This is a genomic window from Nocardia harenae NBRC 108248 (assembly GCF_001612885.1).
Taxonomy (GTDB): domain Bacteria; phylum Actinomycetota; class Actinomycetes; order Mycobacteriales; family Mycobacteriaceae; genus Nocardia; species Nocardia harenae.
In genome coordinates this window covers 1-55,442 of sequence record NZ_BDBH01000016.1, presented here as the reverse complement: position 1 = coordinate 55,442, position 55,442 = coordinate 1, and the positions used below count along the sequence as shown (strand labels likewise).

The 55,442-nt window shown below is 72.5% G+C and carries 54 protein-coding genes and 1 riboswitch (1 of these 55 running past the window's edge); of the genes, 24 read left to right on the top strand and 30 right to left on the bottom strand.

The window, feature by feature from the left end:
- Together NH2_RS26745 and NH2_RS26740 are read right to left on the bottom strand one after the other, a co-directional pair.
- On the bottom strand, nt 1-288 hold the 5' portion of the coding sequence (locus NH2_RS26745) for a TfoX/Sxy family protein (protein WP_067660317.1). It extends 42 nt beyond the left edge of the window; 288 of the gene's 330 nt are visible here — the first part of the coding sequence; the start codon lies at nt 286-288; its stop codon lies beyond the left edge, outside the window.
- A 29-nt stretch (nt 289-317) separates the two neighbouring features.
- On the bottom strand, nt 318-1,574 hold the full coding sequence (locus NH2_RS26740) for a polysaccharide biosynthesis protein (RefSeq protein ID WP_245650789.1): 1,257 nt from the start codon (nt 1,572-1,574) through the stop codon (nt 318-320).
- Nucleotides 1,575-1,828: 254 nt separating this feature from the next.
- On the opposite strand from NH2_RS26740, the gene NH2_RS26735 reads away from it, so the two are divergent.
- Nucleotides 1,829-3,592: an MmpA family trehalose lipid delivery protein gene (locus tag NH2_RS26735; protein WP_067660312.1), complete on the top strand. Its 1,764-nt coding sequence runs from the start codon at nt 1,829-1,831 to the stop codon at nt 3,590-3,592.
- Here NH2_RS26735 and NH2_RS26730 read toward each other — a convergent pair.
- The gene (locus tag NH2_RS26730; protein ID WP_067660309.1) at nt 3,549-4,730 is read right to left on the bottom strand and encodes a glycosyltransferase family 4 protein; all 1,182 of its coding nucleotides are present in this window, start codon (nt 4,728-4,730) and stop codon (nt 3,549-3,551) included. The genes NH2_RS26735 and NH2_RS26730 overlap by 44 nt on opposite strands.
- A 120-nt stretch (nt 4,731-4,850) precedes the next feature.
- Here NH2_RS26730 and NH2_RS26725 point away from each other — a divergent pair, with 120 nt between their 5' ends.
- Nucleotides 4,851-5,678: a class I SAM-dependent methyltransferase gene (locus NH2_RS26725; RefSeq protein ID WP_439951793.1), complete on the top strand. Its 828-nt coding sequence runs from the start codon at nt 4,851-4,853 to the stop codon at nt 5,676-5,678.
- Between the two features lie 10 nt (nt 5,679-5,688).
- On the opposite strand, the gene NH2_RS26720 is transcribed toward NH2_RS26725, so the two are convergent.
- The 6 genes from NH2_RS26720 to NH2_RS26700 form a co-directional block, all read right to left on the bottom strand.
- Nucleotides 5,689-6,006, bottom strand: coding sequence for a hypothetical protein (locus tag NH2_RS26720; RefSeq protein WP_245650786.1), 318 nt, complete (start codon nt 6,004-6,006; stop codon nt 5,689-5,691).
- A 277-nt stretch (nt 6,007-6,283) separates the two neighbouring features.
- On the bottom strand, nt 6,284-6,451 hold the full coding sequence (locus NH2_RS29095; RefSeq protein WP_157103989.1) for a hypothetical protein: 168 nt from the start codon (nt 6,449-6,451) through the stop codon (nt 6,284-6,286).
- Nucleotides 6,452-6,773: 322 nt separating this feature from the next.
- On the bottom strand, nt 6,774-8,606 hold the full coding sequence (locus NH2_RS26715) for a phosphoenolpyruvate carboxykinase (GTP) (RefSeq protein WP_067660304.1): 1,833 nt from the start codon (nt 8,604-8,606) through the stop codon (nt 6,774-6,776).
- Nucleotides 8,607-8,846: 240 nt separating this feature from the next.
- On the bottom strand, nt 8,847-10,403 hold the full coding sequence (locus tag NH2_RS26710; RefSeq protein ID WP_084505926.1) for a hypothetical protein: 1,557 nt from the start codon (nt 10,401-10,403) through the stop codon (nt 8,847-8,849).
- Nucleotides 10,390-11,505 (bottom strand): hypothetical protein, encoded by a 1,116-nt coding sequence (locus NH2_RS26705; protein ID WP_067660301.1) that lies wholly within the window; start codon nt 11,503-11,505, stop codon nt 10,390-10,392. Before NH2_RS26705 ends, NH2_RS26710 begins: the two co-directional genes overlap by 14 nt.
- A gap of 74 nt (nt 11,506-11,579) precedes the next feature.
- Nucleotides 11,580-12,362: an SDR family oxidoreductase gene (locus NH2_RS26700; protein WP_067660298.1), complete on the bottom strand. Its 783-nt coding sequence runs from the start codon at nt 12,360-12,362 to the stop codon at nt 11,580-11,582.
- A gap of 225 nt (nt 12,363-12,587) precedes the next feature.
- On the opposite strand from NH2_RS26700, the gene trmB reads away from it, so the two are divergent.
- From trmB to NH2_RS26685, 3 genes are read left to right on the top strand one after another with little or no spacing between them, the layout of a single operon-like run.
- Entirely contained in the window at nt 12,588-13,400 is an 813-nt protein-coding gene (gene trmB, locus NH2_RS26695; RefSeq protein WP_067660296.1) for a tRNA (guanosine(46)-N7)-methyltransferase TrmB, read from the top strand.
- Nucleotides 13,397-14,107: an NYN domain-containing protein gene (locus NH2_RS26690; RefSeq protein WP_084505925.1), complete on the top strand. Its 711-nt coding sequence runs from the start codon at nt 13,397-13,399 to the stop codon at nt 14,105-14,107. Before trmB ends, NH2_RS26690 begins: the two co-directional genes overlap by 4 nt.
- Nucleotides 14,107-17,307, top strand: coding sequence for an MMPL family transporter (locus NH2_RS26685; protein ID WP_067660293.1), 3,201 nt, complete (start codon nt 14,107-14,109; stop codon nt 17,305-17,307). Before NH2_RS26690 ends, NH2_RS26685 begins: the two co-directional genes overlap by 1 nt.
- A gap of 70 nt (nt 17,308-17,377) precedes the next feature.
- On the opposite strand, the gene NH2_RS26680 is transcribed toward NH2_RS26685, so the two are convergent.
- On the bottom strand, nt 17,378-19,072 hold the full coding sequence (locus NH2_RS26680) for a DUF2339 domain-containing protein (RefSeq protein ID WP_281202070.1): 1,695 nt from the start codon (nt 19,070-19,072) through the stop codon (nt 17,378-17,380).
- Between the two features lie 549 nt (nt 19,073-19,621).
- Entirely contained in the window at nt 19,622-20,074 is a 453-nt protein-coding gene (locus NH2_RS26675; protein WP_067660287.1) for a hypothetical protein, read from the bottom strand.
- A gap of 288 nt (nt 20,075-20,362) precedes the next feature.
- Here NH2_RS26675 and NH2_RS26670 point away from each other — a divergent pair, with 288 nt between their 5' ends.
- Nucleotides 20,363-21,556 (top strand): helix-turn-helix domain-containing protein, encoded by a 1,194-nt coding sequence (locus tag NH2_RS26670; protein WP_067660285.1) that lies wholly within the window; start codon nt 20,363-20,365, stop codon nt 21,554-21,556.
- On the opposite strand, the gene NH2_RS26665 is transcribed toward NH2_RS26670, so the two are convergent.
- The 4 genes from NH2_RS26665 to NH2_RS26650 all read right to left on the bottom strand — a co-directional run bounded on the left by NH2_RS26665 (nt 21,557) and on the right by NH2_RS26650 (nt 25,823).
- Nucleotides 21,557-22,210: a DUF1707 SHOCT-like domain-containing protein gene (locus tag NH2_RS26665; protein WP_067660373.1), complete on the bottom strand. Its 654-nt coding sequence runs from the start codon at nt 22,208-22,210 to the stop codon at nt 21,557-21,559.
- Nucleotides 22,211-22,493: 283 nt separating this feature from the next.
- Nucleotides 22,494-23,126, bottom strand: a complete 633-nt coding sequence (locus NH2_RS26660; RefSeq protein ID WP_067660282.1) for a response regulator — start codon at nt 23,124-23,126, stop codon at nt 22,494-22,496.
- A gap of 173 nt (nt 23,127-23,299) precedes the next feature.
- On the bottom strand, nt 23,300-24,535 hold the full coding sequence (gene macS, locus NH2_RS26655) for a MacS family sensor histidine kinase (protein WP_084505922.1): 1,236 nt from the start codon (nt 24,533-24,535) through the stop codon (nt 23,300-23,302).
- Nucleotides 24,513-25,823, bottom strand: a complete 1,311-nt coding sequence (locus NH2_RS26650) for an AI-2E family transporter (protein WP_067660278.1) — start codon at nt 25,821-25,823, stop codon at nt 24,513-24,515. The genes macS and NH2_RS26650 overlap by 23 nt, the downstream gene beginning before the upstream one ends.
- Nucleotides 25,824-25,933: 110 nt before the next feature.
- On the opposite strand from NH2_RS26650, the gene NH2_RS26645 reads away from it, so the two are divergent.
- From NH2_RS26645 to NH2_RS26635, 3 genes are all read left to right on the top strand, one after another.
- Nucleotides 25,934-27,454: an adenylate/guanylate cyclase domain-containing protein gene (locus NH2_RS26645; RefSeq protein ID WP_174552881.1), complete on the top strand. Its 1,521-nt coding sequence runs from the start codon at nt 25,934-25,936 to the stop codon at nt 27,452-27,454.
- 4 nt (nt 27,455-27,458) lie between these two features.
- Nucleotides 27,459-28,544 (top strand): lysylphosphatidylglycerol synthase transmembrane domain-containing protein, encoded by a 1,086-nt coding sequence (locus tag NH2_RS26640; protein WP_067660275.1) that lies wholly within the window; start codon nt 27,459-27,461, stop codon nt 28,542-28,544.
- A gap of 74 nt (nt 28,545-28,618) precedes the next feature.
- The gene (locus NH2_RS26635) at nt 28,619-28,981 is read left to right on the top strand and encodes a DUF3054 domain-containing protein (RefSeq protein ID WP_067660364.1); all 363 of its coding nucleotides are present in this window, start codon (nt 28,619-28,621) and stop codon (nt 28,979-28,981) included.
- 99 nt (nt 28,982-29,080) lie between these two features.
- Here NH2_RS26635 and NH2_RS26630 read toward each other — a convergent pair whose 3' ends face one another.
- A complete protein-coding gene (locus NH2_RS26630) occupies nt 29,081-30,679 on the bottom strand; it encodes an NTF2-like N-terminal transpeptidase domain-containing protein (protein WP_084505930.1) in 1,599 nt (532 codons plus the stop codon).
- A gap of 415 nt (nt 30,680-31,094) precedes the next feature.
- Between NH2_RS26630 and abmR the strand changes: the two genes are divergently transcribed.
- Nucleotides 31,095-31,673 carry an ATP-binding transcription factor AbmR gene (abmR, locus tag NH2_RS26625; protein WP_067660268.1) on the top strand — a complete coding sequence of 193 codons (579 nt, stop codon included), beginning with the start codon at nt 31,095-31,097 and terminating at the stop codon, nt 31,671-31,673.
- A 24-nt stretch (nt 31,674-31,697) separates the two neighbouring features.
- A complete protein-coding gene (aroQ, locus tag NH2_RS26620) occupies nt 31,698-32,138 on the top strand; it encodes a type II 3-dehydroquinate dehydratase (RefSeq protein ID WP_067660265.1) in 441 nt (146 codons plus the stop codon).
- A 1-nt stretch (nt 32,139) separates the two neighbouring features.
- On the opposite strand, the gene NH2_RS26615 is transcribed toward aroQ, so the two are convergent.
- The 7 genes from NH2_RS26615 to NH2_RS26585 all read right to left on the bottom strand — a co-directional run bounded on the left by NH2_RS26615 (nt 32,140) and on the right by NH2_RS26585 (nt 39,531).
- Nucleotides 32,140-32,583, bottom strand: a complete 444-nt coding sequence (locus tag NH2_RS26615) for a nitroreductase family deazaflavin-dependent oxidoreductase (RefSeq protein WP_067660262.1) — start codon at nt 32,581-32,583, stop codon at nt 32,140-32,142.
- 84 nt (nt 32,584-32,667) lie between these two features.
- Entirely contained in the window at nt 32,668-33,921 is a 1,254-nt protein-coding gene (locus NH2_RS26610) for an allantoate amidohydrolase (RefSeq protein ID WP_067660259.1), read from the bottom strand.
- Nucleotides 33,921-35,234, bottom strand: coding sequence for an FMN-binding glutamate synthase family protein (locus NH2_RS26605; RefSeq protein WP_067660256.1), 1,314 nt, complete (start codon nt 35,232-35,234; stop codon nt 33,921-33,923). The genes NH2_RS26610 and NH2_RS26605 overlap by 1 nt, the downstream gene beginning before the upstream one ends.
- A 10-nt stretch (nt 35,235-35,244) precedes the next feature.
- The gene (locus NH2_RS26600) at nt 35,245-36,087 is read right to left on the bottom strand and encodes a GltB/FmdC/FwdC-like GXGXG domain-containing protein (RefSeq protein WP_245650785.1); all 843 of its coding nucleotides are present in this window, start codon (nt 36,085-36,087) and stop codon (nt 35,245-35,247) included.
- The gene (locus tag NH2_RS26595; protein WP_067660253.1) at nt 36,069-36,971 is read right to left on the bottom strand and encodes a class II glutamine amidotransferase; all 903 of its coding nucleotides are present in this window, start codon (nt 36,969-36,971) and stop codon (nt 36,069-36,071) included. Before NH2_RS26595 ends, NH2_RS26600 begins: the two co-directional genes overlap by 19 nt.
- Nucleotides 36,972-36,982: 11 nt before the next feature.
- Nucleotides 36,983-38,317, bottom strand: coding sequence for a type III glutamate--ammonia ligase (gene glnT / locus NH2_RS26590; RefSeq protein ID WP_067660249.1), 1,335 nt, complete (start codon nt 38,315-38,317; stop codon nt 36,983-36,985).
- A 26-nt stretch (nt 38,318-38,343) separates the two neighbouring features.
- Nucleotides 38,344-39,531 carry an NAD(P)/FAD-dependent oxidoreductase gene (locus NH2_RS26585; RefSeq protein ID WP_067660246.1) on the bottom strand — a complete coding sequence of 396 codons (1,188 nt, stop codon included), beginning with the start codon at nt 39,529-39,531 and terminating at the stop codon, nt 38,344-38,346.
- A gap of 273 nt (nt 39,532-39,804) precedes the next feature.
- On the opposite strand from NH2_RS26585, the gene NH2_RS26580 reads away from it, so the two are divergent.
- Complete coding sequence (locus tag NH2_RS26580; RefSeq protein WP_067660243.1) at nt 39,805-41,157, top strand: ammonium transporter; 1,353 nt, start codon at nt 39,805-39,807, stop codon at nt 41,155-41,157.
- A gap of 47 nt (nt 41,158-41,204) precedes the next feature.
- Here the strand turns inward: NH2_RS26580 and NH2_RS26575 are convergent, their stop codons facing one another.
- Together NH2_RS26575 and NH2_RS30260 are read right to left on the bottom strand one after the other, a co-directional pair.
- Nucleotides 41,205-41,627 (bottom strand): GNAT family N-acetyltransferase, encoded by a 423-nt coding sequence (locus NH2_RS26575; RefSeq protein WP_218021749.1) that lies wholly within the window; start codon nt 41,625-41,627, stop codon nt 41,205-41,207.
- Nucleotides 41,624-41,755 (bottom strand): hypothetical protein, encoded by a 132-nt coding sequence (locus NH2_RS30260; protein ID WP_281202069.1) that lies wholly within the window; start codon nt 41,753-41,755, stop codon nt 41,624-41,626. Before NH2_RS30260 ends, NH2_RS26575 begins: the two co-directional genes overlap by 4 nt.
- A gap of 75 nt (nt 41,756-41,830) precedes the next feature.
- Between NH2_RS30260 and NH2_RS26570 the strand changes: the two genes are divergently transcribed.
- The 4 genes from NH2_RS26570 (at nt 41,831) to NH2_RS26555 (ending at nt 43,749) form a co-directional block, all read left to right on the top strand.
- Nucleotides 41,831-42,067 (top strand): BrnT family toxin, encoded by a 237-nt coding sequence (locus NH2_RS26570; protein ID WP_067660240.1) that lies wholly within the window; start codon nt 41,831-41,833, stop codon nt 42,065-42,067.
- 7 nt (nt 42,068-42,074) lie between these two features.
- Complete coding sequence (locus tag NH2_RS30030) at nt 42,075-42,548, top strand: arginase family protein (protein ID WP_245650784.1); 474 nt, start codon at nt 42,075-42,077, stop codon at nt 42,546-42,548.
- A 29-nt stretch (nt 42,549-42,577) separates the two neighbouring features.
- Nucleotides 42,578-43,246, top strand: coding sequence for a helix-turn-helix domain-containing protein (locus tag NH2_RS26560; protein ID WP_067660237.1), 669 nt, complete (start codon nt 42,578-42,580; stop codon nt 43,244-43,246).
- A gap of 110 nt (nt 43,247-43,356) precedes the next feature.
- Nucleotides 43,357-43,424, top strand: a riboswitch (guanidine-III (ykkC-III) riboswitch).
- Between the two features lie 10 nt (nt 43,425-43,434).
- The gene (locus NH2_RS26555; protein WP_067660234.1) at nt 43,435-43,749 is read left to right on the top strand and encodes a DMT family transporter; all 315 of its coding nucleotides are present in this window, start codon (nt 43,435-43,437) and stop codon (nt 43,747-43,749) included.
- Between the two features lie 3 nt (nt 43,750-43,752).
- Here NH2_RS26555 and NH2_RS26550 read toward each other — a convergent pair whose 3' ends face one another.
- A complete protein-coding gene (locus NH2_RS26550; RefSeq protein ID WP_067660231.1) occupies nt 43,753-44,556 on the bottom strand; it encodes an ArsR/SmtB family transcription factor in 804 nt (267 codons plus the stop codon).
- A gap of 69 nt (nt 44,557-44,625) precedes the next feature.
- On the opposite strand from NH2_RS26550, the gene NH2_RS26545 reads away from it, so the two are divergent.
- A complete protein-coding gene (locus NH2_RS26545) occupies nt 44,626-44,844 on the top strand; it encodes a helix-turn-helix transcriptional regulator (protein WP_067660228.1) in 219 nt (72 codons plus the stop codon).
- A 6-nt stretch (nt 44,845-44,850) separates the two neighbouring features.
- Here NH2_RS26545 and NH2_RS26540 read toward each other — a convergent pair whose 3' ends face one another.
- Nucleotides 44,851-45,717 carry an NAD(P)-dependent oxidoreductase gene (locus tag NH2_RS26540; RefSeq protein ID WP_067660225.1) on the bottom strand — a complete coding sequence of 289 codons (867 nt, stop codon included), beginning with the start codon at nt 45,715-45,717 and terminating at the stop codon, nt 44,851-44,853.
- Between the two features lie 176 nt (nt 45,718-45,893).
- On the opposite strand from NH2_RS26540, the gene NH2_RS26535 reads away from it, so the two are divergent.
- The gene (locus NH2_RS26535) at nt 45,894-46,220 is read left to right on the top strand and encodes a winged helix-turn-helix transcriptional regulator (protein WP_157103990.1); all 327 of its coding nucleotides are present in this window, start codon (nt 45,894-45,896) and stop codon (nt 46,218-46,220) included.
- 146 nt (nt 46,221-46,366) lie between these two features.
- On the opposite strand, the gene NH2_RS26530 is transcribed toward NH2_RS26535, so the two are convergent.
- On the bottom strand, nt 46,367-47,536 hold the full coding sequence (locus NH2_RS26530) for a glycerate kinase (RefSeq protein WP_067660219.1): 1,170 nt from the start codon (nt 47,534-47,536) through the stop codon (nt 46,367-46,369).
- Nucleotides 47,537-47,586: 50 nt separating this feature from the next.
- On the bottom strand, nt 47,587-49,188 hold the full coding sequence (locus tag NH2_RS26525) for an alpha/beta fold hydrolase (RefSeq protein WP_067660355.1): 1,602 nt from the start codon (nt 49,186-49,188) through the stop codon (nt 47,587-47,589).
- Nucleotides 49,189-49,396: 208 nt separating this feature from the next.
- On the opposite strand from NH2_RS26525, the gene NH2_RS26520 reads away from it, so the two are divergent.
- Complete coding sequence (locus NH2_RS26520) at nt 49,397-49,705, top strand: GNAT family N-acetyltransferase (protein WP_067660216.1); 309 nt, start codon at nt 49,397-49,399, stop codon at nt 49,703-49,705.
- Here the strand turns inward: NH2_RS26520 and NH2_RS26515 are convergent.
- Nucleotides 49,702-50,463, bottom strand: a complete 762-nt coding sequence (locus NH2_RS26515; RefSeq protein ID WP_067660213.1) for a lysophospholipid acyltransferase family protein — start codon at nt 50,461-50,463, stop codon at nt 49,702-49,704. The genes NH2_RS26520 and NH2_RS26515 overlap by 4 nt on opposite strands.
- An 82-nt stretch (nt 50,464-50,545) precedes the next feature.
- Between NH2_RS26515 and NH2_RS26510 the strand changes: the two genes are divergently transcribed.
- From NH2_RS26510 to NH2_RS26490, 5 genes are all read left to right on the top strand, one after another.
- Entirely contained in the window at nt 50,546-51,187 is a 642-nt protein-coding gene (locus NH2_RS26510) for a YqgE/AlgH family protein (protein WP_245650783.1), read from the top strand.
- Nucleotides 51,188-51,248: 61 nt separating this feature from the next.
- Entirely contained in the window at nt 51,249-51,827 is a 579-nt protein-coding gene (locus NH2_RS26505; protein WP_084505919.1) for a sigma-70 family RNA polymerase sigma factor, read from the top strand.
- The gene (locus tag NH2_RS26500) at nt 51,824-52,618 is read left to right on the top strand and encodes an anti-sigma factor family protein (protein ID WP_067660207.1); all 795 of its coding nucleotides are present in this window, start codon (nt 51,824-51,826) and stop codon (nt 52,616-52,618) included. The genes NH2_RS26505 and NH2_RS26500 overlap by 4 nt, the downstream gene beginning before the upstream one ends.
- 445 nt (nt 52,619-53,063) lie before the next feature.
- Nucleotides 53,064-53,537 (top strand): Het-E N-terminal domain-containing protein, encoded by a 474-nt coding sequence (locus tag NH2_RS26495; RefSeq protein WP_067660204.1) that lies wholly within the window; start codon nt 53,064-53,066, stop codon nt 53,535-53,537.
- A gap of 29 nt (nt 53,538-53,566) precedes the next feature.
- Nucleotides 53,567-55,442: tetratricopeptide repeat protein (locus tag NH2_RS26490; RefSeq protein ID WP_084505918.1), on the top strand; the 1,876-nt coding region annotated here is incomplete at its 3' end.

Below are 55,442 nucleotides of genomic sequence, written 5' to 3'. Positions count from 1 at the left end.
GACCCAGGTGCGCAGGGCGGTGTCGTCGGCGACGGCCGCGGCGCTGACCCGGAGCCAGCCGTCCACTTCCCGGCCCGCCATGACCATGGGGGTGACCGCGGTGCCGTCGAGCAGCCCGCGGCCCTCGTCCGGGTCGACCCGCACCATGATCCCGCCCCTGCCGCTCACCGTGACCGCCATGTGGCCGCGGAGCAGGAAGGCGAGGCCGCCGAACATCTTCTTCTCGGTGAACGGGCCCGGCTCCAGGAGCGCGCGGACCCGGTCGGCGAGTTTCTCGTCGTACGCCATCGGGTCAGTGTGCGCCTCGGCACCGACACTCAGGTCGTGCCGCGGCGCGCCGCGGTGCGCAGGACCACCGCCGCGACCAGCGCCGTCGTCACCGTCGCGGTGCACGCGGCCACGGTGACCAGCGCGGGCACCGAGTGCGCGAGCGTCGCCATGAGCACCACCTCGGCCGCGAGCCCGACCCAGGTGAGCGCCGCCGGGGCGGTGCGGTCCACGGCGATGGCGGAGAGCAGGGCGCCCTGCAGTACCGCGAGGATCGCGCCGTGCAGGGCGAAGAGCCAGAGCAGGTTCTGCACCGGGGCGTAGTCGGCGCCCGCGAAGATCGGGGCGAGCGGTGCGGCGAGCGCGGCGCCCGCGACCGCGGCGACGCCGATTCCGGAGAGCACCGCCAGCGCGTCGCGGATGGCGCGCGCGGACTGCGCGGGCTGCGCCATCCGCGGGTACAGCACGACGCCGACCGCCTGCGGGAGCCAGAACGCTATCTTCGTCGCGATGGTGCCGAGGGCGTAGCGGCCCGCGTCCGCCTCGTCCAGGACGATGCGGGCCAGGATCAGGTCCGCCGAGGAGAGTGCCATGAGCGCCGCCTGCACCTGCGCCGCCCGCAGCACCGCGGTGACCCCCGCCGTGCGTTCCCGGACGGCGGTCCGGCGATCGCCGAGCGCGGAGACAGCAGCTCCGGCGGTGGGGATCGCGGCGACCGCGGCGGTCGTGGCACCGCAGGCGGCGGAATCGCCGGTCCGGGCGGGCGAGGTGGCGGCCCGAGCCGCCTTCACCCCACTGCGCGCGGTGTAGCGGGCGTAGGCCGCGGCGGCGGCGAGGCCGAGGGCGGCCGCGGTGAGGGCGGCGGCGGCTCCGGCGCCGAGGGCGAGGACCGTCAGGGCTGGGATGACCCGCGCGATGCCGGTGCAGCCCAGGACGACGGCGAGCGCGCGGAACCGCCGCTGCCCCTGCAGGATCCCCTGCTCCCCGGAGACCAGCACCAGCGCGGGCGCGGCGACCAGCGCCGCCGTGCAGGCGAGCGCGCCGATATCGAGCGCCACCGACACCACCGGCACCAGCAGCGCGGCGAGCGCCGCCACGATGACGGCGCACCGGGTGCGGGTGGCGCGCAGCGCGGCGACCGGCGCCCCGCGCACGAGTTCCCGCGCGATCACGTTCTGCAGGGCGAGCGCGGGCACCGCGCACAGCAGCTGCACCGCGAGCAGGCTCGCGAACTCGCTGTACCCCGCCGCGCCGAGCCACCGCCCGGCCAGCAGCTGCAGCAGGTACCCCGCCGCATTGGCGACCATGGCGCCCGCCGTCACCAACGTCAGATCCGCCACCAGGGGAGGACGACGCGCAGCGGACACGGCCCCATCGTCGCACCCGCCCCGCGGCCCGTGCCGCCCCGGCCCACCGCCGGACCGTAGGGTGATCCGGCGTGAGCGAGTCAGGGCCGGAAGTGGGGGCGCAGAGCCCCGGTGGGGCTCCGCCCCCGGACGAGGCGGCTGGTCGGGTGCCCGCGACAGCCACCGCGGACAGCGGGGCGCCCGCTCGCGCACGGTTGCGCGCCGCGGCCGTTCCGGCCTACAGCGCACTGCTCGCTGTGCTGATCCTCGCCCCCCTCCTCGCCCCGGGGCATCTCCTGCTGCGCGACGCCGTGAGCACACCGCGCTCGTACCTGACCGATTCCGCACTCGGCCTCGGCGACGCCGCCCCGCGAGCCGTCCCGCAGGACGCGGCGCTTGCCGTGCTCTCCACCGTGGTGGACGGCGGGCTGGTGGTGAAGGCCGTCCTGCTGCTCGCGCTGTGGGCAGCCGGGGTCGGCGCGGGCGTGCTCGCCCGCCGACTGCTGAACGCACCGCTGTACGCGCAGCTGGTCGCGGTGACGGTGGCGCTCTGGAATCCGTACGTGGCCGAGCGCCTGCTGCAGGGCCACTGGAGCCTGCTCACCGGCTACGCCGCCCTGCCGTGGACGGTCCTCGCGGCACTGCGCCTGCGCGACAGCCACGTCACCGGCCGAACCAGGCTCGCCGCCTGGGCCGCGCTCACCCTGTGCCTGGCGGCAGCGGGCCTCACCCCGACCGGCGCGCTCCTGGCGGGCGCACTCGCCCTGCTCACGGTTGGCCCGCGCCGCATCCCGGGCACCGCTCTGCTCTGGCTCGGCACCGCCGCCCCGTGGCTGGCGGCGGCCGCGCTCTCCGGCTCGGCGGGCGAGCACTCGGACCCCGCCGGAATCGCCGCCTTCGCCGCCCGCGCGGAGCCGGGCCTCGGCACGCTCGGTGCGCTGGCCGGGCTCGGCGGCATCTGGAACGCCGACGCCGTCCCGGCTTCCCGCACCGGCCCGCTCGCCCTGATCGGCACCGCACTGCTGCTCCTGCTCGTCGGGGCCGGCCTGCGCCGCCTGCTCGCCGCCGGGCTCCGCGACGAGACCGCCCTGCGCCGCACTCTCGCCGGAGTCGCGCTGGCCGCGATCGTGCTGCCCGCGCTCGGCGCCACCCCCTTCGGCCTCGACCTCGGCGAGCGACTGGTGACGGCGATCCCCGGCGCCGGACTGCTCCGCGACACCCAGAAGTACGTGGCCCTCGCCGTCCCCGCTTACACCCTCGCGGCAGCGGCGGGCGCGGTGGTGCTCGCCCGGCGGGCGCCGGTCGCCGTCGCGGCGCTGCTCATCGCCCTGCTCACCCTGCCGCTCGCCGATCTGGCGTTCGGCGCGAGCGGCGCACTGCGCCCGGTGCGCTACCCAGCCGGGTGGGCCCGCGCGGCCACCGCGATCGAGGAGGCAGGGCACCCCGGCGATATCGCGGTACTCCCCGGCGGCATGTTCCGCCGCTTCCCCTGGTCGGGCGAGCCGCCGGTGCTCGACCCCGCCCCGCGACTGCTCCCGGCCGACGTACTCCAGACCGGCGAACTCCCGGTGCGCAGCGGCACCGTCACCGGCGAGGGCAGGCGCGCGGCGCGGGTCGAGCGGGCGCTGCTCGCCGGCGCACCCGCGGGTGAGGTCGCCGCTTCCGGCGTCGGCTGGATCCTGGTCGAGCACCGCACCCCCGGGCCGCTCGGCGAGTCCGCCCGCACCCTCGCGCAGCTCGGGGCCCCGGTCTACACCGACGCGGACCTCACCCTCTACCGCGTCCCCGGCCCCGCCCTCCCCGACCGGCCCGGCCCGGACGCCCGCCGCATCACGGGCGGAACCCACCTGCTCTGGGCCGCCCTGTTGCTCGTCGGCGCCGCGGCCACCGCCGCGCTCCACCCGAAACGCCGCCCGCGCGGCGCGCGGCCACCGCTCAACCGAGCTCGGAACTCTCCCGCGCCCCGATCAGCCCACTGACATACCCACCCGAGGCCGCAGCGGCCAGCACCGTGTGCACCCCGTCCCCCGTCTGCTCCCAGGAGAACTCCCGCGCCCGCGCCCGCGCCTTCTCCCCCATGACGGCCCGCCCCGGCCCGTCCCCCAGCAGCTCCGCCGCGGCCGCCGCGAGCTGCTCGGCATCGTCGACGAGAACCCCGGTCACCCCATCGACGATGGAGTCGGTGAGCCCGCGCGAACTCCGGTACCCGATCGTCGGCACCCCGTGCTGCGCCGCCTCGATCACGGCCAGCCCCCACCCCTCCTTGCGCGAGGGCAGCACCTGCACCCAGGCCCGCCCGAGCAGCTCGTGCTTGCGCTCCTCGTCCACGTGCCCGTGGAAGGTCACCGCGTCGGCAATGGCCAGCTCGCGCGCGTACGCCTTCAGGTTCTCCGCCCACCACCCGTCGCCGATGACGTCGAGCCGCAGCCCGGGGAAGCGGCCGCGCAGCGCGGCGGTGGCGTCCAGCGCGTCCTCGATCTGCTTGTGCGGCACCAGCCGGGAGAGCACGACGAGCCGGGGCGCCGCCGCCCGGGTCTCCCGGTCGCCGGGGCGCACCCCGGCGGGCACCGGCTCGGCGCCATTGCGCACGACCGCGATCCGCTCGCGCCGCACCCCGAGCGTGGCCAGCTCCTCGGCCGATGGCAGCGAGACGGTGAGGTACTGATTCCGCCGGTGCACCCGCGGCGAGAGCCACGACTCGATCCACCAGCCGATCCGCCCGACCAGGACGCCCGCCACCGGCCACTGCTCGCGGTGCCCGTGGTGCACCAGCACGACGGCGGGCGCGCCCGCGGCCAGGGTGGCGAAGAAGGGGATGCCGTTCTGGGTGTCGATCACCGCGTCCGGCCGCAGCCCGCGCAGCGGCCCGACCCCGATCCGGCCGAGCAGGATGGCGGCCAGCGCCCGCGGGTAGACGGTGTAGCGCCCGCCGCCGCGGCTGATCTCGATCCCGTCGACCCGCTCCCGCCGCGCCGCGCCGCGGTACCCGGCGGTGCGCAGCGTGACCTTGACGCCCTGCGCCGCCAGCCGCGCCCCCACCCGCTCCAGGTACCGCTCGCTGCCGCCGCCCTGCGGGTGCCCGGTATCGCGCCAGCAGAGCAGGAGCACTTCGCGCACGATGGAGCTTCTCTCGTCGTCGTCGGCCGGGAATGTCGATACACCCTATATCCCCGGCTCCGCGCCGGACCGGACATCTCCCGGGCCGCCGCCCCGCGCCGCTGTGCGAGACTCGGCGCCGTGCTCCGAGCCGTGAACACCGACCGCGCCCGGCGCGCGGCCACGCCCGCCCGCCGCGGCACCCCGACCTTCGCCCGGCGCGCGACGCTGCGCCGCTCCCTGCGGCTGCTCGGCAGTTTCCGCTTCGAGCAGTCCGACCCCGCCGTCTTCTACGGCGGCCTCGCGACCGACACCGCCGAGCTGATCGCGGACTTCTACCTCGACGCCACTGGCCGCGACCTCACCGGCACCACCGTGCTCGACGTGGGCGGCGGCCCCGGCTACTTCGCCGACGAGTTCGACCGCGCGGGGGCGCGCTACCTGCCGGTGGAGCCGGACCCATCGGAGATGCACGCCGCCGGGCTCTCGGTGCCGGGCGCGGTGCGCGGCTCCGGCATGGCGCTGCCCTTCCGGGACGGCGCGGTGGACATCTGCCTGTCCTCGAATGTGGCCGAGCACGTCCCCGACCCCTGGCTGATGGCGGACGAGATGGTCCGGGTGACCCGCCCCGGCGGGCTGGTCGTGCTCTCCTACACCGTGTGGCACGGCCCGTTCGGTGGCCACGAGACCGGGCCATGGCACTACCTGGGTGGCGAGTACGCCGCGCGCAAGTACCGGCGCAAGCACGGCCGAGAGCCGAAGAACCGGTTCGGCCGATCGCTCTTCGCGGTCCGCGCCGCGGCCGGACTCCGCTGGGCCTCCCGCACTCCCGCGCAGGTCGAGGCGATTTTCCCGCGCTACCACCCACGCTGGGCGTGGTGGCTCGTGCGCATCCCGATTATCCGCGAGTTACTCGTCAGCAATCTGGTCGTGGTGGCCATTGCACCGGACCGACCGGCCGGTCGCTGAAAGTTGGCTGTCAGGCTCGCTGGGCCACCGCGGAGACCAGCCCGCGCAGCCGCGCCGGGCGGACGGCCTGCGCGGCGGACGGCGCGGGCCACGGCGGCTCCTGCATCGCCAGCCCGACCGTCTCCATGGCGGTGAGCCCGACCTGACCGGCCAGAGCGCCGACCGTCACCACCGCCTCCGCCGCCTGCATCGCCGCGGTCGCCTGCTCCAGCGTGAGGGTGCGACCGGGCAGAAACGACACCACCCACCCTCCGGTGCCGACGGACTTGGCCTGATGGTCGGTCCGGTCGCTGGTCATCAGCGATCGTCCGATCACGTGCACCGCCATGTCGCGATCTCCCCAATCGGTCTCGGTTGTGTCTCGATCGAGCGGACTTTCAGTTACCAGCATCCATCGATCAGCAACAAAACGCAATAGTGCGTTTGACGAAAAGCGAACCGGGAGGTCGGAATTCATAGCGGACGGAGCTGTGGCAGAGCGCAGAAATAGAACACGCTACAGACATTTCGGCACTGGAAATGCAACGTGCCGCGCTTCTCGGCCGCGAACAAAGTCGCGAACGTGCTCGCAGAACTCGCCCCCTGCGGGGCGCAGTTTCAAAGAATCAATCGTCCAGCGTGACAACGCGGAGGACGGGGGCGGGCTCCGGGTCGGCGTCGACGATCTCCACCCGAAACCCGGGGGGCAGAACGGAATCCAGGCGGGAAGCGGCGCGCCGGAGCGGAGTGCTCGGCAGAATGTCACGCATTGCACCGGTATCCAGATCGGTCATGTCCCGACACCTTCCGCGCGCCCGTATTTCGTTGACCCAGGTCGAACGCGAGAAGCATATGCCACCGAAGCCCGACCTCATGGCATCCCGAGAATTCCCCTGGAACGCGTCCGGTAAACGCGAACGACCGGAATTCCTCATCGGCGGTACGCGGCGGGGGCGCGTGCGGGGGCGGCGCGCGCAGCGCGGTGACGCTGCCGAAACCCGCCTGCGCCGCAACGACTTCCATCGGCAGCCCGGTGGCCTCCAGCGGCTGCCGCGTGCGCGACGGGTGCACGGGCCTCCCCAGGGCCGTGCACCCGTCGCGCGGAGACGCGACCGACTAGCCGAGCCGCTGCTTCAGCGCCTCGAACTCGTCGCGCACGCCGGACGGCAGCTTGTCACCGACGAACTCGAACCACTCCTCGATGAGCGGGATCTCCTTGCGCCACTCCTCGGCGTTCACCGCGAGCGCCTCGTCGACATCGGCCGCCTCGACATCGAGGCCGTCGAGGTCGAGCTGACCGGCGGTCGGCACGTGGCCGATGGCGGTCTCCTCGGCCGCGGCGGTGCCCTCGATCCGGCCGACGATCCACTCCAGCACGCGGGAGTTCTCGCCGAATCCGGGCCACAGGAAGCGGCCGTCGGCGCCCCGGCGGAACCAGTTCACGTAGAAGATCTTGGGCAGCTTCCCGGCATCGGCGTTCTTGCCGATATTGATCCAGTGCCCCAGGTAGTCGCCGACGTGATAGCCGAGGAAGGGCAGCATGGCCATCGGGTCGCGGCGCACGGTGCCGACCTTGCCCTCGGCGGCGGCGGTCTGCTCGGAGGAGAGCGTGGCGCCCATGAACACGCCGTGCTGCCAGTCGAAGGACTCGCTGACCAGCGGGACCGTGGTCTTGCGGCGCCCGCCGAAGAGGATCGCCGAGATCGGCACGCCCTGCGGGTCGTCCCACTCGGGGGCCAGGATCGGGCACTGCGACATGGGGGTGCAGTAGCGCGAGTTGGGGTGCGCGGCCAGCGTCTCCGTCTCGCGGAGGTACCAGTCGTTGCCCTTCCAGTCGATCAGGTGGTCGGGCTCGCCCTCCAGCCCCTCCCACCAGACGTCGCCCGCGTCGGTGAGCGCGACATTGGTGTAGACGGTGTTGCCCGCCTCGACCGTGGCCATAGCGTTCGGATTGGACTTCTTGTTGGTGCCCGGCGCGACGCCGAAGAAGCCGAACTCCGGGTTGACCGCGTAGAGCTGCCCGTCCTTGCCGAACCGCATCCAGGCGATGTCGTCACCGAGGGTCTCGGCGCGCCAGCCGGGGACGGTGGGCTGGATCATGGCCAGGTTGGTCTTGCCGCAGGCGCTCGGGAAGGCGGCTGCGATGTAGTAGGCCTTGTTCTCCGGGGAGATGAGCTTGAGGATCAGCATGTGCTCGGCGAGCCAGCCCTCGTCGTGCGCCATGGCCGAGGCGATGCGCAGCGAGTAGCACTTCTTGCCGAGCAGCGCGTTGCCACCGTAGCCGGAGCCGTAGCTCCAGATCTCCCGGCTCTCCGGGAAGTGCGTGATGTACTTCGTGTCGTTGCACGGCCACGGCACGTCGGCCTGGCCGTCGGCGAGCGGGGCGCCGACGGAGTGCAGCGCCTTGACGAACGGCCGGTCGGTGCCGAGCTTCTCCAGCGCCGCGCTGCCCATCCGGGTCATCACCCGCATGGAGACCACCACGTACTCGGAGTCGGTCAGCTCGACGCCGAGCTTGGGATCCTCGGCGCCGAGCGGGCCCATGCAGAACGGCACCACGTAGAGGGTGCGGCCGCGCATGCTGCCGCGGTACAGCTCGGTCATGGTGGCGCGCATCTCCGCGGGGTCGACCCAGTTGTTGGTCGGGCCCGCGTCGGCCTCGGTCTTGGAACAGATGTAGGTGCGCGACTCCACCCGGGCGACGTCCGAGGGGTCGGAGAGCGCGAGGAAGGAGTTCGGCTTCTTCTTCGGGTCCAGCTGCTTGAACGTGCCCGCCTCGACGAGCTGGGTGGTCAGTCGGTCCCACTCCTCGTCCGAACCGTCCGCCCACACCACGCGGTCCGGCTGCGTGAGTTCTGCGACCTCCTGCACCCAGGCGAGCAGTTCGGCATGTTCGGTCGGCGCCTTGCCGTCGGATCCACGAAGACCGGGAATGGTCGCTGAGGTCATGAAAACTCTCCTGAGACGGGCAGCCGCCCCGGTGCTCCGCCGCCTGGCCCTAGGCCCGTGACCAGCGCGAACACACCGAGCGCCACCATTGGCGGTAAAGCACCCGCTACGACCGATCGGCGGATCGCCCAACCGGGCGGCGTGTACGGACGAAGCGGACGCCCAGGTTCCTGCTAAGAGGTTAACGCGATGTGACGGTCGGTACGGCATCGGGATGGCTATGGAGTACCCAGGAGAAACCTATTTCACAACCGGAATCCATCGGTTCAGGCTTTCGATATCGCGCTCGCAGGCAATGAGCTGACCTGGGCGTTCGGCGGCGGACCTGCGAATCCCGGCCTCCAGCTCGGCCACCCGGCGGTCGGTGTCCACCACCCTGGCGGATGTGGCTTGTACCACATGATCGGAGAGCGCCGTCTCCGCGGTCACCAGCGCGGTGGCGACCCGCTGCTCGAGCTGAGCCTTCACATTGACGAGCGCGTCCGCCGCCCACTGCCGGACGTGGTTGCGCTCGGCCACCTGGCCGCGCGCCCGCACCACCCAGGCGGCGGCGCCCGCGCCGAGCAGCAGGGTGACCGGGACGCTCGCCGCGTCCAGCGCGGGCAGCAGCGAGAAGGGGGCGACCGTGAGCCTGCCGAGCCCGACGCCTGCGGAGGCGCCGAGCGCGATCATCAGGTGGTCCTCGACGCCGCGGTGCCTCGGCTCCGGGTCGGGGCCGACCCGGGGCGCCGGTTCCCGGCGGCGCAGCGGGACCGTCGCGCCCTCGCCGTCGACCCGGGTCGCCAGCTCGGCGGAGCGCTGCTCGATGGCGGCGTCGAGGGCGGCGGTGAGCTCGTTGACCGACCACTGCAGGTGGTCGGGGTAGGTGGCGAGGTCGGAGCGGGCCAGCTTGTCCAGCTCGGCGCGGGCGGCGGTGTGCAGCGCGCGGACCCGGGCGCCGACCTCGGTGAGCAGGTCGACCCGCGCCAGGTGCAGCTGGCCGCGCAGGGTGGCGATGGCGGTGGTGCGGCCGCCGTCCCTCGCCGCGATCAGGGCGGTGCGCTCGGCGCGCAGCGCGAGCTCGTCGGAGCCGGTGCGCAGGACCGTCACCTGGTCGGCGATCCGCTGCCTGGTCTCGGTGAGGACCCGGGTGGTGACCGCGGCCACCCGCTCCGGGCCGCCCGCGCCGGCGGCGGCGGCGCAGAGCTCGGCGTGCAGGGCGGCCAGGCCGGAGCGGTCGAGCAGGGCTGGGTCGCCGCCGCGGGCGGCCGCGGCGAGGCGGGCCGAGACCGGGAGGATCGGCAGATCCAGCCCGGCCGCGCGGAGCAGCGCCCCGTCCCGGTCGGCGACGGCGCGCCAGTCGCGGTGCGCGTGCGTTCCGTTCAGCGCGAGCAGGACGTGCGTGCCGTCGGCGCGCAACCTGCGCAGCAGGTCGACGGTGTCGTTGCCGAGCACCGTGCCCGCGTCCAGCAGGACCAGCGCGACCGGGCCCGGTGCGGCGCCGCGCGGGGAGGTGGTCTCCACCGAGGCGGCGATGCCAGGCACCGGGTCGGCGAGCTCGACGCGGGGCTCGAAGCGGGCCAGCTCGGTGCGGAGCACGGTGGTGTTGGCGTCGTCCGGGCCGATCAGGGTGACCCTGGAGCCGCCGCCGGTGCCGCGCACCGCGCGCAGCAGCGCCATGCCCTGCGGGTTCCAGCGTGCGATCAGCGCCTCGATCTCGGCCGAGAGCTCGACGTCCTGCGCTGACTCGGCACTCGGATCCGGGCTCGCGCCGGGCGCGGGTGGCGCGGCCGCTGCTTCGGGCTCAGAGTCCGGCACCGCTGAGCCGTTCCCAGAGGCGCACGTAGCCCGCGTGCACGCGGAGTGCGGCGCGGCGGGCGGGGGCGGGCAGGTCGCCGCCGGCGACGGCGCGCCAGCGGTCGGCGCGGGCCATGGCGTCGTCCGCGTCGGCGGGGGCGGGCGAGGGGTAGCCCGCGGCCAGGTGGGCGACCTGGGGGCAGGCGAGCCCGGCGCGCAGCCCGAGCCAGCGCGCCTCGTCGCCGTCGAGGTGGCGCTCGAGCAGGTCGCGGGCGACGCTCCCGCCCGCGGGCACCGCGCGCGCCGCGAGCCGGGCGATCTCGTCGAGCAGCTCCCCGCCGCGCAGCGCCCCGATCTGCTCGTAGCGCCGGTGCAGCAGCCCGTGCAGCGGGTCGATCCCGGACGCCGCGTGCAGCAGTTGCAGCAGCGCCCTGGTGCCGAGCCGGGGATCGGCCCGGAGCGCGGCCAGCGCGCAGGTCACCCCGTAGAGGTCCCAGTCCCGGAGCAGCCGCTCGCGCACCGGGAGGTCGGGGCCGGGCGCGAGGAAGAGGTCGGGGGCGAGGGTGAGGGTGGGGTCGTCGCGCTCGGCGAGGGCGCGCAGCGCGGCGAGGTCGTCGGCGGAGACGGTGCCCGCCCGGGTCCGCACCGCCAGGCTCGCGACCACGGGGACGGTGGCGATGCCCAGCTCGGCGGCGCACCGCTCGGCCGCCGCCACCGCGTCGGACCAGCGCGTGCCGATGGCATCGGCCTTGTTCAGCACTACGACGGCGCGCTGCTCCGGCACCGCGTCCAGCGCGCGCCGGTCGGCGGGCAGCGGCGCGCCCGCGATCACGTAGACCACGATGTCGCCGTCCAGCACCGGGTCGGCGGTGCCCGGCTCGTCCACCGGCCCGGTCTCCACCGCGGAGAGCAGCGCGAGCGCCGCCGCCACCGTGCTGCGCCCGGCCCCGGAGCGCCCGGTGATCTGGATGACCGGCGCTCGGCGCGCCCGCCGCGCCGCCGCACCGAGCCGCTCCCCGATGCGCTGGTCGGCCGCGGCGCCGATGGCGAGGGTGCGCACCAGCTCGTCCAGCGGATCCGCCGCCCCCGGCACCGGCCCGGTGCGATCGACGGCCGTCGTCATCTGTGCTTCGCCCCCTCGCCGGGGCGGCCCCGCGCCCCGCTGCCCGGCATTGTGTCAGAGCCGGGGCGCCGGAGTCAGGTGCCGCTGAAGAACCGGTTGGCCCGGCGCACCGCCCAGGACGGCGCGTACTTGGCGGTGGTCGCCAGCACCTTGGCCTGCACCCCGATCTCGTAGTGCACCTTCTCCGGCCGCAGCCGGGTGCCGCGCCGGGTGGCCGCCCAGATGCCGTCGGCGACGTCGTCGGAGGTCAATCGGATGCCGAGCGAGCGGGTGCTGCCGATATCGAGCCCGTCGACCATGCCGGTGGCGACGAAGAGCGGCCAGATGGCGAGCACCCGGATGTCGTGTTTGCGCCACTCCAGATCCAGCGCCTCGGTGAGGCTCTTCACCGCGGACTTGCTCGCGCCGTAGGTGGCCAGCTCCGGCTGGCCGTAGATGGCCGAGGCCGAGCAGAGGTTCACCACCTGCGCGCCCGCGGTGTCGCGCAGGTACGGGAAGGCGGCGTGCGTGCCGATGACGACCCCGCCGATATTGACGTCGAGCAGCGCGCGGTGCGCCGCGAGGCCGATCTCCTCGAACCGGCCGGAGCGCAGCACCCCGGCATTGTTGACCAGCACGTCGAGCCGCCCCGCGCGCTCGTGGAACTCGCGCAGCCGCAGCTCCCACTGCTCCCGGTCGGTGACGTCGAGCACCGCGGTCTGCACGCTGCCCGCAGGCAGCTCGGCGGCGAGCCGGGAGAGCCCGACCTCGTCGACGTCGCAGGCGCCCACCAGGTAGCCGCGGGCCGCGAAGAGCGCCGCGGTTGCCCGGCCGATGCCAGCGGCCGCGCCGGTGACGAAGACGGTGGGTTTGCTCATGCCGCGCAGTCTAGTGCCGGGGTTGTGCGGCGCGAATGACATGCTGGTAGCCGCGGGATTACGGGAGTGTTCCGAAACCCCTTGCCCGGCAGCGGAAGTCTTTTCTCACCCAGGCGTAACGGCACACCGCCCGTTTACTGTCACTCGCTACCGTTTCACCGTATGCATCAGTTCTTCCAGAGGCAGGACGCCGCGAGCGCGGTCGGCTGCCGACGTGCTCGCGGGATGCTGGACAATGGGGGCGTGAACGACGCCGCCAACCACACTGCCGAGTCGGTTCCGGGCCTGCCGTCCACAGCCCCGGCCCGCGAGCCACGCCACGGTGCCGCCTCCCGGCTCTACCCGCGGGTCACCAGCTTCCGCTCGCGGCGCGGCGCGCTGACTCCGAACCAGCAGCTGAGCTGGGATCGCACCTGGCCGGTCATCGGCCGCGAGGTGGCCGACGAGCCGCTGGACGCCACCGCCTGGTTCGACCGCGAGGCGCCGCTGGTGGTGGAGATCGGCTGCGGCACCGGCACCGCGACCGCCGTCATGGCGCAGGCCGAGCCGGAGCTGAACCTGATCGGCATCGAGGTCTACCAGCCCGGCCTCGCCCAGCTGGTGCAGCGGGTCGAGCGCGAGCAGATCCCGAATATCCGGCTGCTCCGCGGCGACGCGGTGGACGTGCTGGAGAACATGATCGCCCCGGCGTCGCTCACCGGGGTCCGGGTGTTCTTCCCGGACCCGTGGCCCAAGGCCAGGCACCACAAGCGGCGGCTGCTGCAGCCCGCCACCGTCGCGCTGATCGCCGACCGGCTGATCGCGGGCGGCACGCTGCACGTCGCCACCGACCACGCCGAGTACGCCGAGCAGATCGCCGAGGTCGGGGCGGGCGAGCCGCTGCTGACCGGGCTGAACGACGCCACCGGCGGCGATTCGGCGCGGCTGGCCGAAACCGCCCTGATCGGCGTGGAGCGCCCGGTCACCAAGTTCGAGAGCAAGGCACATCGCGCCGGTAGCGCCATCACCGAGCTGGTGTGGGGGAAGATCGGCTCATGAGTGTCAGCGACGCGACCCACGACGAGGTGGAGGTTGCCGGCGGAGCCAAGGGCGGCGAGCCCGCCGCCGCGGTCCGCCGGGTGCTGCTGGTCTGGGACGCGCCGAACCTGGACATGGGGCTCGGCGCCATCCTCGGCGGCCGCCCGACCGCGGCCTACCGGCCCCGCTTCGACGCGCTCGGCCGCTGGCTGCTCTCCCGCACCGCCGAACTCTCCGCGGGCAGCCCGCAGCGGGTGGAGCCGGAGGCGACGGTCTTCACCAATATCGCGCCGGGCACCGCCGATGTGGTGCGGCCGTGGGTCGAGGCGCTCCGGAACGTCGGATATGCGGTTTTCGCCAAACCCAAGATCGACGAGGATTCCGACGTCGACGCCGACATGCTGGGCCATATCGAGCAGCGGAATCGCGGCGGCGGGCTGGCCGGAATCATCGTCGCCTCCGCCGATGGCCAGGCGTTTCGGGAGCCGTTGGAGCGGCTCGCCGCGGCCGGGGTGCCCGCCCAGGTGCTCGGCTTCCGAGAGCATGCGAGTTGGGCCGTCACATCCGATACCCTCGAGTTCATCGACCTCGAGGACATCCCGGGTGTGTTCCGTGAACCCCTGCCCCGGGTGAGCCTCGACTCGCTGCCCGACGAGGGTGCCTGGCTGCAGCCGTTCCGGCCGCTGCCGGCATTGCTCACCTCTCGCCCCGCCCAAGGAGTCGCTTAGTGTTCACACGCTGGGGCGATCTGGTCTTCAAGCTGCGCTTCGCCGTTCTCGGCATCGTCAGCGCGGCGCTGCTCGCCCTCGGCGGCTACGGCCTCGGCCTCGGCGATCACCTGAGCTCCAGCGGGTGGGACGACCCCACCTCGGAATCGGCGCAGGCCGCGCGTATTTCGGACGAGGCCTTCGGCCGCGACCACAACAGCGACGTGATCGTGCTGTACACCGCGCCGGAGGGGACGACGATCGAGGACCCGGCCTTCCGGGACAAGATCGTCGACAGCCTGAACCGGCTGCCGCGCGAGCACCCGGAGCAGATCGCCAAGGTGAACGGCGCCTACTGGCAGACCGAGACCGGGCAGGCCTCGCCGCTCACCTTCGGCTCCAAGGACAAGAAGTACACCTTCGCCTCGATCGCCATCGTCGGCGACGACGACACCACGATGGTGCGCAACTTCCGCGACGTCAAGGATGCTTTCGACATCGAGGGCATCGACGTCCAGGTGGCCGGGTTGCAGCCCGTCGCGGGCACGTTGAACGACACCATGGCCGAGGACCAGAAGCGGATGGAGCTGCTGGCGATCCCGGCCGTCGGCGTGCTGCTCTTCTTCGTCTTCGGCGGGCTCGTCGCGGCCGCGCTGCCGCTGGTGGTCGGCGGGCTCACGGTGATCGGCGCGTGGGGCATCGTGCGCTTCCTCACCCACTACACCGAGGTGAACTCCTTCGTCTCGCCGGTGGTCTCGATGATCGGCCTCGGCCTCGCGATCGACTACGGGCTCTTCATCGTGAGCCGATTCCGCGAGGAACGCGCCGAGGGGTACGACACCAGGGCCGCCGTGCGGCGCTCGGTGATGACGGCCGGCCGGACCGTCGTGTTCTCCGCGACCATGATCATCGCCAGCCTCGGCGGCATGCTGCTCTTCCCGCAGGGCTTCCTGAAGTCGGTGGCCTACGGCGCCATTGCCACGGTGTCGCTGGCCGCGGTCACCGCGCTCACCGTGCTGCCCGCCATGCTCGCCATCCTCGGCAAGCGGGTGGACGCGCTCGGGCTCAAGCGCTTCCGCGCGACCAAGACCGCCGAGGAGGTGGAGAACAGCCTCTGGGGGCGCACCACCCGCTGGGTCATGCGGCACCCGCTGAAGATCGCCATCCCGATCACGATCATCCTGCTGCTGCTCATCATCCCGGTGAAGAACCTGGCCTTCGGCGGCATCAACGAGCGCTACCTGCCGCCGGACAACCCGACCCGGCTGGCGCAGGCCGAATTCGACCAGATCTTCCCGCTGCGCAAGTCCGATCCGATCCAGATCATCTTCGTCTCCGAGGACACCACCGCCATCGGCCGGGTGCTCAAGGAGGTCAACCAGGCGCCGGGGCTGGCCGCGGCCTTCGAGATCCCGACCAAGTCGCAGACCCAGCCGGATGTCTTCCGCACCAACGCGACCCTGGCCGACTCGGAGAACGCCGACCCGACGATCGACTACCTGCGATCGATCGACGTCCCCGACAGCGTGACCATGCTGGTCGGCGGGCAGCCGACGATTCAGAAGGACAGCATCGACGCGCTGCTCGGCAAGATGCCGCTGATGATCGCGCTGGTGCTCTTCGTGACCACGCTGCTCATGTTCCTGACCTTCGGCTCGCTGGTGCTGCCGATCAAGGCCGCGCTCATGAGCGCGCTCGGCCTCGGCTCCACGCTCGGCATCCTCACCTGGATCTTCGTCGACGGCCACGGGGCCGAGCTGCTGAACTTCACCCCGCAGCCCATCATGTCGCCGGTGCTCGTGCTGATCATCGCGATCATCTACGGCCTGTCGGTCGACTACGAGGTCTTCCTGCTCTCCCGCATGGTCGAGGCGCGCAGCAAGGGCGCGTCGACCACGGAGGCGGTGCGGGTCGGCACCGCGCACACCGGCCGGATCATCACCGCCGCCGCGCTCATTCTCCTGGTCGTCACCGGCGCCTTCGCCTTCTCCGACCTGGTGATGATGCAGTACATCGCCTACGGCATGGTCGCCGCGCTCTTCATCGACGCCACCGTGCTGCGCATGCTGCTCGTCCCCGCCGTCATGAAGATGCTCGGCGACGACTGCTGGTGGGCGCCGGCCTGGATGAAGCGGGTGCAGGAGAAGATCGGGCTCGGCGAGCCGCTGCTCGCCGACGAGCGGCCCGGTGGCGACGATGTGGTCGATCTGGTGAAGACCACGCCGATCACCGACCCGCCGACCATGGTGATGCCCGCCGTCTCCACCAGCAAGCTGCGGAAGACGCCGCGACGGCCGCGGACCGTCGAGGAGATCGAGTCGGAGGCGCCGACCGCGCGGATCGGGGGGCGGCGCGAGCGGCCCGCCAAGCGGCCGTCGGTTTCCCGGGCGAAGGGGGAGGAGTCCGGTGCGCGGCGTGCCGGTGAACCGGTGCGGTTCGGTGCCGTGCAACCACGCGACCCAAGCCGGCCCGGTAGTTCCGGACGACCGGGTGAGCCCGCTCGATTCGATGCCGGACAGCTGGGCGATTCCAGTCGGCCCGGCGGCCAGGCGCGGCCCGACGAGCCGGTGCAGCCCGATCCGGCTCGCCTCGGCTCCCAGGCGCGGCCCGACGAGCCGCGGCAGCCCGATCCGGCTCGCTTCGGCCAGGCGCGGCCCGACGAGCCGGTACGCCCCGGCGGCTTCGCCCGCCCGGATACTCGGCGCCCGGACACCCCGAGCCCCCGCGATCCCGGACTCGCCGACACCGGCCGCCCGGCGGCAGGCTCGCCGGCCCCCCTCCTCGACCTCTCCACCGGCCAGGCCGACCAGAGCTCCCCGCGTCCCCGCGTGATGCCCCCCGGCCCGCACGACCCCTCCCGCCCGCAACCGCGCCCGACCGGCCGCGCCCGCGTCCTCCCCCCGCGCACCGTCGACCAGCCGACCCACCCCCACTCCCCCGCGAGCGACCACGGCCCCCACCGCCCCGAGCCCCCGCTCGGCGAGGCCACCCCGAGCGGCGCGGGCGCCACCCAGCTCGGCGGCGGCAACGGCGGTCCCGCCGCGGCCCCCGCCCCGGAGACCCCCACTCCCGGCACGGACGGCCGCAACAGCATCGAGGACTGGATGGCGGAACTCCGCTCCTCCCGCCGCCGCATCTCCGCGGCCGAGCATCCGCGTCCCGGTGACGACGGCCGCACCGTCAGCGTCAACGAACTGCTGCGCAGGCGCGACGGAGAGTAGCCGTCGATCTCGACCAGCCCGACGCCATCTCGGCGGTGCGGCACGCGCTCGATCCGGTACGGCAGCTCGGTCACTCGGCCGCCGAATTCTCCTGCCGCTCGGCCGCGGCGTCGGCGAAGGCGCGGGCGTAGCGGGTACCCGCGAGCAGCAGCAGGACGCCGACCACGAGGAAGGCGAGGACCCGGACCAGACCGTCCAGGGTGGCGAGGTCGAAGAGGAAGAGCTTGGCCAGGGCCGCCGCGGTGACGAGCAGGCCGGAGACCAGGGCGACCTTGGCAGCGCTCGGAGCCGAGGTCAGGAGCCGGAGGCCGGAGAAGAGGGCGGCGGTGGCGCCCGCCATCCACAGGATGGTGGCGGCGCTGTGACCGGCCACGAAGCCGTCCTCGGCGCCGGTCGCGACGCCGAGGGAGACCGTGGTGACGGTGGTGGCGTACAGCGCGATCAGGGCGGCGATGACGCCGAAGACGGAGTCCGCGCCGGTGTCCCGGTTGGGTGCGACGGTGCGCAGGCAGCGGAAACCGAGCCCGGCGACGGCTACCGCCAAGACCGCGGCGATGGCGGTGGTGAAGCCGAGGTCGTCGACGGCGAGGCGCTGGGTGGCGAGGGTCTCGGTGTTGGCCAGGGTGACGAGGAGACCGGTGCCGAGGATGCCGAACGCGGTACCGAGCAGCGCGGCGAGCAGCGACTTCGCCTGGCCTCCGACGGCGAGGAAACCAGCGGCGACCGCGAGGAGCGCGATCGGCAGGGTGTCGTCGGCGGTCACGGTGACGCAGGCGGCGAGTAGCGCGAGGGCGCCCGCCACCGCGGCGGTGGCCCTGGTGTGCAGCGGGATACGCAGCGGGGCAGCGAATGTCGCGGAGGTGAGGGCAGCGGCGCCGAGCAGGGCGGCGGCGGTGATGCCGGAGACGACGGCCGCGGCGGGGCGGTCGAAGAGCGCGGGCATGCTCAGCAGCGGGACCGTGGACAGGGCGAAGGCGACGGTGGCGACGATGTCCTTCGGGCGGCGGCGCACGCTGTCGACCACGCCGACGGCGCCGAGCAGGGCGATCGCGGTGGCCCCTGCCAGGATCCAGAGCACGCGGGCCGCTGCCGGGTCGTTGATCACGGCGTCGCCGACGGCCCAGAGGGTGGCGAGGACGGCGGGCAGGGTGCGGGCGATCTGCAGCACCGGCCAGTCGAAGCGGCGGTGCACCGGGAGGCAGGCGGCCATGAGGACGATGAGGAAGGCGATCAGTGCGAGGTCGCCGGTGACGGCCGGGGAGAGCGCGGCGACGCCTGCGACGACCAGCACCGCGAACGGCTGCGAGCGCCACTGCATGGCGAGCGCGACGCCGCCCGCGGCGATGCCGAAGGCGACCGCGAGACCGATGACCGGGTGCAGCCAGCCGTACAGGGTGGTCACCGCGAGGACGTCCAGGTAGCCACCGGCGATACCGGTAGCCGCGAGCGCGATGCCGCCGACCCGGCCACCCGCGCGACCGGAGACCCGGATACCGGCGGCGACGAGGGCGGCGCTGAACACGGCGCCTGCGGCAACCCTGGGAACCGGGCCGAACCAGCCCGCCTGCGCGGCGAGGACCAGCAGCATGACGACGCCGGTCAGCGTCACCGCGACGCCCGCTACGGCCAGCAGGCGGCTCACCACGCCCTCGCGCTGCCACCACGGTGGGGTGGTCCGCGGCGGGCGGGTGTACGGGGGTGGGGTGCCGGATGGGCGCTGCCCGTACGGCGGGACACCGGGCTGCGGCCAGGCGTTCGGCGGCACCGGCGGGCGGGGTCCGGGCGGGGGTGCCATCGCAGCGGCCGGAGCGGGCCGCCACCCGGCCCGCGGATCGGGCGCCATCGGGGCACCGGCCACAGCGGGCCGGCCGGGCGGCGGAACCGCAGGACCACTCGCCGCGACCGGCCGCGCCCCCGGCATCACACCGGACGGCACCGGGGCACCGGGCACCGGCCGCTGCCACACACCGGCCGGATCACCGGTGGGACGAACCGGCGAAGCAGGTGCCGACGCCGCGGACGCATCGGCACCGGAGGGCGCCGGAGGCTCACCCCCGGCAGAACCGGCGGCGACCGACCCCGCAGCGCCCGCCGCCGGAGAATCGACGGCGGCGGGCGCGATCTGGACTCGAAGCAGGTCCAGATCGCGCCCGAGTGCGCCCATGCGCGTACCCAGATCGGTGAACTCCCCGGACAACCGCGCAACCAGGGCCGGATCGATGAGTGTGCTCATGCACCCATCGTCGGCGCAGCGGCCCCTCGGCGGCATGAGTAGAAACCCCCGCCGCACCGCCGGGATCTACCCGACCCGCGATTACGCGGCGGTCATCCGGGTGACGGCGTGCACCGCGGCGAGCACCGCACCGCGCGCGGGCATGGCCAGCGCACCCGCGCCGGGCTCGCCGACCCAGTGGTAGCCGACGCCGGTATCCGTGGTCGGCAGCATCACGTGACGCCCGCTCGGCACCACGGTCACCCGGTGCCCGGCGAGGGTGTGCCGCTCCCGGATGTCCAGCGGCGCGGGCGGCATGGGCGGGGTGACCAGGAAGGTCCAGTTCTCCTCGCCGGGGTCGGCGATCACCGGCGCGGGCCGCTCCCGCTCCAGCCGGCTCAGCACGGCGCGGCCGAGCTCGGGCGGCATGACGACGGCGCCGAGCACCGAGCCGGTGCTGACGGTCGGACGCCCGGCGAAGAGCTGGACCGGCAGCCCGTACCGATGTCGGAGCAGATAGGCCACATCGTGCGGGGAGTGACAGGATTCGAACATCGCCCTCACCCCTCCCCCGCGCCGCCGGTTTCGGGTAGTAGGAGGCCGCAGCTCCGTCGCTGTTCCGGTGTCGCAGGCCACGTCGCGCGTTCCGCGCTCCGGGCCCGTACGAAGATCTCGGGATCGGTGATCATTCGTTGCCCGCCCTTTGCAGTCGTCAAAGTTGCAGAAATGCAAAGGTATTCCAAAGACACGTCATCGAGTCGTACGCAATGTCCCACTCGCCACACCGGAAGCGGAATAGCGTCGTATCCTGAAACCTGGATGTAACAAAGGGGCAGGGTGAGCATGGACGATTCGATGATCGGAGTGCGGATCCGGTACTTCCGGGGGCGCGCACTGACCCAGCGGCAACTGGCGGACCAGGCCGGGGTCAGCGTCGATCTGGTGCGCAAGCTGGAGCAGGGCGGGCGGCAGACGGCCTCCATCGCGAGCCTGCAGAAGATCGCCCGCGCGCTCGACGTCGATATCGCCGACCTGATCGGCAAGAAGCAGGGCGGCGTCCCCTCGACCGATCCGGACGCGGGCATCGTCGCCATCCGCCGCGCCCTCACCCCCGTCGACGACCTGCTCGGCGCCGCACCGGACGACGCCGCGGCCGACCTGGACGAGGGCCGCCGCGCGGTCGAGTACGCCTGGGGCGCCTACTGGACCGGCCGCTACGAACTGCTCACCTCGCTGCTGCCGACCGGGCTCACCCAGCTCCGCGCGACGGTGCACGCCGCGCGCAACGGCTCGGTGGCCCCGGCGAACGAGCTGCTTGCCCGGATGTACTGGGTCACCGGCTGCACGCTGGTGCACCTGGGCCAGACCGATCCGGCCTTCCTCGCCATCCGGCAGGCGCTCACCGCCGCCGAACTCGGCGGCGATCCGCTGCTGCTCGCCACGATTCGCGGCTCGGTGGCCTGGCAGTTGCTGGTGCAGGGGCGGTACGCGGAGTCGCGCGGGGTCGCGCTGCGCGCCGCGGCCGAGGTGGAGCCGGAGGGCGAGGTCGCCGCCGCGCAGCTGGCCGCCTACGGCTCGCTGGTGCTGCAGGGCGCGACGGCGGCAGGCCGGGCACAGGAGGTGCCGGAGGCGCTCGCCCTGGTGCAGGCGGCGAGCGAGGTGGCGGGGCGGCTCGGCGCCGACCGGCGCGATTACGAGACCTACTTCGGCCCGTCCCAGGTGGTCATGCAGACGGTGGACGTGAACATCTCGGCCGAGCGCTACCCGGAGGCGCTCACGGCCGCCGCCGCCATGCCGGAGCGGTGCGGGCTGCCGCAGGCCTCGCGGGCACGGCACCTCACCGATACCGCGGTCGCGCTGACCCGCACCGGCAGGCGCGAGCGCGCGCTGGACACGCTGCTCGACGCCGAGCGGGTCGGCGGCGCGGACTGGCTCAAGTATCAGACCCTGCCGCGGCACATCGTCTCGGAGCTGCTCGACCACGATCGCAGGCTGCCGCTGCGCACCTTCGCGCGCAGGCTCGGTGTGCACGCCTGATCAGTGCTGATACCCCATCAGCTTGCGCCAGTGCGCGCTGAGCGGGTGTTTCGCGGTGACCGAGCCGAAGCGGACCCGGCCATGCACGACGAGGTGCAGCCTGCCGAAGGGCGGGCCGGTGCGCACCTTGTTGCTGATGCTGGAGCCGATCAGGTCGATATTGTTCAGGTCGACGGTGGTCTCGGTCGGCACCACCAGGGTGAGGCCGCTGCAGTAGTCGTCCATGTGCAGCTCTACCACCTGGGTGGTCATGATCGCCTGGGTGAAATCCAGGGTCACCGAGGACATCCAGGAGTTCAGCCGCAGCACCGGGGGCACCTGCCAGCGGCCCCTTCGGGTGACGCCGGACATCCTGGCCCTGATCACCGAGCCGTGGTCGCCGGCGAGCGGCGGCGCCGGGCGCGGGGCGAAGCCGGGGCCGGACGGGGTGTTCACGAAATTCGAGGAGGGCGCCGCGGGGCGGCCGATCAGCCGCATGCCGGGCAGGTCGATGAGCACGGCATTGAGTTCGCCGCGGGTCTTGGCGGCCAGCGCGGTGTCCATGCGCTCGGTGAACTCGCCGAGCGAGAGCATGCCCAAGCCGACCGCGCGCTGCAGGAGTTGCCCGACGTGCTCGCGCTCGGCGTCGGAGACCCGCAGCTCCCGATCGCTCACGCCGTGCACGTCCCGCGCGGGCCCGGCGTGGCTCGGCTGCGCCCCGGTCACCGAGCCGGACGCGCGCACGCCGGAATGGTCACGTCCGGCCGCCGCCACCCGGCCCGATTCCAGCACGCCGGGGCCGTGCTGTGCGCGCGGATCGTCGCGCTCCGCCTCCGCCACCGGACCTGATTCGCGCACGCGGGGCTCCTCACCTGACTCTGCCTCGGACCCACCCATCCTTCGAGATTACCGACGGAATCGCCGCCGCGGCATCAGGGCGAACCCGGAGACCGGCGTCCTACTCCAGGCCCTGCTCGATGGCGTAGCGGGTGAGCTCCACCCGGTTCGCCAGCTGGAGTTTGCGCAGCGTTGCCTGCACGTGGTTCTCCACCGTGCGGTGGCTGAGGTTGAGCCTGCCCGCGATCTGCTTGGCGGAGAGCCCCTTGGCGACCATGCGCAGCACCTCGGTCTCGCGGTCGGTGAGCGCGGGGCGGTGCGGCTCGTCCGCGGCGGGCGGGGTGGTGGCGATCCGGCGGTACTCGCCGAGCACCAGCCCGGCCAGCCCGGGGGTGAAGACCGGCTGCCCGGCGGCGGTGGCGCGCACCGCGTCGATCAGCTCGGCGGCCGATGCGCTCTTCACCAGGTAGCCGGTGGCGCCCGCTTTGATCGCCTCGAGCACGTCGTCGCGCTCGGCGGAGGCGCTGAGGACCAGCACCCGGCTGTGCGGGGAGACGCGGAGCACCTCGGCGGTGGCCGTGGCGCCGGTGCCATCGAGGAGCTGCATGTCCATGAGGACGACGTCCGGCTGGACGGCGGCGGCGCGGCGGGCGGCCGTGCCGACGCCGTCGGCGGTGGCGGCGACGGTGAAACCCGCCTCGGCGAGGTCGCGGGAGACCCCGTCACGCCACATCGGGTGGTCATCCACCACCATGACCGATACTTCGCTCACACCGTATCCACCTGGTGTGCGCGAGGGCCCTCCGTGGCTACGCTCCGCTCCCGCCTCCGGGCCTGACTCGCTCACACCGTATCCATCTGGCGTGCGCGAGGGCCCTCCGTGGCTACGCTCCGCTCCCGCCTCCGGGCCTGACTCGCTCACACCGTTCATGGTGCCACCCGGTGCAGCGGCACGTGGAACTCCCACTCGGTACCGAATCCGACTCCGCCGGTCTCCTCGGTCAGCAGCACCGCGGTTCCGCCGAGCGCGGCCAGCCTGCCGACGATGCTGCGCGACACCCCGAGCCGCCCCTCCGCCTCGGCCTCGGCCAGCCGCCCCGGCGGTATTCCGACGCCGTCGTCGCGCACGCTCACGATGAGCTCGTCGCCGGTGTCCTCCAGCAGTACGTAGGCCTTCGCCTCCGGCCCGGCGTGCTGCGCGACATTGGCCAGCGCGTTGCGCACCGCGCCGTCCAGCTCGGCGGCGGCGGCGCGGCCGATGAGCACCGGCTCGCCGGGGGTGGAGACCGAGACGTCGGGGCGGGCCTGCGCGGTGAGCAGCGGCCGCAGGTCGACCTCGGCGCCAGGCTCGCCGTGCGGGCGCGCGCCCTGCTCGGAGAGGAGCACCCGCAGCGCCACCTCCTGCTCGCCCGCGCGCCGCGCGAGTTCCGCGGTGGCGCCGCCGATCTCGGTGCCGCGGCGCTTGATGTAGGCGAGCACCTGGAGCACGCCGTCGTGCACCTCGCGGGCCAGCCGCTCGCGCTCCTCGGCGGCCGCGGTGAGCCGCACCGCGCGCTCCACCTGGCCCTGTGCCCGGCGCGCGGTCTCGGCGGCGAGCCCGAGCGCGAGCCCGACCGAGACGAGCACCGGCACCGTGGCATCGGCCCAGACGTCGTTGCCCCACTGGTCGCGCACGGTCAGCGCGACGGCGGCGATGAGCAGCCCGGAGAGCACCCCGGCGACCGGGCCGCGCAGGATGGCGGCGGAGATCACGGCGTTGGTGGCCCAGAGCGTGGTGGGCAGGGTCTGGTGGCCGTGGTACCAGTCGTAGTCGGCGACCAGCCGGGTCGAGGCGATCAGCAGGATCACCACCACGTGATCGCCGATCACCACCCACACCCGCAGCCGCCGCGCGACCTCGGGAAAGTGCCACTGCGAGAGCATGAGCGCGCTCACCCCCGACCACACCGCCATGAGCGCGATCAGCACCCAGCTCAGCCGCTGGTTGTGGTAGTTCGGCACCGAGGCGATCTGCTGCCCGACCGCGTACACCAGGGTGACCAGCCGGAACGCCTGCGCGGCGCGCCACAGCGGGGCGACGGCGGCGCCCGCCGAGTGCACGCCGTCCGCCGGGTCGGCCCGCCGGACGGCGCCCGCCGGGTCAGCCGGGTGCGGGTCGCTCATCGGTGTCATCTCCGCCGGACTCCGGCCGCACGCCCGCCCCGCCATCGGCTTCCGTCGCGGCCGCGCCCCCGCGCTTGCGCAAGCGGGCCCGCGCGGCCTCCTCGGCGGCGACGGTGCCCAGCTCCAGCCGCTCCGGCGCGGGCATGTCGTCCGGCTCGGCGTCGTAGAGCCCGCGCTCCGCGGTGACCGGTTTGATCTCGGAGAACATCTCTTCCGGCTCCCCGGCGAGCAGCGAGCGGATGGCGGTGTTCATCACCGCGACGAAGGGCACCGCGAGCAACCCGCCCGCGATCCCGCCGAGCACGACACCCGCGGTGATCGCCAGCACCACCGCCAGCGGGTGGATGCTCACCGCGCGGCCGAGCAGCAGCGGTTGCAGCACATGCCCTTCCAGCTGCATGACCGCGATGATGATGCCGAGCACGATGAGCGCGGTGACGAACCCCTTGGTCACCAGCGCGATGAAGACCGCGATGAACCCGGCGAGGAAGGCGCCGATGATCGGGATGAAGGCGCCGACGAAGACCAGCGAGCCGAGCGGGAGCGCCAGCGGCACCCCGAGGATGGCCAGCCCGGCGCCGATGCCGATGGCGTCCACCGCCGCGACCACCACCGTCGCTCGCACGAAGCCGACCAGCGAGCCGAAGCCGAGCCTGCCCGCGGTGCGGGTGCGGGCGCGGTGCGGGGTCGGCACGATCCGGGTGACGAAATCCCAGATCTGGTCGCCGCCGTAGAGGAAGAAGATCAGGATGAACAGCGTCAGGAAGGTGCCGGTGAGGATGTGCCCCACCACCGTCGCGGTGGTGAGCGCGCCGCTGGTCACGCTGTCCTGATTGTCCTGGATGGTGCGCACGATGGTGTCGCCCGCGCTGCGGATCTGGTCGTCGCTGAGGTGTGGCGGGCCGTTGATCAGCCAGTCCTGGATGGTGTGGATGCTATTGGTGACCTCGTCGGAGAGCTGCGGCACGCCGTCGACGAACTGCTCGACCACGAAGGTCAGCACCCCGGCGACCAGCCCGATCGAGCCGAGCAGCGTGACGAACACGCCGACCGCCCTCGGCAGCCCGCGGCGCTGCATCCAGTCCACCAGCGGGGCCAGCAGCGCGGCGGCGAGCAGCGCGATGGCGAGCGGGATCACCACGGTCGCCATCCGCTGCACGATCATGCTGAGCGCGACGAAGGCCGCCAGGATCACCAGCAGGCGCCAGGCCCACTCCGCGGACTGCCGGACCAGCGGGTGCACCGCGTCCGCCGGATGCCGCTCCGGCTTCGCCCCTGCCTCGGTCATTCCGCGAGCGTATCCGCCGGACCCGCCGCTTGCCGTGCGCGCGGAATCGAAACGCTAGATTGTTTGTCGTGTCGGCGCCCCTCGAAGCAATCGCAGCGGTCAAACAGACCATGCGAACGCGGTGGCCGATCTACCTGACCTCCATGCTGCTGGCGAATGCCTTCGGCGCCATCCTGGTCTGGGCCTTCATCCAGTACGGGCTGCCGGTCCCCGAGGGTGAGCAGGGCGGCCCGCGGCGCACGGGGCTGCTGGTCCCGGCCATCGTCTTCGCCGCGGGCGGGGTGCTCAGCCTCACCGCGTCGGCGCTCATGCTGCGCCCGGTCATGCGCTGGCAGATGCGCGGCGGGCCGCCGAGCAGGCGCGAGCAGATGGCCGCGCTGCACGCCCCGCTCCGGCAGGCCATCGTGCACCTGCTCATCTGGCTGGTCGGCGGCGGCATCCTGACCGCCTTCATCCTGCTCGACTCGCCGGAGCTGGCGCTGGCGGTGATCGTCACCCAGTGCATGGCGGCGACCATCGTCTTCGGCTTCACCTACATGCTCGGCGAGCGCATCCTGCGCCCGGTCGCGGCGCAGGCGCTCACCGAGGGCACCTTCGACCACACCCTGACTCCGGGCGTCGGCACCAGGATGGCGATGACCTGGGGCATGGGCACCTTCGCGCCGACCATCGCGATCGTGCTGCTCTGCGTCACCCAGATCTCCTCGGACGTGAAGTTCTCGGCGCAGTCGCTCGCCGTCTCCATCCTGCTGCTCTGCGGCGTGGTGATCTTGCAGGCCCTGGCGCTTTCCATGCTCACCGGCTCCAGCATCTCCGACCCGGTGCGCCAGCTCAGCCAGGCCATCGACCGGGTGCAGGCGGGCTCGGTGGACGTGCAGGTCGAGGTCTTCGACGGCAGCGAGATCGGGCTGCTCCAGGTCGGTTTCAACCGGATGATGGAGGAGGCGGCCAAGCGCCGCCAGCTCCAGGAGCTCTTCGGCAGGCACGTCGGCGAGGAGGTCGCGCAGCGCGCCCTCGACTACGGCACCGAGCTGGGCGGCGAGACCAGGTTCGTCGCGGTGCTCTTCGTCGACATGGTCGGCTCCACCGCCACCGCGGCCGAGCGGCCGCCGACCGAGGTGGTGAGCCTGCTCAACGAGTTCTTCCGGATCGTGGTCGACGTCATCGACCGGCACCACGGCTTCGTGAACAAGTTCGTCGGCGATGCCGCGCTCGCCATCTTCGGCGCCCCGCTGGACCGCCCGGACGCGCCGACCGCCGCGCTCGCCGCCGCCCGCGAGCTGCGCGAGACGCTGCGCGAGGTGCCCGGCCTCGATATCGGCATCGGGGTCTCGGCCGGGTTGGCGGTGGCGGGCAATATCGGCGCGGCCAACCGGTTCGAGTACACCGTGATCGGCGATCCGGTGAACGAGGCGTCGCGCTTGACCGAACTCGCCAAGGACCGCCCGGAGCGGGTGCTCGCCTCCGGCAGCGCGCTGTATTTCGCGGACGACGGCGAGCAGAGCTTCTGGGTCACCGGCGAGGAGGTGCAGCTGCGCGGGCGCCGCCGGATGACGCTGCTGGCCTGGCCACGGGAGCAGGACGGTGCGCGCGGCGCCACCGACCGGGAACAGGCCCGTTGGATAGGCTGAGACAGTGACGGCCAACGGCGAACGGGTGGGTACCCCGGAGCGCCGTGTCCCGAAGCGCTCGGCCCGTTCCCGCTGGCTGCGCTGGATCCTCGGCATCGCGCTGCTGGCGCTGCTGATCGGCGAGGGCGTCTACCTCTGGCCGCGGCTGCACGAGAGCTGGCAGAAGCTCACCGAGATCCACTGGGGCTGGGTGGCGCTCTGCGTCTTCCTGCAGGCGCTCTCCATGAGCGGTTTCGGCCGGGTGCAGAAGCAGCTGCTGCGCGCGGGCGGGGTGCCGGTGAGCCAGTCGCGCTCGGTGGCGGTGGTCTACGGCGCCACCGCCATGTCGGTGACGCTCCCCGCCGGGCAGGTCTTCTCCACGGCGTTCACCTACCGGCAGACCCGGCGCTGGGGGGCGAACCCGGTGGTCGCCTCCTGGCAGCTGGTCTTCTCCGGGGTGGTCGCCGCGGCCGGGCTCGCGCTGCTCGGGGTGAGCGGCGCCATCCTGGCCGGTGACCGGATCGGCCCGGCCCAGCTGGTGCTCACGCTGGCCGCGGTGGCCGCGCTGGTCGCCGCGGGCAACTACCTCTCGCGCCGCCCCGGCTCGCTGGAGGCGTTGCTCCGGCGCGGGCTCGCGCTGGTCAACCGGGTGCGCAAGAGGCCGAGGGACCACGGCTTCGCCACGATCACCGAAATGCTCGGGCAGCTGGAGTCGGTGCGGCTCAGCACCCGCGACGGCGCGCTGGTCGGGTTCTGGGCCGTGGTGCACCGGCTCGCCGACGTGGCCTGCCTCGGCGCCGCCTGCTACGCCATCGGCGGCGACCCGGTCTGGGCCGGGCTGCTCATCGCCTTCGCCGCGGGCAAGGCGGTGGGCTCGATCCCGTTCGCGCCCGGCGGCATCGTCTACGTGGACGCCACCCTGATCTACGCGCTCACCGTGGCCGCGGGGCTGCCCGCGGCCCAGGCCGTCGCCGCCGCCTTCGTCTACCGCATGGTGAGCTTCGTGCTGGTGGCCATTGTCGGCTGGATCGTCTTCGCCTTCCTCTTCCGCACGCGGCACGCCGACGAGGCGGAGTACGAGCGGGAGTTCGAGTCCCGCCGCCCGCTGTAGGTCGCCGTCCGCGGGCGACCCGACCGGCCTGCCGCGCGGATGACCTGCGCGCGATGTCGGTACGCTCGGAGGCCGTGAGGACCCTGGTGCCGCTGCTCGTCGATGTCGTGCTGGTGATCCTGTTCTGCGCCATCGGCAGGCGCAGCCACGAGGAGGCGGTGCTGGCCGGGCTGCTGCGCACGGTGTGGCCGTTCGCCGCCGGGCTGGCGCTCGGCTGGCTGGGCGCAGTGCTGCTGGCGCGGCGCACCGCCGACGCCTTCGACGGCTCCGCGCTGTGGCCGTCCGGCGTGCTGATCTGGGCGGTGACCCTGGCCGGCGGCATGGCGCTGCGCGCCGTCTCCGGTCAGGGCACCGCAGTCAGCTTCGTGCTGGTGGCGGCTGGGGTGCTCGCGCTCTTCCTGCTCGGCTGGCGCGCCGCGGTTTCCGCCCTGGGCTGACCTGCCCGGCAAGCGCGCCGCAGTGTCCACGCCGGGGTGACCGGCACGCAGCGCCGGCGCGGGCCGCGACCGGCGCGCCGCCGCGGGCTTTCCGCCGGGTCAGGAGTCGGGGGCGGCCAGCGACTGCAGCAGCCGGGCCGCCATCCGCGCGGTGGCGTCACCGCTGTCGACGGCGTCGATGTGGATGGCGAAGGCCAGGTCACCCATGGTGGCGAGGAGCCAGCCATCGGCGCCTGCGGTGGCCGCGAGCCCGCTGACGTCGCGGTAGCCGCGCACCGAGGTGAACTCGGGGCGGCCGGTGCCCTCGCGCAGCAGCCCGCGCAGCCGGTCGACCATCTCCGCATTCAGCCCGCCGAGCGGGGCGTCGGTGGCGCCGGGGCGGCCGACCTCGATCATCGGCGGCGCCAGCGCGCCGCGGGCCACCGCGGCGGTGGCGATGGCCATGCCGAACGGGCTGGCCAGGATGGCATCGCCGCCGCCGTTCTGGCTCACCTGCTCCGCGCCGCGGCCGCCGGGCAGCCGCCCGGTGACCTCGTCCAGCCCCGGCACCTGGAAGTCGACCCCCACCCCGAGCAGCGCCGCCGCGTCCGCGGCCTCCTGCCCGGTGACCTCCTGCGGCGGCTTGCCGTGCGTCACCGAGGCGACCTGCCGGAACAGCTCGGAGGTGCCGCCGACCGGGTAGAGCCCGGTGAAGGCGACCGGCCCGTGCTCGCTGGCCTGGCTGTTCTGCGCCACCGCGACCACCGCGCCGCTGGACGGCTGAATGGCGACGATCGAGGCGGGCGTCGCCGAACTCACCACCGCGTCCTCGGCCGCGCGCTGTAGCCGCTGGTCCATGGTGGCCGCGATATCCGGCCCCGGCGGGCCCTGGAACCCGGCGACCTGCCCGGCGAACTTCCCGTCCGGCTCGAAGAGCTGCACACCCCAGCCGGAGTGCGCCTCCTGGCTCTCCTGCTGCACCTTGCGCAGGGCGTCCAGCATGGGCGACCAGACCCGGCGGTCGGCGGAGATGAGCCGCGGCTGCTTCTCGATCACCACGCCGGGCACCGCGACCAGGTCGGGCTCCAGGATCTCGAAGTCGCCGTCGCGCAGGTTCACCGCGACGATCGGCTTGCCCTGCGAGGTGGCGAGCTGCTGCATGAGCGCGGGGCCGGTGATCAGCGGGGCGACCGGCTCGATGGCGCGGGCCAGCGCGTCGGTGCCGGCGACCGGGTCGCCGATCCGGGCCGGATCCAGCTTGACCACATTGATGTTCTGCTCGGTCATCAGCGGCGCACCCGCGATGTCGACCACCTTCGGCGCAGGCGCGGGCAGCGTGCGCACCAGCCGGACGGTGCGGTTGTTCTGCAGCGGCGGCATGACGACGCTGGGCTCCCAGGAGATCCGCCAGCCGATGGCGAGCTTGCGCACATTGCCCTGCAGCGAGTAGCGCCACTGCTTGTTCTCGCCGAACGACCAGTCGACGTCCATGCTGTACATCCCGGACTCCGCGTCCAGCGCGATGAACTGGGTCTTGGCGTAGTCGACGGTGCCGGGGTCCAGCCCCTCGAACATTTGCTTGAGAGTTGCCGAAGCGGCAGCGGGGTAGGAGGTCAGCTGGGCGGCGGCGGAGTAGTCACGATCGTCGAGCAACTCCGTGAACCGTTCGACAACCGCCTCCGCCTCGTTCCGCTGCTCGCTGACACCGCATGATCCCATCGCGATCGCGATAGCCGCCACCCCCACGAGTGCCAATGCGCTCCGGAGGCGAAAGCGGCGGGATCCCCACACATCCATGTCCGCCCACTCTTCACTCTTGTCACTTCAGCAACAAGACAACCGTATCCGACCAGTCTCTGCCGGCGACACCTCGAGCACCGGGGACGCCACGCATGCTCAGCAACTCCATTGTGCCAAAACCCGGCGAGCCGGGGGCCGATCATGACCTTCGCCCGGCCCTGTGGAGACAACCGGCGCCGCTACCGTACCGGCCCCGCCCTGCGGGCGGGCAGCCAGCCGCCCGCTTCGGCGATTCGGGTGGACCCCGGGCGTGTTCGCGCTGAGCGCAACCGGTAAGAGCCGTTGCGACGTAATCTTGTAATCACTGCAATACAGAGGACAGGCAGGTGACGTCATGGGACACGGACAGCGACGCGGATTCGGCAGGCCCGGCGGCTGGCAGCAGGCCGACCTCCCGGATGCGGCGGATGCCGCCGACTGGTTCGCCGGGAGATTGCCTGAGGAGTGGTTCGTCGGCCCGCCGACGCTGGAGATCGACCGCGACGAGATCGTGGTGGTCGGCGAGCTCCGGCTGACGCCGCCCGGCGAGCAGCCCGGCGAGGGCGAGGAGATCCCGGCCGCGACCAAGGAGGGCGCGATCGCGCGGTTCCGCGAGGGCACCCGCTCGGCGCGCATGCGGATCGCGGAGGAGGCGCAGCACCGCTACCGGCGCAATATCGCCTGGGGCATCACGGTGGACGGCGAGCGCATCCTCTTCACCCACCTCGCGGTGCCGGTGATGACCCGGCTGCGCCAGCCGGAGCGCAAGGTGCTCGACACCCTGGTCGACGCCGGGGTGGCGCGGTCGAGGGCGGACGCGCTGGCCTGGACCGTCCGGCTGGCGGGCAAGCACGCCGAGTCCTGGCTGGCGGAGCTGCGCTCGGCTATGAAGACCGTGGACGACCTGCGCGCCGAAGGGCCGAAGGATCTCTGATCCCGGCCCGGTAGGGTTGCCCGCATGTCAGCCTCCGGCCCGATCCTGGTGCTCAACGGCCCGAACCTGAACATGCTCGGCACCAGGCAGCCGGAGGTGTACGGCTCGGACACCCTGGACGACGTGGTGGCGCTCTGCCGTCGGACGGCGGAGCGGCACGGCCGCGCGGTCACCGCGTTCCACTCCAACTCCGAGGGTGCGCTGATCGACCGGATCCATGCCGCGCGCGGCGTCGAGTCCGGCATCGTGATCAACCCGGGCGGGCTCACGCACACCTCGGTGGCGCTGCGCGACGCGCTGGTGATCCCGGAGGTTCCGGTCGTGGAGGTGCACATCAGCAATGTGCACGCCCGCGAGGAGTTCCGGCACCACTCCTTCGTCTCGCCGATCGCCACGGCGGTGGTCGCGGGCATGGGCGTGTTCGGCTACGCGGCCGCGATCGAGTTCCTGATCGAGCGCGGCTGAGTCAGCTCAGCCGGAAGACCGGGAAGCCGGGGGCGATCTCGGCCAGCTGCTCGTCGGTGGCGTTCTTGTCGATGCCGTCGAAGAACCGGCCGACCTCCCAGCCCCAGCGCCGCAGGTACTCGCGGAGCAGCGGGTGCTTCTCCGCGTCGGCCACCTCGACCGCGGTGAACGGCTCGACCCTGCGGCCCAGCCGCAGCTCGCCGCCGCCCGCGGCGCGCAGGTTGCGCACCCACTGGGTGTGGCCGCGCGGGGAGACCAGGTAGCGCGCGCCATCGATCTCCATAGGGTTCACCGGCACGGTGCGCCACTCGCCGCTCTTGCGGCCGCGCACCGCGAGCTCCCTGGACCCGGCCAGGCTGATGCCCCACCGCGCGAATCTGCGCACGAGCCGGTTGAAGACATTGTCGCCGCCCGCGGGGGCGAGGTAGCGGGACTCGGCGGTCATGATCTCTCCTTTGTGAGCACTGCTCTCTATTGAGAGAAGTGTTCCACGAGGCGGTGCCCGGAGTCAAGAGCAGTGCTCTCTGTTTCAGCGCACCCAGGCCGCCATCACCTCCGCCAGGGCCGCCGCGCCCCGGTGGCAGTCCGCGGCCTCGGCGAATTCGTGCGGGGAGTGCGAGACGCCGGTGGGGTTGCGGACGAAGAGCATGGCGGTCGGCACCCGCTCGGCGAGCACCCCGGCGTCGTGGCCGGCGGCGGTGGGGATCACCGGGACGTCGCCGAGGTGCGCGAGCGCGGCGCTCAGCTGCGCGCGTGGTTCCGGCGGGAACTCCACGACGGGCGAGCGGGACTCGGCCTCGGCCGTGAAGCCGATGCCGTCCCCGGCGGCGGCCTTGCCCGCCGAGGTCTCGATCTCGGTGACCAGGGCGGTGAGCGTGGCCTCGTCGGCGGCGCGGGCGTCCAGCCAGGCGCGGATGGCGGACGGGATGGCATTGGTGCCGTTCGGGGCGACCAGCACCTTGCCGAAGGTGGCGACGGCGCGGTGCTTCTCGGCGCTGCTGCGGGCGGCGTGCACGGCGGTGGCGAAGGTGAGCATGGGGTCGCGGCGGTCGACGAGGCGGGTGGCGCCCGCGTGGTTGGCCTCGCCGGTGAAGGTGAACTCCCAGCGGCCGTGCGGCCAGATCGCGGAGGCGAGGGCGAGCGGGCGGTCCACCAGGTCGAGGGCGCGGCCCTGCTCCACGTGCAGCTCGACGAAGACGCCGATCCTGCTGTCCAGCAGCGGGTCCGGGCCGAGCGCGGCCGGATCGCGGCCCGCTCTCCGCAGTGCCTCGGCCAGGGTGACGCCGTCGCCGTCGCGCAGCCGGAGGGCGCGCTCGGGGGCGAGCGCACCGGCGCTGAGCTGGGAGCCGATGCAGGCGACGCCGAAGCGGGCGCCCTCCTCGTCCACGAAGCAGGTGACCGCAACCGGCACCCGCGGTGTGATCCCCCGCGCGCGCACCAGGTCCACCGCGGCGAAGGCGGAGACCACGCCGAGCGGGCCGTCGAAGGCGCCGCCGTCGGGGACCGAGTCCAGGTGCGAGCCGGTGACGAAGGCGTTCTCCGGCTCCCCGGTCCAGCCGGGCGGGAGCCACCAGGCCCAGAGGTTGCCGTTGCGGTCCACCTCCAGGTCCATGCCGCGGGCCGCCGCGCAGCCGGCGAACCACTCGCGCAGGGTGCGGTCGGCGTCCGCCCAGGCGAAGCGGCGGTACCCGCCGGTGCCGGGGTCGCGCCCGACGTCGAGAATCTCGCCCCACAGCGGGTCGAACGCCCGCGCGGCGTCCGCTGTCGCGAACAGCCCCGTCATCACCCCACCGCTCCGGGGATCCAGGAGGTGCCCGCGAGCGGGACCCGCGCCATGGCCGACGCCTCGACCGTGAGCGCGACCAGATCCTCCGGCTCCAGATTGCGCAGGTGCGACTTCCCGCAGGCGCGGGCCAGGGTCTGCGCCTCCATGGTCAGGACGCGCAGGTAGTTGGCGAGCCTGCGCCCGCCCTCGACCGGGTCGAGCCGGGCCGCGAGCTCGGGGTCCTGGGTGGTGATGCCCGCCGGATCGCGCCCCTCCTGGAAGTCGTCGTAGCTGCCCGCCGCGCTGCCGAGCGCGGCGTACTCGGCGGCGTAGCGCGGGCTGTTGTCGCCGAGCGCGATGAGCGCCGCGGTGCCGATCGCCACCGCGTCCGCGCCGAGCGCCATGGCCTTGGCCACGTCGGCGCCGGTGCGAATGCCGCCGGAGACGACGAGCTGCACCTGCCGGTGCACCCCGAGCTCCTGGAGCGCCTGCGCCGCCTGCGGAATCGCGGCCAGCGTCGGAATCCCGACGTGCTCGATGAAGACTTCCTGGGTCGCCGCCGTGCCGCCCTGCATGCCGTCGACCACCACCACGTCCGCCCCGGCCTTCACCGCGAGCTTGACGTCGTAGTAGGTGCGGCTGGCGCCGACCTTGATGTAGATCGGCTTCTCCCACTGCGTGATCTCGCGCAGCTCCAGGATCTTGATGGCCAGGTCGTCCGGCCCGGTCCAGTCCGGGTGCCTGCACGCGCTGCGCTGGTCGATGCCCTGCGGCAGGGTGCGCATCCCCGCCACCCGCTCGGTGATCTTCTGCCCGAGCAGCATGCCGCCGCCGCCCGGCTTGGCGCCCTGGCCCAGCACGATCTCGATGGCGTCGGCCTGCCGCAGGTCGTCCGGGTTCATCCCGTAGCGGGAGGGAAGGTACTGGTAGACCAGCATTTTCGACTGCCCGCGCTCCTCCGGGGTCATGCCGCCGTCGCCGGTGGTGGTCGAGGTGCCCATGGCGCCGGCGCCGCGGCCGAGCGCCTCCTTGGCCTGGCCGGAGAGCGCGCCGAAGCTCATGCCCGCGATGGTGATCGGGATGTCGAGGTGCAGCGGGTGCTTGGCATGGCGGTCGCCGAGCACCACGTCGGTGTCGCAGCGCTCCCGGTACCCCTCCAGCGGGTAGCGCGACATGGAGGCGCCGAGGAAGAGCAGATCGTCGAAGTGCGGCAGCCTGCGCTTGGCGCCCCAGCCGCGAATGTCGTAGATGCCGGTCTCGGCCGCGCGCTGGATCTCGGCGATCACGCCGCGATCGAAGGTGGCGGATTCCCTCGGCAGGGTTCCGGTCATCGGGGCCTCCTCAGTACGCGTTCGCGTTGTCGACGTGGAAGTGGTACAGCTCGCGGGCCGAGCCGTAGCGGGTGAACTCGGCCGGGTCCGCGTCGAAGCCCGCGGCGGCGAGCAGCTCGGCCAGCTCGGCCAGGTGCTCCGGGCGCATGTCCTTGCGCACGCAGTCGGCGCCGAGCGAGGCGACCCGTCCGCGCACGTAGAGCCGGGCCTCGTAGAGCGAATCGCCCAGCGCCTCCCCGGCATCGCCGAGCACGACGAGCCTGCCCGCCTGCCCCATGAACGCGCTCATGTGCCCGATATCGCCGCCGACCACGATGTCCACGCCCTTCATCGAGATGCCGCAGCGCGCACCGGCATTGCCATCGATCACCAGCAGCCCGCCGTGTGCGGTCGCGCCCGCCGACTGCGAGGCGTCGCCGCGCACCCGCACGGTGCCGGACATCATGTTCTCCGCCACCCCCACCCCCGCGCTGCCGTGCACGGTGACGGTGGCGCGCTGGTTCATGCCCGCGCAGTAGTAGCCGACGTGGCCCTCGATGGTGACCTCGACCTCGTCGTTCAGCCCGCAGGCAAGGGCATGTGCCCCGCGCGGATCGGTGATGGTGAGTTCGGCCGGGCGCTCCGCTCCGGCGAGCAGCGCGTTCACCGCCCGCACCCCCGCGGCGGTCGCGTCGATGGTGCGACGGCTCCGCACCGGCGCGGCCCCGGCGCGACCGGTCTCGACCGGTGCGCCTTCCGCGTCGGCGGTGCGGCTGCCCGCGCGCGCGACGAGCGCTCCGGCCTCGGTGCCGCCGGGCGCCGGGACCCCTTCCCCGGCGCGGGCCATGTCTCGGCTCACTGCGGTCGGCGCCATACGTACACCTCTTCCGGTTCGGGTTCGAAGATCCGGGCGTCGGCGACGCCGGGCAGCTCGGCCAGGGCGCGGTACTCCGACGCCATGGCCACCCAGCGATCGGTCTCCGCGACGATCGCCGGTTTGCAGGAGATGGCGTCGCGCACCACCGCGAAGGAGTCGGCGGTCGACACCAGCAGCGTGTAGAAGCCGTCGAAGGCCTCGTTGAGCAGCAGCAGCGCCTTCTCCAGGTCGGCGCCGGCGGCCAGCTGCCGCGCGACGAACCGCGCCCCCACCTCGGTGTCGTTGTCGCTGTCGAACTCGACTCCGGCGCGCTGCAATTCGTGCCTGATGCTCATGTGGTTGCTGAACGAGCCGTTGTGCACCAGGCACTGCCCCGGCCCCACCGAGAACGGGTGCGACCCCTCCGCGGTGACCGCCGACTCGGTCGCCATCCTGGTGTGCGCCACCCCCTGCCACCCTTGCGCGGCGGGCAGCCCGAAGCGGTGCGCCAGCTCGGTCGGGTTTCCGACGCCCTTGAGCACGGTGAGGTCGGCGCCGAAGCCGATCACCCTGGCCGCGGGAGCGGTCGCGCGCACCGCCGCGATCAGCGGCTCGTGCGCCACCGGGCCGTGCAGCACGACGGTCGGGGTCAGGTCGTGCGCCTCGATCGGCGCACCGAGCGCGGCGCTGAGCAGCGCGGCGAGTTCGGCGGCCGGGAGCGGGCTGTCCAGCACCGAGACAGTGGCATGCCCGGGCGGCGACCAGACCGGGTCGCCGTAGACCGCCATCCCGGCCGAGTCCGGCCCGCGGTCGCACATCTGGTCTAGCATGCCGGTGAGCAGCTCGCCCAGCCGGGAGTAGAGGGTGGCGTCACGCAGGTGAAGCCCGACGATTCCGCACATGGCGCTCGCTTTCAGAAGGCGGTGAGGTAGGTGTCGATCTCCCAGTCCGAGACCGTGTTGTGCCAGGCGAAGAACTCCGCCCGCTTGGCCTGCGCGAAGTAGGCGGCGACGCCGGGGCCCGCGATATCGAGCGCGGCGGTGAGCACCGGGTCGGCCTCCAGCGCGTCCATGGCGTGCACCAGCGTCATCGGCAGGTCGGCGGCGGCGCTCGCGCCGAGCGGGCCGGGGTGCGCGGCGCGCTCGACCCCGTCCAGCCCGGCCGCGATGGTGGCGGCGGCGGCCAGGTACGGGTTGGCCGAGCCGTCGGCGCCGCGCAGCTCCACCCGGTTGCCGTCCGGGACGCGGAGGAAGTGCGTGCGGTCGTTGCCGCCGTAGGTGGCACGCCGCGGCGACCAGGTGGCGCCGCTGGTGGTCGAGGTGGCGCCGGTGCGCTTGTAGGAGTTCACCGTCGGCGCGATCACGCCCTGCAGCGCGCAGGCGTGGTCGAGGATGCCTGCCAGGAACGAGTAGGCCAGCGGCGAGAGCCCGAGCCCCTGCGGGTCGGCGCCGGGGAAGAGCGGGGCGTCGTCGCGCCACAGCGAGAGGTGCAGGTGCATGCCGGAGCCGGTCCGGTCGGTGAACGGCTTCGGCATGAAGGTGGCGGTCATGCCGCGCTTCTCGGCGAGCACCGAGAGCAGGTAGCGGGCGGTGATCACCCGGTCGGCGGTGGTCATGGCGTCGGCGTAGTCGAAGTTCTGCTCGAATTGGCCGTTGCCGTCCTCGTGGTCGCTGGCGTAGTTGCCCCAGCCGAGTGCGTTCATCGCCGCCGAGACCTCGGTGAGGTGGTCGTACATCCGGGTGACGTCGCGGGCGTCGTAGCAGGGCTGGGCGCTGACGTCGGCGGCGTCCGCGGTGGCGAGCCTGCCGCTCGCCCGGTCCACCAGGAAGTACTCGATCTCCGCGCCGACATTCACCGCGTACCCCAAGGCCGCGGCGCGGGCCAGCGTGCGCTGCAGGATCACCCGGGGCGCGAACGGCCACGGCTCGCCCTCGACGTGCGGGGTGCAGTGCACCAGCGCCAGCCCGGGGCGGACGAACGGGATCGGGGTGAAGGAGGCCGGGTCGGGCAGCGCGATCAGATCGGGGTCGCGCGGCTCCTGGCCCATCATCCCGGCGGCGTACCCGGCGAAGCCGACGCCGTCCCGCTCCAGCCGGCCGATCGCCTGCACCGGAACCAGCTTGGCGCACGGCTTTCCGGAGAGCGTGGTGAAGAGCGCGAGCACGAAGGTGGTCTCGGACTCGCGGGCCAGCTCGGTCAGTGAGGGAGTACTGGTCGGGAGGGCGGAAACGGTGGCGGTGTCGGACATGCGGGTGCTCCTGGAGGGTGGGGGAATCAGCGCATCTGGCCTGCGCCGCGGTACGGGTGCGGGCTGGTGAGCGGCGCGCCGTCGGCGAAGCGGCGGAAGCGGAAATCGGCGGGGTCGACATTCGGCAGCGTGGTCGCGCCGTCCAGCAGCAGCTCGGCGGCGAGCCGCCCGACGGCGGGCGAGATCTTGAAGCCGTGCCCGGAGAAGCCGGTGGCCAGGAAGAGCCCTGCCAGCGGCGCGGGACCGATGATCGGGTTGTAGTCGGGGGTGACGTCGTAGGCGCCGGCGTAGCTGCCGGTGATCCGCGGGGCAGGCATGGCGGGGAGGCGGTGGTCCAGCTTGCCGATCACCGTCTCGACGGTGCTGTCGTCGGCGCGGTTCGGGTAGTCGTCGGGGTCCAGGTACTCGACCTCCGCGTGGTCGCTGTTGCCCGCGAGGAGCTCGCCGTTCGGCTCGCGGCACAGGTACTGCAGGCTCACGAGGTCGGAGAGGACCGGCACCTCGGGGGTCGGCTCGCCCTGGTCGACCAGGACCAGCTGGGCGCGCTGGGCGCGGACCGGGACGTCCAGCCCGAGCGGCGCGGCCAGCGCGGGGACCCAGGGCCCGGCGGCCAGGATCACGGTGCCTGCCGCGATGGTCTCCCCCGCGGTGGTGCGGACGCCGGTGACGGTGTCGCCGTCCCGCAGCAGCTCCGCCACCTCGGCGCCCTGCCGGATCCGGACGCCGAGCCTGCGGGCAGCGGCGGCGTAGGCCATGCCGGTCAGGTACGCCTCGCCGCGGCCGCCGAGCGGCTCGTAGGCGAAGGCGGCGAAGTCGTCCAGCCGCAGCCCCGGCCAGAGCTCGGCCATCTCGTCGTGGCCGATGAAGTCGACCTCGATGCCGAGCTGCTGCTGCATGGCGACATTGGCCTTCAGCGGGTCGACATTGTCCGGCCCGACCCCGATCACGTAGCCGCAGCGGCGGAAGCCGAGGTCGTCGTCGAGGATGTCGCGAGCCCGGCCGAAGACCTCGACCCCGTACCAGGCCATGGCGGCAAGCGAGGCAACTCCGTAGTGGCAGCGCACCACCCCGCTGGACTTGCCGGTCATGCCGGAGCAGAGCGTGGCCCGCTCCAGCACCAGCACATCGGTGGCGCCGCGGTCCGCGAGCGACCAGGCGATGGCCAGCCCCTCGAGTCCGCCCCCGACGATCAGGTACTCGGCGGCAGCACCCATGAACCGGCCCTCGATTCTCATGTAGTGAATCAATGTGTAACCACATGAAACGATGGGATCGTGACGTCACGATCGCGCCGCCGTTACGACTGTGTTGCGCCACGCGCGCGGTCACGCGCCCGCGTTACCGGGATGAACCGGCCGAATCGGGCGCGGATTAACTCGCGGTTCACCGCGTGACTATTACGCGCAACATTCGACAGCGTTTACTGCTGTTCAACCGCACAGAGCTGCGGCCGCAAGCATCCGGCACGACGGACGTAGGTGAGTTCAATGACAGAAGCCCTGGCGGCGGCCAATACCGCCTGGATTCTCGCCGCATTCACAGCGGTGGCCCTGATGGTCGCGGGCCTGGCGCTGTTCTACGGCGGCATGGTGAGCGTCCGCAGCACGCTGAACATGGCGATGATGGTCTTCGGCGCGCTGGCCGTGGTCGGCGTGCTGTGGATCGTGTTCGGCTACTCCGTCGCCTTCGGCGACTCGGTGGGCGGGCTGCGCCTGATCGGCAACCCGCTGGAGTACCTCGGCTCCTCGAAGCTGCTGGAGGCACCGGCCGAGCCGGGTTTGCCACCCGCGCTCTTCTCGGCATTCCAGCTGCTCTTCGCCGCCATCACGGTGGCGCTCATCGCGGGCGCCGTCGCCGACCGGATGAAGTTCGGCTCCTGGATGCTCTTCGCCGGGCTCTGGGCGACCTTCGTGTACTTCCCGGTGGCGCACTGGGTCTTCGCCTTCGACTCCGCCGACGGTTCGGTGCAGGGCGGCTGGATCGCCAACTCGCTGCAGGCCGTCGACTTCGCCGGGGGCACCGCGGTGCACGTCAACGCCGGTATCGCCGCGCTCGCGCTGATCCTGGTGCTCGGCAAGCGGGCCATCTTCCCGCACGCGCCGCGGCCGCACAGCCTGCCGCTCACCATGCTCGGCGCGGGCATCCTGTTCTTCGGCTGGTTCGGCTTCAACGCCGGCTCCGCGCTGGCCGCGGGGAACAGCGCCGCCGTCGTCGCGCTGAACACCATGGCCGCCGCCTGCGCAGGCATCTGCGCGTGGCTCGTGGTGGAGAAGCTGCGGCACGGCCACGCCACCTCGCTCGGCGCCAGCTCCGGGCTGATCGCCGCGCTGGTCGGCATCACCCCCGCCTGCGGTGCGGTCTCGCCCATGGGCGCGCTGGTGGTCGGCGCGGTCTGCGGCGCCGTCTGCTGCCTGGCCATCACCATGAAGTTCCGCTTCGGGCTGGACGATTCGCTCGACGTCGTCGGCATCCACCTGGTCGGCGGCGTCATCGGCACCATCCTCATCGGCCTGCTCGCCGACCCCGCCGCCCCCTCCGGCGCCACCGGCCTGTTCTACGGCGGCGGTTTCGGCACACTCGGCAAGCAGACCGTCGCCGTCCTCGCCGTCCTCGCCTACTCCTTCACCGTCACCTGGATCATCGCCAAGATCATGGATCTCACCATGGGGCTGCGGGTGCCCGCCGACCACGAGACCGAAGGGGTGGATGTCCGGGTGCACCGGGAGAGCGCGTACGTGCTGGAGGCGGTGGAGCTCGCCGACGGGCGGGTGGAGCCGGTGGCGGCGGTTGTCGCGGCCGAGGAGATCACCGAGAAGGCGGCCGCGCCGGCCACCACCTAGGTTTCACGTAAAACATTGAGCCGCACCGTGTGCCGACGCGGTGCGGCTCAGTGCTGTCCGGGGTCCGGCAGGCGGGCGTACAGGTACATGTCGCGCGGTACGCCGTCGATCTTCTGCCAACGCCGAAGCAGACCCTCGCGCCGGAGTCCGGCGGACTCCGCTGCGCGCCACGAGCCCTCGTTCCACGGCTCGACGTACAGCTCGAGCCGCGAGATCCCGTCCAGCGTCGCACCCCAGTCGCTGAGCAGCCGCAATGCACGTGTCGCATAACTTCGCCCGCGGTGGTCGTGCTCGACCCAGTAGCCGATCGACACCCGGCCGTGCGCGATATCGCGGCGCCACAGCCCGATCTGCCCCACCGCGGTATCGCTCGCGGCCTCCGCGATGGCGAACGACCACCCCTCCCCATCGGCCGCGCGGCGGTGCTGCCGCAGCACGAAATCCCGTCCGGCCACCTCGTCCCCGGTCACCGGACCGAGGTGATCGAGGGGATGTGCGGATCCCTGCCCGCCGCGACGATCAGGTGCGCGTCGGAGGTCGCGAATGGGCGCAGGCGGATCCCGCCCGCCTCGAGCACCGGAACCACCGAACTCTCCACGGTCTTTACTATGCCTCGACCGCACGTAAATCAAATCTTGACAGCGCCCCGCCATGTAAACGTATTCTTGACGACGTGGAGATATCGGACTCTGCGCGCAAGCACGATGTGGCCGATGCCGACATCCTCCACGCCTGGGAAAACGCTCTCCGGTACATCGAACTCGAGATGTACGGCGAGGACCGGCTCCTGGTCCTCGGCCCGAATCACGCCGGCCGGATGCTCGAACTGATCGCCGTCCCGGTGGGCGGACCGGCTCGGATCATCCACGCCGACATTATGAGAGCCAAGTTCCACAAGTATCTGAGGTGATGCCGAGATGACCATCGTGAACACCGGAAGGCGCTCCGGGCACAAGCCGTCGACCGCACTGCTGGCGTCGGCGGTGGCACCGCGGCGTCCGGCCGTCCCGTTCGATATCAGACACGATTTCGGTGCGGCGTTCTTCGTCGCCTACTCGTCCGCCCCGGCCGGTCGGCGCGGATCCCGCGTGGGCCCGGAAGTCCTGTACCAGCGGCTTTTGCAGGAGCGGAACACCGAAACCGCACCTCCGGAGCCGACCGCGGGCGACCTCGATTCCGTTCTGGAGCAGTTGGATCCGGACACCGCCCCGGCCAGGGACGCCGAGCACTTCCGGCACATCATCGAGGCTCGCAAGAAGCTGGCCGATGCCGAGGCCGAGCTGCGCTCGGCGGTCAAGCGGGCCAGGCAGGCGGGTGACTCGTGGACGGTGATCGGAGCGGCGCTCGACACCTCGCGCCAGGCCGCGTTCCAGCGATTCGGCAAGGACTAGCCATTCATCCAACCTCTAGACTCGCACCCATGCGTGAACCGGCCCGGCAACGGGAGCACCGCGACACCGGTGACCCGGCCCCGGTGGACCGCGAGATCCCGCGCGACGTGCAGACGGCGGCGGGGCTCGAGCACGTGATCGGCAGGCAGGTGCGCAGCCTGCGGCTGGCGGGCAGCATGTCGGTTGTGGAGCTGGCGGCCAAGGCCGGGATCTCCAAGGCCATGCTGTCGAAGATCGAGAACGCGCAGACCTCGTGCAGCCTCGGCACGCTGGCGGGGCTGGCCAAGGGGCTGGACGTGCCGGTGACGTCGCTCTTCCGCGGCGCCGACGCCACCCGCGAGGCGGTGTACACGCGCTCGGGCAGCGGGGCGGTGATCGTGGGGCGCGGCACCAGGGTCGGCCACCACTACGAGCTGCTCGGCGCGCTGCGCGGGCAGCACAAGCGGCTGGAGCCGGTGCTGGTGACGCTCACCGAGGCCAGCGAGACCTTCCCGCTCTTCCAGCACGCGGGCACCGAACTGCTCTACATGCTGGAGGGCGTCATGGTCTACGGCCACGGCGACTCCGAGTACACCCTGCGCCCCGGCGATTCGTTGCTCCTGGACGGCGAGGGGCCGCACGGCCCGAACGAGCTGGTCCGATTGCCGATCCGCTTCCTGGCCATCACCGCCTACCCCGACAACCACGTCGAGCGATGACCACTGCCCTCGGCCTCGCCCTCCCCGGCAGCGTCCTGCTCCTCCTGCTCGGGGAGCGGTGACCCCGGTCGCCATTGATTGCCGCCCCGCACCCGGTGTGACACGGTGGAGGTGAGCCCCCGACCAGGGGCTTCCGGACGAGGGGTGCCGTACCCGGAGTGCGACAAGACGGCCCGAGGAGGGTCGACATGTCGTGGCTACTTCTGGTGATCTCCGGCGTCCTCGAGGCCGTGTGGGCGACCGCGCTCGGCCGCTCCGACGGCTTCACCCGGCTCACCCCGTCGCTGATCTTCGGCGTGGCGCTGCTCGCCAGCATGGCCGGGCTCGCGCTGGCCATGCGGGAGCTGCCGGTCGGCACCTCGTACGCGGTCTGGGTGGGGATCGGCGCGGTGCTCACCGTCGTCTACGCCATGCTCACCGGCGCCGAATCCGCCTCCCTCGTCAAGACGCTGTTCCTGGTCATGATCGTGGGCGGGGTGGTCGGGCTGAAGCTCGCGCACTGAGCCTCACTCCGAGATGTCCAGCTCCTCGCCGGTCTCCAGCAGCGACTTGAGGCCGGAGAGGATGCTGGGCCAGCCGCCCTGGATGCCCTCCAGCACGGGGCTGCCCGGCGCGAAGCCGTCGTGCACCACGGTCAGCTTCACGACCTCGCCCTGCTGCTCCAGCTCGAAGGTGACGGTGGAGCGCGGGTCGGCGGCCCAGCGGTCGAGTTCGTCGGCGGGCAGCCCGACCTCGGCGGCGAACTCCGCGTCGATGGTGTGCCAGGTGTAGGCGAGCAGCCGGTACGGCTCGGCCTCGACCACCACCTGGCTCTCGTCGGCGTGCGACCAGCCGCCGTGCGTCCAACGCATGGTGGAGCCGGGCCGCCAGTCGGTGTCGAAGGTGGCGCCCCAGTACCGGCTGGTGAAGGCCGGGTCGGTGAGCGCCTGCCAGAGCCGCTCCGGCGTGGTGCGGATGTAGGTGGTGTAGACGAAGGCGGTCTCGGTGGTGGTCATCGGCTCCTCCAGAGCGTTTTTCAGATCGGCGAGCACGCGGACGCGCCCGCGGTGGTAGCGGTCGATCCAGCGTTCGGTGATGGCGTCGAGCGGGGCGGCATTGAGGTGGTGCAGCTTCTCCCGGCCGCGGCGGCGGGTGGCGACCAGGTTCGCCGCCTCCAGCACCGCGAGGTGCTTGCTCACCGACTGCCGCGCCATGTCCAGCCCGGCGCAGAGCTCGCGCAGGGTGAGCCCGTCGGCGGCGCGCAGGGTGTCGAGCAACCGGCGGCGGGTGGGGTCGGCGAGTGCGCGGAAGACCGCGTCGTCCTGCTCCATACCCGTCCTCCCGATAGGCAACCTCGCGGCTGCCTATTCGACAATAGGCAGCCGAATAGCTGCCTGTCAATGCCAGTCCTGCTGGACCGGATCGCCATGCTGCGCGCCGAGCGCGGGGTCTCCCGGCGCGAGCCGGCCGAGGCGCTCGGCGTGCACTACCAGACCGTCGGGTACCTGGAGCGCGGCGAGTACAGCCCGAGCCTGCACCTGGCGCTGCGGATCGCGGCGTACTTCGAGGGGGCCGTGGAGGTGGTGTTCGCCACGGCCCCCTTTCCGCGGATCGGCTGAGCCGGTTCAGGAGCCGCGCATGAGCTCCAGCACCGAGACCGGGCGGCCCGCGGCGCGCGAGGCGTCGAGGCCGCGCTGCCACCACGCCATGGCGGCGTGCGAGAGTCCCGCGTCCACCCCGGCGTCCTCGCTGGCGTCCACGATGTGCCGCGCCCCGGCGATCATCATGCGGTACATGGATTCGTCGTACCCCGCACCGGCTTTCGCCGCCGCCACCGAGTCCGCCATGAACTGCGGATAGGCACCCGCCGAGCGCTGCGCGTAGGGCAGGAAGCGGTCGATGTCGTGCCCGCTGCGCTCGATCACCGCGAGCGCCTGGTCGAAGGCGAGCAGCCACGGGTGGAAGGTGACGAGCAGGGCCTGGTAGAAGACCTGCGCCACACCGTCGTCGGGGCCGAGGTACTCGGGCGGGCTGAGCGGGCGCAGCAGGTCGCGGTGCCGCTCGAAGACCGCGGCCGGGCCGCCGTAGAAGATGTACGAGGCCGGGTGCGCGATGTCGTCGCCCGCGGACATGACACCGCCGGAGAGGAATTCGGCGCCGTGCCCGCGCACCCAGGCCGCACCGCGCCTGGTGTGCTCCGGCGAGTCGGAGGAGAGGTTCACGATGGTGCGGCCGGGCAGCGCGGCCGTCGCCTGCCCGAGCACGTCGTACATGGCGGGGTAGTCGGTGAGGCTGAGCACCGCGACCTCGTTGGCGGCGAGCGCCTCCGCCACCGTCTGCGCGGCGGTGGCGCCGAGTGCGACCATCTCGTCCACCCTGCCGCGGCTGCGATTCCACACCGTCACCGCGGTGCCCGCGGCCAGGAAGGCGCGCACCATGGCGCGGCCCATGGGGCCGAGACCGATGACGGTCACCGACGTTGTCTGCGGCATTCTTCGAGCCTTTCGCTGGTCTGTCGGGAAGTTCGGCGCCGGTTCCGATGCTGGTCGCGGCCGGTAGCATCGACAAGGGCGCACGTCGGGGCGGGGCTACCCCACCCGCGGGTACGTGACCTGGTCAGGAGGCGGCGGTGGAGAGCAGCGGTGACGCGGATCACGAGGTCTGCGGGATGTCCGTGGCCATCGATGTGGTGGGCGGGAAGTGGCGCATGCACCTCATGTGGGTGCTGGGCGAGGGGCCGCGCCGGTTCGGGGAGATCCGGCGCAAGCTGGACGGGGTGAGCGAGAAGGTGCTCACCGAGAATCTGCGGCACCTCGAGACGGCCGGGGTCGTGCACCGCGAGGTGTTCCCCGAAGTGCCGCCGCGCGTCGAGTACTCGCTCACCGACCTCGGTGAATCACTCCGGGTAGCGCTGCTCCCCCTCGAAGACTGGGGCGACCGCCACCGCGACCACGTGGCCCGATGCGAATTGAACGCCACCTTCGCCCCCACCTGACCACCCCGGGGGGCGAGTCTTACGAGCCCCGTTCGCGGCCCGTCTCGTCGCCGAGCGCTCGAAGCGCATGCGGCGCAGCCGCGAGTCTCGAGCGCTCGGCGGCGAGACTCCCCGCGGCCGCGAACACGCCCGGCGGAGCCGGGCCATCAAACCCTCGCGCGCAGATAGTGCTCGGCTATGCGTTCGCCGACGCGAACCAGCAGAGGCCGGGCCTGCGCTATGCAGCGGGCCGGGTCGGATTCGAGGTCGGTGAGCGGGTGACACCCCGCGAACCCCGCCTCCTGCACCTGCTCGGGGGTGAGCAGCGAGCGGCCGGGCGTGACGACACAGGGCACCCCGGCGGCGGTGGCGGCGGCGAGCACGCCGAGCGGCGCCTTCCCGCGCAGGCTCTGCTCGTCGAACGAGCCCTCGCCGGTGACGACCAGCGCGGCACCATTGACCAGGTCGGCGAAGCCGAGCAGCTCGAGCACCACATCGATCCCGCTGCGCACGGTCACCGGCATGAGCACCGCGAGTGCGCCGAGCACCCCGAACCCGGTGCCACCGGCCGCGCCCGCGCCGGGCCGCACGGCGGCATTCCCGTACCGCTCTACCGGGAACGCCTCCCCGACCACCCGCGCCCAGTTCGCCAGCGCCGCTTCCAGAATCGCCAGCTCCGCCGGCCCCGCCCCCTTCTGCGGCCCGTACACCGCGACCGCCCCCGCGGGCCCGAGCAGCGGATTGTCCACATCGCAGGCGAGGGTGAGCCGGGAGCGGCGCAGCAGCGGGTGCAGCCCGCCCGCGTCCAGCCGGGCCGCGTCCGCGAGCGCCGCGCCACCGGGCGGCACCTCCGAACCCCGCGCGTCCAGAATCCGCGCCCCGAGCCCGCGCAGCAGCCCGGCCCCGCCGTCCGAGGAGGCACTGCCGCCCAACCCGAGCACCAGGTGCCGCACCCCCGACTCCAGCGCATGCGCCAGCACCGCGCCGAGCCCGTCGGAGCCTGCCCCTAGCGGATCGAACCGCCCCGCGGGCAACTTCGCCGCGCCGACCACCGCCGCCAGCTCCACCACCGCGGTATCGCCGCGCACGGCGTAGGAGGTGGGCGTCGCGGCCCCGGTCGGCCCCGGTGCGACGAGCTCGACCCGCCGCCACCCCGCCGTCACGAAGGCATCGACGGTCCCGTCACCCCCGTCGGCCACCGGCACCCGGTGGATCCGGGCGGCGGGCACCGCCCGCACCACCCCGGTCGCCAGCGCGTCGGCGACCTCGGGTGCACTCGCCGACCCCTTGAACTTGTCCGGGGCGAGAACCACCCGCGGACTCGGTTCGCGCGTCATCGGCCCATTGTGGAACCCGGCGCCCCGGCGCGCACCTCGGACACCCGGCGCTACGGCAGCGGAGCCTGGTCGGCGCGGTCGATGCCGACCTCGCCGGTCTCCAGGTACCGCACCACCGCGTCGTCGACCACGCCGTTGCCGCGCCCGAAGGTGCCGTGGTCGCCGCCCTCCACGGTGATCAGCGTGCCGTGCACCGCGCGGGCCAGCGCCGGGCCGCCCTCGTAGGCGGTGAGCGCGTCGTGGCGGCTCTGCAACAGCAGCGGCGGGGTTTCCAGCGCGGCGCCGTCCACCGCGATCGGCTTCGCCACCGGCCGCCACGACCCGCAGTTCATGCCCGCGCGGACCAGGTTGGCGCGCGCCTCCATGGCGCTGCCGCCGGAGGCGATGGTGACCGCGGCCGCCGCGATCAACTCCGGCCGCGGCTCGATCGCGTTCTCGTTGCAGGTGATGGCGGTGAAGACCACCTGGCCGGTGGGGTCGGAGCTGCTCGTGCCCTCCAGCGCCAGCAGTTTGCCGGTATTGCGCGGGTCGGCATTGGCATCCGCCATGGCGCGCGCGAAGTGCGGCCAGAAGGCGCGGGTGTAGGTGGCGACGGTGGTCGCGCCGAGCAGCGGCACCTGCGCCGAGGTGCCGCCCGCGACCAGCGTGCGGGTCAGGTTCTGCACCTTGCCGATCTGCTCGACGCTGCCGTTGAAGCCGTCGCGGGCGACCTCGGCGAGTGGCTCGGGCAGCGCGCCGGGCAGGTCGGTGACGGAGGCGGGCGGCGGGGTCAGGTTGGCGTACCAGCCGCCGCCCTGGTCGGCCACGAGCCGCACCCAGTTCCGGTACACCTGCAGCGGGGTGCCGCCGAGGCCGTACTCGGCGTCGTGCTCGGCGATCCAGGCGAAGAGGTCGTCCAGCCGCTGCTTGCCCGCCACCTGCTGCTGGGCGAACTCCTCGGTCCAGATCCAGCCCGGGTTGACATTGGAGTCGAGCACCATCCGGCCGGTGTGCTCGGGGAAGAGCGTCGCGTAGACCGCGCCCAGGTAGGTGCCGTAGGAGGTGCCCAGGTAGTCGAGCTTGTCGACGCCGAGCGCGGCGCGCACGGCGTCCAGGTCGCGGGCAGTGCTCTCGGTGGTGATGGTGTCCAGGTACCCCGGCAGCGCCGCCTCGCAGGTGGCGCGCAGTTCGTCGCGGGGGCGCAGCGCGATGTCTTTGACGCCCGGCGGCGGCGCGGGCTCGGCGCCGGTCGGCTCGACCGCGCAGTCCAGGGGGGTGGACCAGCGCATGCCGCGCGGCTGCACGGCGATCCGGTCGTACTGCTTCATGGCCGCGGGAAAGCTGTCGATCCTGCGTGCCCAGTAATCCAGCGCGTCCGCCCCCGGACCGCCCGGGTTGGCGGCGATCACCCCGCGCTTGCCGCCCTGGGCCGGGACCCGGCTGACGGTCAGTTCGATCCGCGCGCCGTCCGGATCGGCATGGTTCATCGGGACCTCGACCACCGCGCACTGCACGCCGAGACCAGCGGGCACCGCCCCCTCCGGGCAGTCGCCGAAGGCCACCGCCGGCGCCGCCGCGGCGGGCGCGAGCAGGGCGGGGGTCGCCGTTGCCGCACCGAGCAACCCGGCTACCAGGAGCGCGGCCAGCCCGGCCGCGCGCTGTGCGCTCGTCATCTTCCGTCCCTCCCGGGCCCGCGCCGCGGCCACCCCGAGCTCGCGTACCGGGCGGCGGGCCACAAGCATTCTGTGCGGCCGCGGCGGGTTGGACAAGTCCACCGGCGGGATTCCGTCCCCTTTCGCCTCGGTGCGGGTCGCGCGGAAACGCTCGCCGCGAACCGGATTCGAGCGCGCGATCGCGCCCCGCACCGAGTAGCGTCGAGCCATGGCGATCGAGGTCCGCACCAATACTGCTCTGGAGCGGTTCGAGCTCTACATCGACGGGGTTCTCGCCGGTCATGTCGCGTACCAGGACACCGCCGCCGAGCGCGCCTTCGTGCGCTCCGAGATCTACGCCAACCCCGACCGCGGCCACGCCGCCACGCTCTTCGAGGCCGCGCTGCGCGATACCAGGGCGCAGGGCTTCGAGGTGCTGCCGATGTGTCCGCAGGTCAACCGCTATATCGAGGGCAGGGCCGAGCACGTGGCCGCGGTGCCCTCGTGGGCCCGCAGCCAGTTCGGGCTGCCGACCTAGTAGGCGGCGACCGCCCCGTCCAGCGCGAGCTGCAGGTCGGCGCGGACCAGCCGGGAGATCTCGGCGGGCCGGGTCGGCAGCTCGGTCACCGGCTGCCCGAAGTAGAAGGAGGAGCCGACCACCTCCTGCTTCGACGGCTCGGTGCCGTCACCCCGCCCCTGGCCGTAGCTCAGTGCCAGGCTGAGCAGGGCGGGTGCGGCCCCGAGCTTCTGCGCCCGGAAGGCGATGTGGCCGATTCCGCTGCCCACCGGCTGCACCCGGCTCGGGTCGACCACATTGCAGGTGCCCTCCGGGAAGACCGCGAGGTGATCGCCGCGGGCCAGCCGCTCCGCGCAGATATCCATCATGCGCTGACCTGCGGCGTTCACCGCCCTGATGCCGTGGTCCTTGCCGCGGAACACCGGGATCGCGCCCATCATGTCGACCTGCTTGCGCAGCTTCGGCTCGACGAACAGCTCGTCCTTCGCCAGCACCCGCACCCGCCCGATGAGCCGCCGCAGCGGGCTGCGCCAAGCCGCCGCCGCCACCGTGTACGGATCGTGCCTGGAGAGGTGGTTGACCGCGATCAGCACCGGCCGCCCCGACCGCACCAGCGCCTTGACCGCCTCCGGCGCGCCGGCCGCGAAGTACACCCGCGGCCGGAAGCGGCGCGCCAGAAACGCGTACGCCGCCAGTGCCTTCGCCCGGTTCTGCCGGTGATCGCGGTAGAAGTCGTAGACGGTGTCGAAGTCGTCCAGGAGCACCTCGGGCGGTCGCATGGCACGACTCTACGACGCCGGGCAGCCGCTTTCCCACCGCAGAGGGCAAGCGCATCGGGCCTGCAACTGCGATGATGTCCGGGTGGCACGCGCAGACGACCCCGACGATCGCAGGACCCGCGGGCACGGCGACCACGGTCGCCGCGATCACCGCCCGGGCGAGCCCGCCGTGCGGGCGGGCAGTCTGCTGGTCTCCGCCATCGACCTCTCGGAGCCGACCTTCCGGCGCACCGTCATCTACGTCATCGAGCACAACGAGGCGGGCAGCCTCGGCGTGGTGCTGAACCGCCCCAGCGACACCGCCGTGCACGACGTGCTCCCGCGCTGGAGCGAGGTGGTCTCCGCGCCGCACACGCTCTTCGTCGGCGGGCCGGTCAAGCGGGACGCCGCGCTCTGTGTCGCAACAGTCCGGGTCGGCGCCACGATCGCCGGGGTGACCGGCCTGCGCCGGGTCGACGGCCGCGTGGTGCTGGTCGACCTGGACGCCGACCCCGCCGAGATCGCCCCGCTCATCGAGGGCGCCCGCATCTTCGCCGGCTACGCCGGCTGGACCTTCGGGCAACTCGAGGGCGAACTGGACAACCACGACTGGTACGTGGTCTCCGCGCTCCCCGCCGACCCCATCGCCCCCGGCCGCACCGACCTCTGGGCCCGGGTGCTGCGCAGGCAGCCGCTCCCGCTCTCGCTGCTCGCCTCGCACCCGATCGAACTGGAACGCAACTAGCCTCGTGTAACTCCTCGACAGAGGAGGACAACCGTGCCCTACCCCCCACTCCGGTGAGCCGATGGACGCACCGGACAAACCGGCGGCCCCGACCCCGCCCCCAACCCACCCGGAGAACGCGCCGTGGGCAGCGACCACCGACCGAGCCGAACTCATGGCCGTCCTCTACCGCGAACACGCGGCGGTGCTCTGGCGCTACACCCTCGGCCTGGTCCGGGATGCCGGGCGGGCAGAGGACATCGTCCAGGAGACGCTGCTGCGCGCCTGGCAGCGCCCCGCGGTGCTCGACCAATCCACCCACTCGGCCAGAGCCTGGCTCTTCACCGTGGCCAGGAACCTCGCCGTGGATGAACACCGCAGCGCCCGCAACCGGCGCGAATTCCGCACCGACGCGCCCCCCGAGCAGGCCACGCCCGACCACTCCGACCGCGCTCTGGACGGCTGGCTCGTCGCCGACGCACTGGCCCGCCTCGGCCCGGACCACCGCGAGGTGATCGTGCGCGCCTACTATCGCGGGCTCTCGACCCAGCAGATCGCCGACGAACTGGGTATTCCACCCGGAACGGTGAAATCCCGGATGCACTACGGCATGCGGGCCCTACGTCTCACATTGCAGGAAATGGGGGTGACGAACCGATGACCGACTTTGTCGACGACTACACGACGTGGGATGCCGCCTATGTGCTCGGGTCGCTCACTCGCGCGGAACGGTTGGAGTTCGAGGAGCACCTGGAGGGGTGCCCGCGGTGCCGTTCCGCCGTCGCTGAGCTGGCCGGGATGCCAGGGCTGCTCGGGTTGGTCGAGGCGGAGACCGCGCTCGGACTCGGTGCCGAGGATTCCGGCCTTCCGGAGATCGCTCGGAACACCGCGTCGCCCCCTCCTGCGGACGCCCCGGCCGTGCCCGACACAGCGCTCCCCCTGGACCGCCCCGGCCGGGAGCCCGCCCCACCCGCCGACCTGCTCCCCCGCCTCGCCGCTGCGAGCGAACGCAAGCGCCGCCGCTCCCGCTGGGTCACCGCGGGCGCCGCCCTCGCCGCCGCGGCGGCCGCCGTCGCCATCGCCGTCCCGGTGGTCGCCGCGGTGACCGCGGACCAGGACTCGGTGCGCACCGAGCAGGTCTTCGCGGAGCGCACGATGGAGCCGCTGCGCGCCAGCCCGGTCTCGGCCGACTTCCGTCTCGTTGCCGACGGCGACCGGACGCGGGTCGAGATGACGTGCAGTTACGCCGGGACCGGTGCCAGCTACACCTGGGAGTTCGGCCTGGTCGCCACCGGTGTGGACGGGACCCGGTGGAATCTCGGTCAGTGGCCGGCGGGGCCGGGTGATGTGGTGACGCTGGAACGCACCGTTCCCACCACCCCGGACCGGATCCGGAGTGTGGAGATCACCTCCGCCACCACCGGGGACACGGTGCTCCTCGGCACGGTCTGAGGATGTCGGTCGCCCCCGTTCGGTCGGGACGGGGGAACACCTGCGCGTCCCCAAAATCGACACGTGCCCACGAGACTCAAAGTGATGCCAAGACCTACCCTCCGCCCGGCATCCACAAATGAACCGAGCAGACCGGCGGTTGAAAGTCCGGGCGGCACATCTGCCTTTGAGCTGGCCGTTATTTGCCGTGGTGTTTCTGATACTCACCAGCCAAGGCAGCTGGCCTGGCAATAGCGATCCCTGGAAGGGGTGTTCTGGCCGTCGATAACCAGGCCGGATTGCAAGTCAGGCTCCTGAAAGCGCAGCACGGGCCACTCGACACTGCGAGGTGTCAGTCGTTCGAATGACACGGCGGGGTGGGCTTTTCGGCTAGGTTTTGCGGGTTCGCCAGGTCGGTGGTGTACCGCCGGGCCTGGTTCGTCGGTGGAGTGGGGAGGATTTCGTCGTGGTGGAGACGGTGGCGGCGATCGTCGCGCAGGCACTGGCAGCCGGTGCGGTCGCGGGATTGGGTGACAGCGCTCAACAGGCGGTGGCCGATGCCTACCAGAAGCTGAAGGGGATCGTGACGGGCCGCTACGGGCAGGTGGATGTGACCGCGCTGGAGCAGCGCCCGAACTCCGAACACCGCCGCGTCGAGCTGGCCGAAGACCTGGCCGCCGGCGGTGCCGATCAGGACGGCGAGTTGCTCGCGGCGGCGCAGACGCTGGTCGCGATGCTGCGCGCGCACGAAGCCCCCGCCGGCGCCACCGTCGGTGTGGACTTGGAGCAGATCGAGGGCGCTGCGCTGCGGATCAAGCAGGTCGACTCGACTGGGACCGGCGTCCGGATCTCGCGTGGCACATTCAGCGGCGAGATTGAGATCGGCTCAGTGCGGGTTGGGCACCAGGAGCCCAAGGACCCCACCGCGGCGCCCCGGTAACACCCCGCCCGGAAGCGCCACCACCCGGCATGGGCTTCGGGGGCAACACCTACGTTCTCCAGGGCATTCGTGCAGGAAGGATCGCATTCAACGGCACCGGTACGGCTGCGGCGGAGCAGCAGCCGATTGTGAGCCCGCTCGTTGTCGGCCGGATTCCCAACGAGCCGCGCAGTTTCGTGGTCCGCCCGCAGACGGCTCGGCTAGCGGCAGAGTCCAGCGGGTCCTGGCGGGTGGCGCTGGTGACCGGAATGCGTGGGGCCGGCAAGACACACGTGGCAGCCGCGTACGCCCGCAATCGGCTGGCGCGCGGAGTGGGATTGGCCGGATGGGTGAACGCCGGGTCCGACGACACGCTGTATGCCGGGCTGGCCGAGGTGGCGTTGCGCCTCGGCACCGCCGACCCCGGAGACGATCCGGTGAAAGCGGCGTACCGACTGCGCGATCACCTCGCCACCCAAGCCGAGGCCGGGCTGCTGGTCTTGGACAACGCCACCGATGTCGACCTCGTGCGCGAGCTTCTGCCAGCCTCCGGTAACACCCAGATCGTAATCACCAGCACCGTACGCAGCTTCACCTCGCTGGCCGATCTGCTCGTCGACGCCGGCACCGGCTACTCCCGCAACCAGTCGGTAGCCTATCTGAACTCGGTCACCGACCTCAACGATCCGCCCGGTGCGGCCGCAGTCGCCGCCGAACTGGGAGACCTTCCGCTTGCGCTGGCGACCGCGGCGGCCGCGATCGCCGCTTCCGGTGCGACCTACACGCGATTTCTACAGCGCGTCCGCAGCCAGCCTCTGCCCCGGGCATTGCGCCACCGCGTAGGCCAGGAACATCGGCTGCGCGTCGACCAGGCGATCACCCTCTCCCTCGATGACGCCCGGATCCCGACCGGCGACCCCGGCCTCGACACCACCATCAGATGGCTGCTGGATCTGTTCGCCGTGTTCGACCCTGCCGGGATCGGCCGCGAGCTGCTTACCCACCCGGACCCCGAACTCGATGAATGGATTGACGATGCCATCGACCACTGCGTCCAGCGATCCCTGCTGACCTGGTCGACCGGCAGAGACTCGCTGCTGGCGCACCGGCTCACCGCCCGTGCGCTTCGCGAGCAGATCCTCGACGCCGACCATGCCGAGACCGTCCTCACCGCCGCACTTGACCTACTCGAGCCTCACCTATTCGACGAAGACGAGGCATGGGCACGGCGACTCGAAGGGACGCGCCTGGTCGACCACATCGACGCCATCACGAGCAGCGGACTACCCCGCCGCGTAACTCCGGCATCACGAAGCCGAATCCTCAAAACTCAGCGATGGGCCACACGCCAGCTCACGACAACTGCCGTCCTCACACGGGCAATTGAACTTGCGCACGCCACCCTCATTGAGCACGAACAGATCCTCGGATCCAAACACCCTGACACCCTGAACACTCGCCACAACCTCGCCGACGCCTACCAGGAGGCAGGGCAGGTGACCTCGGCGATCGATCTATACGAGCAGGTACTCACTGACCGCCGCCGCATCCTCGGCGACGACCACCCCCACACCCTGAACACCCGCAACAACCTCGCCCTCGCTCACCAAGAAGCAGGGCAGCTGACCTCGGCGATCGATCTATACGAGCAGGTACTCACTGACCGCCGCCGCATCCTCGGCGACAGCCACCCCCACACCCTGAACACCCGCAACAACCTCGCCGACGCCTACCAAGAGGCAGGGCAGGTCAGCTCGGCGATCGATCTGTATGAGCAGGTGCTCACCGACCGCCGCCGGATCCTCGGCGAGGACCACCCCGACACTCTGAACACCCGCCACAACCTCGCCCACGCCTACCAGGAGGCAGGGCAGGTCGGTAAAGCGATCGAGCTGTTCGAGCAGGTGCTCACCGACTACCTGCGAG

Excerpts from the sequence above, each read along its gene's own strand:
- NH2_RS26740 (WP_245650789.1), bottom strand. The coding sequence starts at position 1,574 with ATGGTCGCCAATGCGGCGGGGTACCTGCTGCAGCTGCTGGCCGGGCGG.
- NH2_RS26720 (WP_245650786.1), bottom strand. The coding sequence starts at position 6,006 with ATGGCGGTGCACGTGATCGGACGATCGCTGATGACCAGCGACCGGACC.
- NH2_RS29095 (WP_157103989.1), bottom strand. The coding sequence starts at position 6,451 with ATGACCGATCTGGATACCGGTGCAATGCGTGACATTCTGCCGAGCACT.
- NH2_RS26715 (WP_067660304.1), bottom strand. The coding sequence starts at position 8,606 with ATGACCTCAGCGACCATTCCCGGTCTTCGTGGATCCGACGGCAAGGCG.
- NH2_RS26705 (WP_067660301.1), bottom strand. The coding sequence starts at position 11,505 with ATGACGACGGCCGTCGATCGCACCGGGCCGGTGCCGGGGGCGGCGGAT.
- NH2_RS26700 (WP_067660298.1), bottom strand. The coding sequence starts at position 12,362 with ATGAGCAAACCCACCGTCTTCGTCACCGGCGCGGCCGCTGGCATCGGC.
- trmB (WP_067660296.1), top strand. The coding sequence starts at position 12,588 with ATGCTGGACAATGGGGGCGTGAACGACGCCGCCAACCACACTGCCGAG.
- NH2_RS26690 (WP_084505925.1), top strand. The coding sequence starts at position 13,397 with ATGAGTGTCAGCGACGCGACCCACGACGAGGTGGAGGTTGCCGGCGGA.
- NH2_RS26675 (WP_067660287.1), bottom strand. The coding sequence starts at position 20,074 with ATGTTCGAATCCTGTCACTCCCCGCACGATGTGGCCTATCTGCTCCGA.
- NH2_RS26670 (WP_067660285.1), top strand. The coding sequence starts at position 20,363 with ATGGACGATTCGATGATCGGAGTGCGGATCCGGTACTTCCGGGGGCGC.
- NH2_RS26660 (WP_067660282.1), bottom strand. The coding sequence starts at position 23,126 with ATGGTGGTGGATGACCACCCGATGTGGCGTGACGGGGTCTCCCGCGAC.
- macS (WP_084505922.1), bottom strand. The coding sequence starts at position 24,535 with ATGAGCGACCCGCACCCGGCTGACCCGGCGGGCGCCGTCCGGCGGGCC.
- NH2_RS26650 (WP_067660278.1), bottom strand. The coding sequence starts at position 25,823 with ATGACCGAGGCAGGGGCGAAGCCGGAGCGGCATCCGGCGGACGCGGTG.
- NH2_RS26645 (WP_174552881.1), top strand. The coding sequence starts at position 25,934 with ATGCGAACGCGGTGGCCGATCTACCTGACCTCCATGCTGCTGGCGAAT.
- NH2_RS26630 (WP_084505930.1), bottom strand. The coding sequence starts at position 30,679 with ATGGGATCATGCGGTGTCAGCGAGCAGCGGAACGAGGCGGAGGCGGTT.
- abmR (WP_067660268.1), top strand. The coding sequence starts at position 31,095 with ATGGGACACGGACAGCGACGCGGATTCGGCAGGCCCGGCGGCTGGCAG.
- aroQ (WP_067660265.1), top strand. The coding sequence starts at position 31,698 with ATGTCAGCCTCCGGCCCGATCCTGGTGCTCAACGGCCCGAACCTGAAC.
- NH2_RS26615 (WP_067660262.1), bottom strand. The coding sequence starts at position 32,583 with ATGACCGCCGAGTCCCGCTACCTCGCCCCCGCGGGCGGCGACAATGTC.
- NH2_RS26610 (WP_067660259.1), bottom strand. The coding sequence starts at position 33,921 with ATGACGGGGCTGTTCGCGACAGCGGACGCCGCGCGGGCGTTCGACCCG.
- NH2_RS26605 (WP_067660256.1), bottom strand. The coding sequence starts at position 35,234 with ATGACCGGAACCCTGCCGAGGGAATCCGCCACCTTCGATCGCGGCGTG.
- NH2_RS26600 (WP_245650785.1), bottom strand. The coding sequence starts at position 36,087 with ATGGCGCCGACCGCAGTGAGCCGAGACATGGCCCGCGCCGGGGAAGGG.
- NH2_RS26595 (WP_067660253.1), bottom strand. The coding sequence starts at position 36,971 with ATGTGCGGAATCGTCGGGCTTCACCTGCGTGACGCCACCCTCTACTCC.
- glnT (WP_067660249.1), bottom strand. The coding sequence starts at position 38,317 with ATGTCCGACACCGCCACCGTTTCCGCCCTCCCGACCAGTACTCCCTCA.
- NH2_RS26585 (WP_067660246.1), bottom strand. The coding sequence starts at position 39,531 with ATGGGTGCTGCCGCCGAGTACCTGATCGTCGGGGGCGGACTCGAGGGG.
- NH2_RS26580 (WP_067660243.1), top strand. The coding sequence starts at position 39,805 with ATGACAGAAGCCCTGGCGGCGGCCAATACCGCCTGGATTCTCGCCGCA.
- NH2_RS30030 (WP_245650784.1), top strand. The coding sequence starts at position 42,075 with ATGACCATCGTGAACACCGGAAGGCGCTCCGGGCACAAGCCGTCGACC.
- NH2_RS26560 (WP_067660237.1), top strand. The coding sequence starts at position 42,578 with ATGCGTGAACCGGCCCGGCAACGGGAGCACCGCGACACCGGTGACCCG.
- NH2_RS26555 (WP_067660234.1), top strand. The coding sequence starts at position 43,435 with ATGTCGTGGCTACTTCTGGTGATCTCCGGCGTCCTCGAGGCCGTGTGG.
- NH2_RS26550 (WP_067660231.1), bottom strand. The coding sequence starts at position 44,556 with ATGGAGCAGGACGACGCGGTCTTCCGCGCACTCGCCGACCCCACCCGC.
- NH2_RS26545 (WP_067660228.1), top strand. The coding sequence starts at position 44,626 with ATGCCAGTCCTGCTGGACCGGATCGCCATGCTGCGCGCCGAGCGCGGG.
- NH2_RS26540 (WP_067660225.1), bottom strand. The coding sequence starts at position 45,717 with ATGCCGCAGACAACGTCGGTGACCGTCATCGGTCTCGGCCCCATGGGC.
- NH2_RS26535 (WP_157103990.1), top strand. The coding sequence starts at position 45,894 with ATGTCCGTGGCCATCGATGTGGTGGGCGGGAAGTGGCGCATGCACCTC.
- NH2_RS26530 (WP_067660219.1), bottom strand. The coding sequence starts at position 47,536 with ATGACGCGCGAACCGAGTCCGCGGGTGGTTCTCGCCCCGGACAAGTTC.
- NH2_RS26525 (WP_067660355.1), bottom strand. The coding sequence starts at position 49,188 with ATGACGAGCGCACAGCGCGCGGCCGGGCTGGCCGCGCTCCTGGTAGCC.
- NH2_RS26520 (WP_067660216.1), top strand. The coding sequence starts at position 49,397 with ATGGCGATCGAGGTCCGCACCAATACTGCTCTGGAGCGGTTCGAGCTC.
- NH2_RS26515 (WP_067660213.1), bottom strand. The coding sequence starts at position 50,463 with ATGCGACCGCCCGAGGTGCTCCTGGACGACTTCGACACCGTCTACGAC.
- NH2_RS26505 (WP_084505919.1), top strand. The coding sequence starts at position 51,249 with ATGGACGCACCGGACAAACCGGCGGCCCCGACCCCGCCCCCAACCCAC.
- NH2_RS26500 (WP_067660207.1), top strand. The coding sequence starts at position 51,824 with ATGACCGACTTTGTCGACGACTACACGACGTGGGATGCCGCCTATGTG.